At 68.7% G+C, this 56,009-nt stretch carries 52 protein-coding genes, 1 tRNA gene, 3 rRNA genes and 1 pseudogene (1 of these 57 running past the window's edge); 37 read left to right on the forward strand and 20 right to left on the reverse strand.

All coding sequences use genetic code 11. The features are described from left to right. Nucleotides 1-202 precede the first annotated feature (202 nt). From ACP15J_RS00005 to ACP15J_RS00115, 23 genes are all read left to right on the forward strand, one after another. Nucleotides 203-1,727 (forward strand): 16S ribosomal RNA (locus ACP15J_RS00005). Between the two features lie 381 nt (nt 1,728-2,108). Beyond that, a 23S ribosomal RNA gene (locus ACP15J_RS00010) occupies nt 2,109-5,211 on the forward strand. 101 nt (nt 5,212-5,312) lie between these two features. Then, nucleotides 5,313-5,429: ribosomal RNA gene (gene rrf, locus ACP15J_RS00015) — 5S ribosomal RNA — on the forward strand. The 16S, 23S and 5S rRNA genes sit together here, the layout of an rRNA operon. A 183-nt stretch (nt 5,430-5,612) precedes the next feature. Further along, nucleotides 5,613-6,308, forward strand: coding sequence for a hypothetical protein (locus tag ACP15J_RS00020; RefSeq protein WP_424936052.1), 696 nt, complete (start codon nt 5,613-5,615; stop codon nt 6,306-6,308). Nucleotides 6,309-6,337: 29 nt separating this feature from the next. Continuing rightward, entirely contained in the window at nt 6,338-6,976 is a 639-nt protein-coding gene (locus ACP15J_RS00025; protein WP_424936051.1) for a hypothetical protein, read from the forward strand. Further along, nucleotides 6,973-8,031 carry an HAD-IIA family hydrolase gene (locus tag ACP15J_RS00030; protein ID WP_424936050.1) on the forward strand — a complete coding sequence of 353 codons (1,059 nt, stop codon included), beginning with the start codon at nt 6,973-6,975 and terminating at the stop codon, nt 8,029-8,031. The genes ACP15J_RS00025 and ACP15J_RS00030 overlap by 4 nt, the downstream gene beginning before the upstream one ends. A 58-nt stretch (nt 8,032-8,089) precedes the next feature. After that, nucleotides 8,090-8,257, forward strand: coding sequence for a hypothetical protein (locus tag ACP15J_RS00035; RefSeq protein ID WP_424936049.1), 168 nt, complete (start codon nt 8,090-8,092; stop codon nt 8,255-8,257). After that, nucleotides 8,254-9,054, forward strand: a complete 801-nt coding sequence (locus ACP15J_RS00040; protein ID WP_424936048.1) for a TlyA family RNA methyltransferase — start codon at nt 8,254-8,256, stop codon at nt 9,052-9,054. Before ACP15J_RS00035 ends, ACP15J_RS00040 begins: the two co-directional genes overlap by 4 nt. Next, complete coding sequence (locus ACP15J_RS00045) at nt 9,051-9,956, forward strand: NAD kinase (protein WP_424936047.1); 906 nt, start codon at nt 9,051-9,053, stop codon at nt 9,954-9,956. The genes ACP15J_RS00040 and ACP15J_RS00045 overlap by 4 nt, the downstream gene beginning before the upstream one ends. Beyond that, on the forward strand, nt 9,953-11,635 hold the full coding sequence (gene recN, locus ACP15J_RS00050; RefSeq protein ID WP_424936046.1) for a DNA repair protein RecN: 1,683 nt from the start codon (nt 9,953-9,955) through the stop codon (nt 11,633-11,635). The genes ACP15J_RS00045 and recN overlap by 4 nt, the downstream gene beginning before the upstream one ends. A 63-nt stretch (nt 11,636-11,698) precedes the next feature. Next, nucleotides 11,699-12,646, forward strand: coding sequence for a PfkB family carbohydrate kinase (locus ACP15J_RS00055; protein WP_424936045.1), 948 nt, complete (start codon nt 11,699-11,701; stop codon nt 12,644-12,646). 26 nt (nt 12,647-12,672) lie between these two features. Then, nucleotides 12,673-14,358, forward strand: coding sequence for a CTP synthase (locus ACP15J_RS00060; protein ID WP_424936068.1), 1,686 nt, complete (start codon nt 12,673-12,675; stop codon nt 14,356-14,358). Then, a complete protein-coding gene (locus ACP15J_RS00065; RefSeq protein WP_424936044.1) occupies nt 14,355-14,957 on the forward strand; it encodes an NUDIX domain-containing protein in 603 nt (200 codons plus the stop codon). Before ACP15J_RS00060 ends, ACP15J_RS00065 begins: the two co-directional genes overlap by 4 nt. A 1-nt stretch (nt 14,958) precedes the next feature. Further along, a complete protein-coding gene (gene xerD / locus ACP15J_RS00070; protein ID WP_424936043.1) occupies nt 14,959-15,861 on the forward strand; it encodes a site-specific tyrosine recombinase XerD in 903 nt (300 codons plus the stop codon). 109 nt (nt 15,862-15,970) lie between these two features. Further along, nucleotides 15,971-16,834 (forward strand): ParA family protein, encoded by an 864-nt coding sequence (locus ACP15J_RS00075; protein ID WP_424936042.1) that lies wholly within the window; start codon nt 15,971-15,973, stop codon nt 16,832-16,834. Nucleotides 16,835-16,904: 70 nt separating this feature from the next. Continuing rightward, nucleotides 16,905-17,768, forward strand: coding sequence for a segregation and condensation protein A (locus ACP15J_RS00080; protein WP_424980854.1), 864 nt, complete (start codon nt 16,905-16,907; stop codon nt 17,766-17,768). Continuing rightward, complete coding sequence (gene scpB, locus ACP15J_RS00085; RefSeq protein ID WP_424936040.1) at nt 17,758-18,390, forward strand: SMC-Scp complex subunit ScpB; 633 nt, start codon at nt 17,758-17,760, stop codon at nt 18,388-18,390. The genes ACP15J_RS00080 and scpB overlap by 11 nt, the downstream gene beginning before the upstream one ends. Continuing rightward, a complete protein-coding gene (locus tag ACP15J_RS00090; protein WP_424936039.1) occupies nt 18,387-19,202 on the forward strand; it encodes a pseudouridine synthase in 816 nt (271 codons plus the stop codon). Before scpB ends, ACP15J_RS00090 begins: the two co-directional genes overlap by 4 nt. Nucleotides 19,203-19,240: 38 nt before the next feature. Beyond that, the gene (locus ACP15J_RS00095) at nt 19,241-20,356 is read left to right on the forward strand and encodes a prephenate dehydrogenase (protein WP_424980855.1); all 1,116 of its coding nucleotides are present in this window, start codon (nt 19,241-19,243) and stop codon (nt 20,354-20,356) included. After that, nucleotides 20,349-21,056, forward strand: coding sequence for a (d)CMP kinase (gene cmk / locus ACP15J_RS00100; protein ID WP_424936037.1), 708 nt, complete (start codon nt 20,349-20,351; stop codon nt 21,054-21,056). Before ACP15J_RS00095 ends, cmk begins: the two co-directional genes overlap by 8 nt. Beyond that, complete coding sequence (gene der / locus ACP15J_RS00105) at nt 21,046-22,566, forward strand: ribosome biogenesis GTPase Der (protein WP_424936036.1); 1,521 nt, start codon at nt 21,046-21,048, stop codon at nt 22,564-22,566. Before cmk ends, der begins: the two co-directional genes overlap by 11 nt. A gap of 243 nt (nt 22,567-22,809) precedes the next feature. Beyond that, a complete protein-coding gene (locus ACP15J_RS00110; RefSeq protein ID WP_424936035.1) occupies nt 22,810-23,886 on the forward strand; it encodes a Glu/Leu/Phe/Val dehydrogenase dimerization domain-containing protein in 1,077 nt (358 codons plus the stop codon). Between the two features lie 105 nt (nt 23,887-23,991). Next, nucleotides 23,992-24,969, forward strand: coding sequence for an NUDIX domain-containing protein (locus ACP15J_RS00115; RefSeq protein ID WP_424936034.1), 978 nt, complete (start codon nt 23,992-23,994; stop codon nt 24,967-24,969). Between the two features lie 123 nt (nt 24,970-25,092). On the opposite strand, the gene ACP15J_RS00120 is transcribed toward ACP15J_RS00115, so the two are convergent. Genes ACP15J_RS00120 through ACP15J_RS00130 form a run of 3 tightly spaced genes read right to left on the reverse strand, consistent with a single transcriptional unit; the run spans nt 25,093 to nt 26,777 of the window. Then, nucleotides 25,093-25,464, reverse strand: coding sequence for an RNA-binding S4 domain-containing protein (locus ACP15J_RS00120; protein WP_424936033.1), 372 nt, complete (start codon nt 25,462-25,464; stop codon nt 25,093-25,095). Next, nucleotides 25,461-26,165, reverse strand: a complete 705-nt coding sequence (locus ACP15J_RS00125) for a lysoplasmalogenase family protein (protein ID WP_424936032.1) — start codon at nt 26,163-26,165, stop codon at nt 25,461-25,463. Before ACP15J_RS00125 ends, ACP15J_RS00120 begins: the two co-directional genes overlap by 4 nt. A gap of 30 nt (nt 26,166-26,195) precedes the next feature. Further along, complete coding sequence (locus tag ACP15J_RS00130; RefSeq protein ID WP_424936031.1) at nt 26,196-26,777, reverse strand: N-acetyltransferase family protein; 582 nt, start codon at nt 26,775-26,777, stop codon at nt 26,196-26,198. Between the two features lie 207 nt (nt 26,778-26,984). Here ACP15J_RS00130 and ACP15J_RS00135 point away from each other — a divergent pair. Continuing rightward, a tRNA-Pro gene (locus ACP15J_RS00135) sits at nt 26,985-27,058 on the forward strand. Between the two features lie 107 nt (nt 27,059-27,165). Here the strand turns inward: ACP15J_RS00135 and ACP15J_RS00140 are convergent. The 3 genes from ACP15J_RS00140 to ACP15J_RS00150 all read right to left on the reverse strand — a co-directional run bounded on the left by ACP15J_RS00140 (nt 27,166) and on the right by ACP15J_RS00150 (nt 31,228). Continuing rightward, complete coding sequence (locus ACP15J_RS00140; protein ID WP_197220457.1) at nt 27,166-27,375, reverse strand: tyrosine-type recombinase/integrase; 210 nt, start codon at nt 27,373-27,375, stop codon at nt 27,166-27,168. A gap of 1,507 nt (nt 27,376-28,882) precedes the next feature. After that, nucleotides 28,883-29,851, reverse strand: a complete 969-nt coding sequence (locus ACP15J_RS00145) for a hypothetical protein (protein WP_424936030.1) — start codon at nt 29,849-29,851, stop codon at nt 28,883-28,885. Nucleotides 29,852-30,007: 156 nt separating this feature from the next. Beyond that, the gene (locus ACP15J_RS00150) at nt 30,008-31,228 is read right to left on the reverse strand and encodes an FAD-dependent oxidoreductase (RefSeq protein ID WP_424936029.1); all 1,221 of its coding nucleotides are present in this window, start codon (nt 31,226-31,228) and stop codon (nt 30,008-30,010) included. A 108-nt stretch (nt 31,229-31,336) separates the two neighbouring features. Between ACP15J_RS00150 and ACP15J_RS00155 the strand changes: the two genes are divergently transcribed. Then, on the forward strand, nt 31,337-31,828 hold the full coding sequence (locus tag ACP15J_RS00155; protein WP_424936028.1) for a MarR family winged helix-turn-helix transcriptional regulator: 492 nt from the start codon (nt 31,337-31,339) through the stop codon (nt 31,826-31,828). A 185-nt stretch (nt 31,829-32,013) separates the two neighbouring features. Here ACP15J_RS00155 and ACP15J_RS00160 read toward each other — a convergent pair whose 3' ends face one another. Next, nucleotides 32,014-32,307 (reverse strand): hypothetical protein, encoded by a 294-nt coding sequence (locus ACP15J_RS00160; RefSeq protein WP_424936027.1) that lies wholly within the window; start codon nt 32,305-32,307, stop codon nt 32,014-32,016. A 210-nt stretch (nt 32,308-32,517) separates the two neighbouring features. Between ACP15J_RS00160 and ACP15J_RS00165 the strand changes: the two genes are divergently transcribed. Further along, the gene (locus ACP15J_RS00165) at nt 32,518-33,444 is read left to right on the forward strand and encodes a DUF6098 family protein (protein WP_424936026.1); all 927 of its coding nucleotides are present in this window, start codon (nt 32,518-32,520) and stop codon (nt 33,442-33,444) included. A gap of 15 nt (nt 33,445-33,459) precedes the next feature. Here the strand turns inward: ACP15J_RS00165 and ACP15J_RS00170 are convergent. Continuing rightward, a pseudogene (locus tag ACP15J_RS00170) lies at nt 33,460-34,328 on the reverse strand (AraC family transcriptional regulator). 150 nt (nt 34,329-34,478) lie between these two features. Here ACP15J_RS00170 and ACP15J_RS00175 point away from each other — a divergent pair. Continuing rightward, on the forward strand, nt 34,479-34,679 hold the full coding sequence (locus ACP15J_RS00175; protein ID WP_197220206.1) for a hypothetical protein: 201 nt from the start codon (nt 34,479-34,481) through the stop codon (nt 34,677-34,679). A gap of 3 nt (nt 34,680-34,682) precedes the next feature. Here the strand turns inward: ACP15J_RS00175 and ACP15J_RS00180 are convergent, their stop codons facing one another. Further along, nucleotides 34,683-36,080, reverse strand: coding sequence for a serine hydrolase domain-containing protein (locus ACP15J_RS00180; protein WP_424936023.1), 1,398 nt, complete (start codon nt 36,078-36,080; stop codon nt 34,683-34,685). 153 nt (nt 36,081-36,233) lie between these two features. On the opposite strand from ACP15J_RS00180, the gene ACP15J_RS00185 reads away from it, so the two are divergent. Both ACP15J_RS00185 and ACP15J_RS00190 read left to right on the forward strand, forming a co-directional pair. After that, nucleotides 36,234-36,854: a TetR-like C-terminal domain-containing protein gene (locus ACP15J_RS00185; RefSeq protein WP_424936022.1), complete on the forward strand. Its 621-nt coding sequence runs from the start codon at nt 36,234-36,236 to the stop codon at nt 36,852-36,854. Beyond that, entirely contained in the window at nt 36,851-37,855 is a 1,005-nt protein-coding gene (locus ACP15J_RS00190) for a hypothetical protein (protein WP_424936021.1), read from the forward strand. Before ACP15J_RS00185 ends, ACP15J_RS00190 begins: the two co-directional genes overlap by 4 nt. A gap of 37 nt (nt 37,856-37,892) precedes the next feature. Here the strand turns inward: ACP15J_RS00190 and ACP15J_RS00195 are convergent, their stop codons facing one another. From ACP15J_RS00195 to ACP15J_RS00205, 3 genes are read right to left on the reverse strand one after another with little or no spacing between them, the layout of a single operon-like run. Then, nucleotides 37,893-39,236, reverse strand: coding sequence for a flavin monoamine oxidase family protein (locus tag ACP15J_RS00195; protein WP_424936020.1), 1,344 nt, complete (start codon nt 39,234-39,236; stop codon nt 37,893-37,895). A gap of 27 nt (nt 39,237-39,263) precedes the next feature. Next, a complete protein-coding gene (locus ACP15J_RS00200; RefSeq protein WP_424936019.1) occupies nt 39,264-40,271 on the reverse strand; it encodes a MerR family transcriptional regulator in 1,008 nt (335 codons plus the stop codon). A 4-nt stretch (nt 40,272-40,275) separates the two neighbouring features. Then, nucleotides 40,276-40,944: a HEAT repeat domain-containing protein gene (locus ACP15J_RS00205; RefSeq protein ID WP_424936018.1), complete on the reverse strand. Its 669-nt coding sequence runs from the start codon at nt 40,942-40,944 to the stop codon at nt 40,276-40,278. A gap of 200 nt (nt 40,945-41,144) precedes the next feature. Between ACP15J_RS00205 and ACP15J_RS00210 the strand changes: the two genes are divergently transcribed. Beyond that, nucleotides 41,145-42,521, forward strand: a complete 1,377-nt coding sequence (locus ACP15J_RS00210; RefSeq protein ID WP_424936017.1) for an Nramp family divalent metal transporter — start codon at nt 41,145-41,147, stop codon at nt 42,519-42,521. A gap of 122 nt (nt 42,522-42,643) precedes the next feature. Further along, nucleotides 42,644-42,949, forward strand: coding sequence for a hypothetical protein (locus ACP15J_RS00215; RefSeq protein WP_424936016.1), 306 nt, complete (start codon nt 42,644-42,646; stop codon nt 42,947-42,949). 31 nt (nt 42,950-42,980) lie between these two features. Here the strand turns inward: ACP15J_RS00215 and ACP15J_RS00220 are convergent, their stop codons facing one another. Further along, nucleotides 42,981-43,319, reverse strand: a complete 339-nt coding sequence (locus ACP15J_RS00220) for a hypothetical protein (RefSeq protein ID WP_424936015.1) — start codon at nt 43,317-43,319, stop codon at nt 42,981-42,983. Nucleotides 43,320-43,463: 144 nt separating this feature from the next. Between ACP15J_RS00220 and ACP15J_RS00225 the strand changes: the two genes are divergently transcribed. Continuing rightward, nucleotides 43,464-43,835 carry a hypothetical protein gene (locus ACP15J_RS00225; RefSeq protein ID WP_424936014.1) on the forward strand — a complete coding sequence of 124 codons (372 nt, stop codon included), beginning with the start codon at nt 43,464-43,466 and terminating at the stop codon, nt 43,833-43,835. A gap of 6 nt (nt 43,836-43,841) precedes the next feature. Here the strand turns inward: ACP15J_RS00225 and ACP15J_RS00230 are convergent, their stop codons facing one another. Further along, nucleotides 43,842-44,060: a hypothetical protein gene (locus ACP15J_RS00230; protein WP_424936013.1), complete on the reverse strand. Its 219-nt coding sequence runs from the start codon at nt 44,058-44,060 to the stop codon at nt 43,842-43,844. 44 nt (nt 44,061-44,104) lie between these two features. Next, complete coding sequence (locus ACP15J_RS00235; RefSeq protein WP_424936012.1) at nt 44,105-44,986, reverse strand: SDR family oxidoreductase; 882 nt, start codon at nt 44,984-44,986, stop codon at nt 44,105-44,107. Nucleotides 44,987-45,208: 222 nt separating this feature from the next. Between ACP15J_RS00235 and ACP15J_RS00240 the strand changes: the two genes are divergently transcribed. Together ACP15J_RS00240 and ACP15J_RS00245 are read left to right on the forward strand one after the other, a co-directional pair. Beyond that, nucleotides 45,209-45,418 (forward strand): hypothetical protein, encoded by a 210-nt coding sequence (locus ACP15J_RS00240; protein WP_424936011.1) that lies wholly within the window; start codon nt 45,209-45,211, stop codon nt 45,416-45,418. 456 nt (nt 45,419-45,874) lie between these two features. Beyond that, a complete protein-coding gene (locus ACP15J_RS00245; RefSeq protein ID WP_424936010.1) occupies nt 45,875-46,930 on the forward strand; it encodes a GNAT family N-acetyltransferase in 1,056 nt (351 codons plus the stop codon). A 33-nt stretch (nt 46,931-46,963) separates the two neighbouring features. On the opposite strand, the gene ACP15J_RS00250 is transcribed toward ACP15J_RS00245, so the two are convergent. Beyond that, nucleotides 46,964-47,785 (reverse strand): hypothetical protein, encoded by an 822-nt coding sequence (locus ACP15J_RS00250; protein ID WP_424936009.1) that lies wholly within the window; start codon nt 47,783-47,785, stop codon nt 46,964-46,966. After that, nucleotides 47,782-48,309, reverse strand: coding sequence for a YqeB family protein (locus tag ACP15J_RS00255; RefSeq protein ID WP_424936008.1), 528 nt, complete (start codon nt 48,307-48,309; stop codon nt 47,782-47,784). Before ACP15J_RS00255 ends, ACP15J_RS00250 begins: the two co-directional genes overlap by 4 nt. Nucleotides 48,310-48,441: 132 nt before the next feature. Here ACP15J_RS00255 and ACP15J_RS00260 point away from each other — a divergent pair, with 132 nt between their 5' ends. Continuing rightward, nucleotides 48,442-48,915, forward strand: coding sequence for a MarR family winged helix-turn-helix transcriptional regulator (locus ACP15J_RS00260; protein WP_424936007.1), 474 nt, complete (start codon nt 48,442-48,444; stop codon nt 48,913-48,915). A 14-nt stretch (nt 48,916-48,929) separates the two neighbouring features. Here the strand turns inward: ACP15J_RS00260 and ACP15J_RS00265 are convergent, their stop codons facing one another. Both ACP15J_RS00265 and ACP15J_RS00270 read right to left on the reverse strand, forming a co-directional pair. Then, nucleotides 48,930-49,412: a pyrimidine dimer DNA glycosylase/endonuclease V gene (locus ACP15J_RS00265; RefSeq protein ID WP_424936006.1), complete on the reverse strand. Its 483-nt coding sequence runs from the start codon at nt 49,410-49,412 to the stop codon at nt 48,930-48,932. Further along, entirely contained in the window at nt 49,409-51,637 is a 2,229-nt protein-coding gene (locus ACP15J_RS00270) for an MMPL family transporter (protein ID WP_424936005.1), read from the reverse strand. The genes ACP15J_RS00265 and ACP15J_RS00270 overlap by 4 nt, the downstream gene beginning before the upstream one ends. A gap of 157 nt (nt 51,638-51,794) precedes the next feature. Here ACP15J_RS00270 and ACP15J_RS00275 point away from each other — a divergent pair, with 157 nt between their 5' ends. Further along, the gene (locus ACP15J_RS00275) at nt 51,795-52,292 is read left to right on the forward strand and encodes a flavin reductase family protein (protein WP_424936004.1); all 498 of its coding nucleotides are present in this window, start codon (nt 51,795-51,797) and stop codon (nt 52,290-52,292) included. 112 nt (nt 52,293-52,404) lie between these two features. After that, nucleotides 52,405-52,782 carry a hypothetical protein gene (locus tag ACP15J_RS00280; RefSeq protein ID WP_424936003.1) on the forward strand — a complete coding sequence of 126 codons (378 nt, stop codon included), beginning with the start codon at nt 52,405-52,407 and terminating at the stop codon, nt 52,780-52,782. Between the two features lie 110 nt (nt 52,783-52,892). Here ACP15J_RS00280 and ACP15J_RS00285 read toward each other — a convergent pair whose 3' ends face one another. Further along, nucleotides 52,893-56,009 carry the 3' portion of an error-prone DNA polymerase gene (locus tag ACP15J_RS00285; RefSeq protein ID WP_424936002.1) on the reverse strand. It continues 306 nt past the right edge of the window, so the window shows 3,117 of its 3,423 coding nt (coding positions 307-3,423); its start codon lies beyond the right edge, outside the window; the stop codon is at nt 52,893-52,895.

Below are 56,009 nucleotides of genomic sequence, written 5' to 3' on the forward strand. Positions count from 1 at the left end.
GGAGCATCCGTTCCTTGAGAACTCAACAGCGTGCACTTGTCAAATGCCAAGTAACCTCGCCTCGGCTTCGGCTGGGGGAGATTCCTTTGGATCGAAGACCACTCTTTTTGGGTGGCATTGGATGAAGTCAGTTGATTTTGTCTCTTTGGTCAGTTTCGAACTCGCTGCGGCCTCGTTTTCCCGGGGTTGTATGCATTTTTTCTTTACGGAGAGTTTGATCCTGGCTCAGGATGAACGCTGGCGGCGTGCTTAACACATGCAAGTCGAACGATGAACCCTTAGCTTGCTTTGGGGGATTAGTGGCGAACGGGTGAGTAACACGTGAGCAACCTGCCCTTCACTCTGGGATAAGCGCTGGAAACGGCGTCTAATACTGGATATGAGACGCAACCGCATGGTTAGTGTTTGGAAAGATTTTTTGGTGGAGGATGGGCTCGCGGCCTATCAGCTTGTTGGTGAGGTAATGGCTCACCAAGGCGTCGACGGGTAGCCGGCCTGAGAGGGTGACCGGCCACACTGGGACTGAGACACGGCCCAGACTCCTACGGGAGGCAGCAGTGGGGAATATTGCACAATGGGCGGAAGCCTGATGCAGCAACGCCGCGTGAGGGATGACGGCCTTCGGGTTGTAAACCTCTTTTAGCAGGGAAGAAGCGTGAGTGACGGTACCTGCAGAAAAAGCGCCGGCTAACTACGTGCCAGCAGCCGCGGTAATACGTAGGGCGCAAGCGTTATCCGGAATTATTGGGCGTAAAGAGCTCGTAGGCGGTCTGTCGCGTCTGCTGTGAAATCCCGAGGCTCAACCTCGGGCCTGCAGTGGGTACGGGCAGACTAGAGTGCGGTAGGGGAGATTGGAATTCCTGGTGTAGCGGTGGAATGCGCAGATATCAGGAGGAACACCGATGGCGAAGGCAGATCTCTGGGCCGTAACTGACGCTGAGGAGCGAAAGGGTGGGGAGCAAACAGGCTTAGATACCCTGGTAGTCCACCCCGTAAACGTTGGGAACTAGTTGTGGGGTCCTTTCCACGGATTCCGTGACGCAGCTAACGCATTAAGTTCCCCGCCTGGGGAGTACGGCCGCAAGGCTAAAACTCAAAGGAATTGACGGGGACCCGCACAAGCGGCGGAGCATGCGGATTAATTCGATGCAACGCGAAGAACCTTACCAAGGCTTGACATACACGAGAACGGGCCAGAAATGGTCAACTCTTTGGACACTCGTGAACAGGTGGTGCATGGTTGTCGTCAGCTCGTGTCGTGAGATGTTGGGTTAAGTCCCGCAACGAGCGCAACCCTCGTTCTATGTTGCCAGCACGTTATGGTGGGAACTCATGGGATACTGCCGGGGTCAACTCGGAGGAAGGTGGGGATGACGTCAAATCATCATGCCCCTTATGTCTTGGGCTTCACGCATGCTACAATGGCCGGTACAAAGGGCTGCAATACCGTGAGGTGGAGCGAATCCCAAAAAGCCGGTCCCAGTTCGGATTGAGGTCTGCAACTCGACCTCATGAAGTCGGAGTCGCTAGTAATCGCAGATCAGCAACGCTGCGGTGAATACGTTCCCGGGTCTTGTACACACCGCCCGTCAAGTCATGAAAGTCGGTAACACCTGAAGCCGGTGGCCTAACCCTTGTGGAGGGAGCCGTCGAAGGTGGGATCGGTAATTAGGACTAAGTCGTAACAAGGTAGCCGTACCGGAAGGTGCGGCTGGATCACCTCCTTTCTAAGGAGCATCTGACACTTTCGGGTGTCCAGAACCCAGGTCGAATCCGAATGTGGTTCGCTGGGGCTCATGGGTGGAACGTTTGACATGGCATCAGCGCAGTTTGTTTCTCTGAGTACGCCGTTCGCGGTGGGAAAGGGGGGATGGGTGAGCGGGGTGTCTGCACGCTGTTGGGTCCTGAGGGACCGGATGTGAGTCCGTTCCTCTGGGCCTCTTGCTGTCTTCCTTTGTGGGAGGTGGGGAGGGGTGCCGCCCGTACTTTGAGAACTACACAGTGGACGCGAGCATCTTCGACATGGCCCTTTGGGGTTGTGTCGTTTTGATGATCTTAAAGATCATTAGTCAATTTCGAATTTTTCGATTCTTGATGAACTCATGTGATTTCAAGTCTTTAAGAGCAAACGGTGGATGCCTTGGCATCTGGAGCCGAAGAAGGACGTAGCAATCTGCGATAAGCCTCGGGGAACTGATAAGCGAGTTTTGATCCGAGGATGTCCGAATGGGGAAACCCCGCTGGGCGGCGTGCCGACCTAGTGACTCCCGCCTGAATATATAGGGCGGGTAGAGGGAACGTGGGGAAGTGAAACATCTCAGTACCCACAGGAAGAGAAAGCAACCGCGATTCCGTTAGTAGTGGCGAGCGAAACCGGATCAGGCTAAACCGGGTGTGTGTGATAGCCGGCAGGCGTTGCATGCTCGGGGTTGTGGGACATACCTGATTTTTCTGCCGAAGGATCGACGTGACAGAAGCGTATAGACGAACGGTCTTGAAAGGCCGGTCATAGAGGGTGCCAACCCCGTAGTCGAAATGCGTGTTCTGGCGTGGTGTGTATCCCAAGTAGCACGGGGCCCGAGAAATCCCGTGTGAATCTGTCAGGACCACCTGATAAGCCTAAATACTCCCAGATGACCGATAGCGGACAAGTACCGTGAGGGAAAGGTGAAAAGTACCCCGGGAGGGGAGTGAAATAGTACCTGAAACCGTTTGCTTACAAACCGTTGGAGCACCCCTGGTAGGTGTGACAGCGTGCCTTTTGAAGAATGAGCCTGCGAGTTAGTGATATGTGGCGAGGTTAACCCGTGTGGGGTAGCCGTAGCGAAAGCGAGTCTGAATAGGGCGTTTTAGTCGCATGTCCTAGACCCGAAGCGAAGTGATCTATCCATGGCCAGGCTGAAGCGACGGTAAGACGTCGTGGAGGGCCGAACCCACTTAGGTTGAAAACTGAGGGGATGAGCTGTGGATAGGGGTGAAAGGCCAATCAAACTTCGTGATAGCTGGTTCTCTCCGAAATGCATTTAGGTGCAGCGTTGCGTGTTTCTTGCCGGAGGTAGAGCTACTGGATGGCCGATGGGCCCTACAAGGTTACTGACGTCAGCCAAACTCCGAATGCCGGTAAGTGAGAGCGCAGCAGTGAGACTGTGGGGGATAAGCTTCATAGTCGAGAGGGAAACAACCCAGACCACCAACTAAGGTCCCTAAGCGCGTGCTAAGTGGGAAAGGATGTGGAGTTGCTCAGACAACCAGGAGGTTGGCTTAGAAGCAGCCACCCTTGAAAGAGTGCGTAATAGCTCACTGGTCAAGTGATTCCGCGCCGACAATGTAACGGGGCTCAAGCACGCCACCGAAGTTGTGGCATTGACATTATTGGTAGGCCTTCGTGGTCCAGCCGTGTTGATGGGTAGGAGAGCGTCGTGTGGCGAGTGAAGCGGCGGTGTGAACCAGCCGTGGACGCTACACGAGTGAGAATGCAGGCATGAGTAGCGAAAGACGTGTGAGAAACACGTCCTCCGGAAGACCAAGGGTTCCAGGGTCAAGCTAATCTTCCCTGGGTAAGTCGGGACCTAAGGCGAGGCCGACAGGCGTAGTCGATGGACAACGGGTTGATATTCCCGTACCGGCGAAGAACCGCCCAAGCTAATCCAGTGGTGCTAAGCGCCCAAACCAGTGCATCGTCACCTTCGGGTGGCACCGTGCTGGGGAGCGCGCGACCCCATGCTGGTGCGGCTAGCGTATTAACAGGTGTGACGCAGGAAGGTAGCCCAAGCCAGGCGATGGTTGTCCTGGTGCAAGTGCGTAGGCCGAACGGTAGGCAAATCCGCCGTTCATGCAGGCTGAGACACGATGCGGATGAAAAGTGGGTGATCCTATGCTGCCGAGAAAAGCATCGACGCGAGGTTCTAGCTGCCCGTACCCCAAACCGACTCAGGTGGTCAGGTAGAGAATACCAAGGAGATCGAGAGAATCGTGGTTAAGGAACTCGGCAAAATGCCCCCGTAACTTCGGGAGAAGGGGGGCCATCCACTTATTAGGATTTACTCCGAAAGGGTGTGGTGGCCGCAGAGACTAGTGGGTAGCGACTGTTTACTAAAAACACAGGTCCGTGCCAAGTCGCAAGACGATGTATACGGACTGACGCCTGCCCGGTGCTGGAAGGTTAAGAGGACGGGTTAGCTTCGGCGAAGCTCAGAATTTAAGCCCCAGTAAACGGCGGTGGTAACTATAACCATCCTAAGGTAGCGAAATTCCTTGTCGGGTAAGTTCCGACCTGCACGAATGGCGTAACGACTTCCCAACTGTCTCAACCGCGAACTCGGCGAAATTGCATTACGAGTAAAGATGCTCGTTACGCGCAGCAGGACGGAAAGACCCCGTGACCTTTACTACAGCTTGGTATTGGTGTTCGGTGTGGCTTGTGTAGGATAGGTGGGAGACTTTGAAGCGTGGACGCCAGTTCATGTGGAGTCATTGTTGAAATACCACTCTGGTCACTCTGGATATCTAACTTCGAACCGTGATCCGGTTCAGGGACAGTGCCTGGTGGGTAGTTTAACTGGGGCGGTTGCCTCCCAAAGAGTAACGGAGGCGCCCAAAGGTTCCCTCAACCTGGTTGGCAATCAGGTGTCGAGTGTAAGTGCACAAGGGAGCTTGACTGTGAGACTGACAGGTCGAGCAGGGACGAAAGTCGGGACTAGTGATCCGGCAGTGGCTTGTGGAAGCGCTGTCGCTCAACGGATAAAAGGTACCTCGGGGATAACAGGCTGATCTTGCCCAAGAGTCCATATCGACGGCATGGTTTGGCACCTCGATGTCGGCTCGTCGCATCCTGGGGCTGGAGTAGGTCCCAAGGGTTGGGCTGTTCGCCCATTAAAGCGGTACGCGAGCTGGGTTTAGAACGTCGTGAGACAGTTCGGTCCCTATCCGCTGCGCGCGTAGGAAGTTTGAGAGGATCTGACCCTAGTACGAGAGGACCGGGTTGGACGAACCTCTGGTGTGCCAGTTGTTCCGCCAGGAGCACCGCTGGTTAGCTACGTTCGGGATGGATAACCGCTGAAAGCATCTAAGCGGGAAGCCGGCCTCAAGATGAGACTTCCATCACCTTCGGGTGGAGAGGCTCCCAGCCAGACTACTGGGTTGATAGGCCAGATGTGGAAGCACGGTAACGTGTGCAGCTGACTGGTACTAATAAGCCGATGACTTGATAACACACCGTTCTTGGTGCTTGCGTCCACTTTGTGGTTCTCGACGTATGGTCGGGAACCACACAACATCTTGTGTTGTGTGTATGACTGAAACGTCAATAGTGTTTCGGCGGCCATAGCGTGAGGGAAACGCCCGGTCACATTCCGAACCCGGAAGCTAAGCCTCACAGCGCCGATGGTACTGCAGGGGGGACCCTGTGGGAGAGTAGGACACCGCCGGACTCCCTTTACGGAATGGCCACCCAGAGATGGGTGGCCATTCTGCGTTAACGAGAGTCGCCTGAGAGGAACAAGCCATGTCGGAAGAGGACCAGCGTCGCGGCGGCTCGGAACGGCCGAGGAAGCGGTTCGTCGACGGCGATCGTGGAACGAAGAGTGGTCGCCCTGGACGTCCGATGCCGCAGAATGGGACATCGGCGGGCGGACGGCGCTTTCCTGCCCGTGACGACGGAAGGCGCGACGACGACCGCGCTGGCGGCGGAGCCTCCCCGCAGGACGCGAACCCTGCACGAGGCGAAGGCGCAGCCCACCGCGATCGGCCGCGTCGTGGTGCCGCCCCGCGCGGCGACGACCGGCGGGGCGGACAGACGGGCGGGCGCGCACGGCGAGACGGATTCGCTCCTCGCGATGCGGATGAGCGCCGTGAACGGGGCGATGAGCGTGGCCGTTCGACGAGAGGCGTGCAGCGCCGTGACGGTGACGACCCGCGCTATCGAGCGGGCGGCGTCACCGGCCGGCCGCAGCGCGGCCGCGCGGATGGTCGCGCTGACGGCGAGCACCGACTCGGCGACTCCGGCGCCGGCCACGGAGAGGTCCGCTCACGACGTCGTGATGAGGGTGCGCAGCACCGCGGTGGCGGTGCGCGTCCGTCGCGCGGGCACGATCAGGGCCGCGATCGGCGGCAGGGCATGTCGCGCCGGAACGTCGAGGATCGCGGCCGGACGTCGAGCACGCGGCGCGAGAGCGGAGCGGATCGGGGCGTTGCCGACCAGGGTCGGCGACCGCGTCGTGACGCGTTCGCGGGGGACCGACCTCGGGACCCGTTCCTCCCTGAGGAGATCACGCCGCGTGACCTTCACCCGGCAGCGCGCAACGAGCTGAAGACCCTGAGCAAGGAGAACGCCGAGACCGTGGCCAGGCACCTGGCGATGGCGTCGCGCCTGATCGAGGAGGACCCGGCGTTGGCGCACGAGCATGCCGTCGCGGCGTCGCGTCGTGCCGGCCGGGTCGCGGTGGTCCGCGAGTCCGTGGGCATCACGGCCTACGCTCTCGGCGACTTCGCCTTGGCTCTGCGCGAGCTTCGGACCTATCGACGTATCTCCGGTCGTGACGACCAGATCGCCCTGATCGTGGACAGCGAGCGGGGGATGGGGCGACCGGACCGTGCGCTCGAGGAGGCGCGGGCGGTGGACCGTGCGACGCTTCCCGCGGAGACGCGGGTCGCGCTGGCGATCGCCATGTCGGGAGCCCGTCTCGATCGCGGGGAGGCGGAGCTCGCCCTGGGCGAGCTGGAGATCCCGGAGCTCGACCCGGACCGGGCGTTCGAGTGGAGCCCGGCCCTTTTCGCCGCCCGAGCTGCCGTCCTCGAGGATCTGGGACGGACCGAGGAGGCAGCCTTCTGGGAGGCACGTGCTGAGGTCGCAGCCGCGGCGCTAGGCCACGGTGAGGGCGATGAGATCCTGATCCAGGACGTACAGGCCGAAGACGAGGAGAGGCCGGGGACCGGCGCGGAGAGGCCGTCGGACGCGGTGTCGGAGGCGACCGAATGAGCCTCTTCTCACGTCGTGCCGACCGTCGGCAGGAGGTCGCGGACGAGCGGACCCCGTTGACCGATGTCGACGTGGTGCTTGCCGACCTCGACGGCGTGGTCTACGCGGGACCCGGACCGATCCCGTATGCGATCGAGAGCCTGCAGGGGGTCGAGCGTACCCGGCGCCTCGGCTACATCACCAACAACGCGGCGCGGACCGATTCCGCGGTCGCCGCCCATCTGACCGAGCTCGGGCTGAAGACGGCGGCGGACGAGGTGGTGACCAGCCCGCAAGCGGCGATGCGCCTTCTCGACGGGCTCATCCCCGCAGGATCGGCCGTCCTCGTCGTCGGCGGCGAAGGCCTCGTGGTCGAAGCGGAGAAGGCCGGTTACCGGGTCACTCGGAGTGCGGACGACGAGCCGCGGGCCGTCGTCCAGGGATTCGCGCCGGAGGTCGGCTGGCGGGACCTCGCCGAGGCGGCGTTCGCGTTGCGCACGCCCGAGGACGACGGCGGCATCCCGTGGATCGCCACGAACACCGACTGGACGATCCCACAGGCGCGCGGGCTCGCGCCGGGGAACGGCACGCTCGTGTCCGCCGTGCACACCGCCGTCGGGCGCCTGGCGACCGTCGCGGGCAAGCCGGAGACGCCGATCTTCGAGGAGGCGATCGCTCGGTTCGGAGCGAAGCGAGCCCTGTTCATCGGCGATCGGCTGGACACCGACATCCTCGGCGCGAACCGCGCGGGGATCGGCTCTGCGCTCGTGCTCACGGGAGTGGATCGCCCCAAGCACGTCCTGGCGGCGCCAGAGGACTCGCGTCCGACGTTCATCGTCGGTGACCTGCGCGAGCTGCATGAGCCCTACCCCACGGCCACCGTCGACGGCGACCGGGTGACTGTGCGGGGAGCCTCCGTACGGATCGACGGACCCGACGTCGTCATCGTGTCCGAAGGCGAGCGCCCGATCGACCTGTTGCGTGCCGGCGCGGCGGCCATCTGGCGTACCGGCCGCCAGATCTACGGATTCCGGGTGCCCGAACGCCTTTACGCGGACCCGTTCCACCGGCCGTAGCCGGCCGCCCGCGCGCGGCGCCGTCGGCGTCGCACGTGCGGGACGTAGAGTGGATGCCGTGAGCGAGGACAAGCCCGAGGAGCCGGCCGACGGTCTCTGGAGCCGCCTGCGTCTGATCGAGGGACAGCCGCTGGACGCTCGTGCAGAAGCGTACTCCGCGCTTCACGACGACCTCGCTCGGCGGCTCGAGAGCGCGCCGCGAGAATCCCGCGCCGAGCACGGATGACCGCCCGCCTCGACGCGACCCTCGCGGCGCGGGGACTCGCGAGGTCTCGCACTCATGCGGCGAGCCTGATCGCGGACGGCCTCGTCACGGTCAACGGTGCGCCGATTGTCAAGCCTTCCCACCGGGTGGGCGAGGAGGACGTCGTCACGGTCGCTGTGGCCGACCACTATGTCAGCCGCGGCGCCCACAAGCTGGTCCGTGCGCTCGACGGCTTCGAGGTGCCCGTCGCCGGACGCCTGGCGTTGGATATGGGCGCCTCGACGGGCGGATTCACCCAGGTGCTCCGTGAGCGGGGTGCACGGCGGGTGCTCGCGGTCGACGTCGGCCACGACCAGCTCGCGCCACCGCTACGGGAGGACCCGGCGGTGACGATGGTGGAGGGCTTCAACGTCCGCCATATGACGCCGGTCTCGCTCGCCGCGGCGACGGGAGAGCAGGAAGCGCCGGAGATCGTCGTCGGCGACCTCTCCTTCATCTCGCTCGCGCTCGTGCTGCCGGCGATCGCTGCGGTGGCCTCGCCGACCGCCGACGTGCTCCTTCTCGTGAAACCGCAGTTCGAGGTCGGGCGGACCGCTGTCCGCGGAGGGCTCGTGACGGACCCGGTGGCCCGTACCGATGCACTGGAGCGCACGCTGTGGAGTGCGTGGGACTCGGGGCTGGGGACATCAGGGATCCTCTCCTCCCCGATCCTCGGCACGCACGGGAACGCGGAATACCTCGTCCACCTCGTGCCCGGCGGAGGGACGGATCCGTCAGAATGGAGAGGAACGATCGAACGGATCGCAGGAGGACGATGAACGACCGGACCATCCTCGTCGTCGCGCACGCCCGCCGCGACGACACCGTCCACGCCGCACGTCGCGTGATCGCCGCCCTGACCGAGGCTGGCGTTCATCCCGTGCTCGCGTCCGAGGACAGGGAGGAGCTCGTGAGGGTCGATCCGGCCTTCGCCGCCGTGGACTCCCTCGGCGCGGATTCTCCTGTCGAGGACGTGGAGCTGGCGATCGTCCTGGGCGGTGACGGCACGATCCTCCGCGCGGCGGAGCTGGTCCGCGCAGGGGCGGCGCCGGTGCTGGGCATCAACATGGGTCACGTCGGCTTCCTCGCCGAGATCGAACGCGACGACATGGACGAGGCCGTCGCCCGCATCGTCGCCCGGGACTACGAGGTGGAGGAGCGGCTTGCGCTCTCCGTGCGCGTGAAGGACGCGACGGGCGAGGTCGTCTACGAGACCTGGGCCCTCAACGAGGCGACGGTCGAGAAGGCGAGCCGGGAGCGCATGATCGAGGTGGTGGTCGAGGTCGACGGGCGGCCGCTGTCCGCTTTCGGGTGCGACGGGATGGTCGTCTCGACACCGACAGGCTCCACGGCCTACAACTTCTCGGCCGGAGGCCCGGTCATCTGGCCCGGCGTCGAGGCGATCGCCGTCGTCCCGCTGTCGGCGCACGCCCTCTTCGCCCGGCCGCTCGTGGTGGCTCCCGAGGCCCCGGTCGCGATCGAGCTGCTGGAGCGCACCGACGGCACCGGCATCCTCTGGTGCGACGGTCGCCGCTCGCATGAGCTCCCCCCGGGGGCACGCGTGATCGTGCGCCGGTCCTCGCGTCCGGTCCGGCTGGCCCGGCTGCACCCGAGCCCTTTCACCGACCGGCTCGTGCGCAAGTTCCAGTTGCCCGTCGAGGGGTGGAGGGGAGCGCCGTGATCGAGGAGATCCGGCTCAAGGACCTCGGTGTGATCGCCGAGGCGATCCTCCCGATCGGGCCCGGGTTCACCGCCATCACCGGCGAGACCGGGGCGGGTAAGACGATGGTCGTGACGGGCCTCGGCCTGCTCCTCGGCGCACGGGCGGACTCCAGCGCCGTGCGTGCGGGAGCCGCCCAGGCCTCCGTGGCCGGTGTCTGGGTCGTCCCGAGAGCCGGGACCGTCGCCGACACCGTCGCTGACACCGGCGGCGAGCTGGAGCCCCTCGACGACGACCGCGGCGAGCTCTACATCTCGCGGACGCTCAGCGCCGAGGGGCGCAGCAGGGCGAGCGTCGGAGGACGCGCGGCGCCGGCCGGCGTGCTCGCGGATCTCGCCGGGGACCTCGTGGTCGTGCACGGCCAGTCCGAGCAGCTGCGCCTGAGGTCCACGACGGCGCAGCGCGAGGCGCTGGACCGCTTCGGCGGGGCGCCGCTCGCTGTCGCGGCCGAGGCATACACGGCGGCCTGGGAGCGATGGCGCATGCTCGCCGCCGAGCTCGAAGACCTCACCGCGCACCGAGACAACCGCCGTGCCGAGGCGGACGACCTCCGTGCGGCCCTCGCCCTCATCGAGGCGACCGACCCGCAGCCAGGGGAGGACGAGGCGCTCGCCGAGCGAGCGGAGCGACTGGCCAACGCGGAGGAGCTGAGGCTGGCGGCCTCTGTCGCCCGCTCGGCGCTCTCGGACGAGGAAGGGGGGAACGATGTCTCCTCCCTCGTGGCCGAGGCGCGCAGGGTGTTGGAGCGGGCGGGGGATCCGGAGCTCGCACCGATCGCCGAGAGCATCGCCGATCTCGGTTACCGTGCCGCCGACATCGCCGGCCAGCTCTCGGCCTTCCTCGCCGATCTCGACGAATCCGGTCCGCACGAGCTCGCGGCGGTCGAGGAGCGCCGCGCCGCCCTGGCGGTGCTCACGCGCGCACACGGCAGCCTCGACGCGGCCCGCCAGCTGTGGGAGACCGGTTCGGCGCGGCTGGCGGAGCTCGACGACGACGGCGATCGTCTGGAGCGTCTCACAGCCGAGCGTGACGCTGCCCGCCAGCGTCTCGATGACGCAGCGACGGCCCTCACCGCGCTCCGGGTCGATGCGGCGGGGCGCCTCGGCGCGGCCGTGACCGAGGAGCTGCACGCGCTCGCGATGCCCGACGCCCGTCTGGAGGTCGCGGTGTCCGAGGGGGCCGAGAGCGCGCATGGCCGCGACGACATCGCGATCCTCCTCGCTCCGCATCCGGGAGCGGATCCGCGCCCGGTGTCGCGGGGGGCTTCCGGGGGCGAGCTCTCGCGAGTCATGCTCGCGATCGAGGTCGTGATCGCCGGCGCCGATCCTGTGCCCACCTTCGTGTTCGACGAGGTCGACGCAGGGATCGGCGGCGCGGCCGCGATCGAGGTCGGCCGGCGTCTGGCTCGGCTCGCGCGCACCTCGCAGGTGATCGCGGTGACACATCTCGCGCAGGTCGCCGCTTTCGCCGGCAACCATCTCTCGGTCGTGAAGGCGAATGACGGGCAGGTCACGGCCTCCAGCGTCCGCCGGCTCGAGGGCGCAGCGCGAGAGGCCGAGATGGCTCGGCTGCTCTCCGGCCTCGCGGACTCCGAGGCGGCCCTGGAGCACGCGCGTGAGCTGCTCGCCCTGACGGTCTGAGCCGGGAACGGGGTTCGGCTGGGGAAGGCCGGAAGCAGGACCGAGAGACAAGGGAGCAAGAGGATGCCGCAGACGGTCGGAGTGGTCGGAGAGGCTCTCGTCGACATCGTGGTCGGCGGAGAGACCCATCCGGGAGGCTCGCCGATGAACGTGGCCGTCGGGCTCGCCCGCCTCGGCCTCTCGACGGTCCTGCACTCCCGGATCGGCTCTGACGCGCACGGCGCGGCGATCCGTGCCCATCTGATGAGGTCCGGGGCACGGATCGGGCCCCAGACGGACGTGTCGGGGCCCTCGTGGACGGCGACAGCGACGGTGGATGGCGAGGGCAAGGCGCGGTACTCGTTCGACCTTCCTGGCGACATCGAGGTGCCGGAGCTCGCAGATCTCGCCCTCGTGCACACCGGCTCCTTCGCCGCGGTACGTGAGCCGGGGTCGTCGGCTCTCCTCGCCGCGCTTCGAGCGGCCCCCGCGTCGACGCTGCGCAGCTTTGACCCGAACGTCCGTCCCGACGTGATGGGGGCGGCGGAGACGGCGCGGGAGCGTGTCCGCGAGATCGCGGGGGAGTGCCATGTCGTCAAGCTCAGCGACGAGGACGCAGAATGGCTCGTTCCGGGAGCGTCGCCGGAGGATGTCCTGCGGATGTTCGCCGATCTCGGCGCGCGGTTCGTCGTCATGACCCGTGGCGAGCGGGGATGCCTCGCTCTCGCCGATGGGACGGTCGTGTCCCGCCCGGCTCTCGCCATCCCGCTCGTGGACACGATCGGAGCCGGAGACGCGTTCATGTCCGGCCTTCTCGCCGGCCTCTTGCGAGAGGGGGCGGATCGGGTTCTGGTCGAGGGGGGTCAGCTCGGCCCGGAGCGGATCCGCGCCGCGCTGAGCTCGGCGCTCGCGAGCGCGACGATCGCTGTCTCCCGTGCCGGCGCGAACCCGCCAACGTCCGCCGAGCTCGACGCGGCGCTTGACGTCGTCCACCTCGCGGAGGCCGGCTACGGAAGCGGTGACGCCGGATGAACGGCCTGATAGGATAAAAGCCCGTGATGCAGACTCCAGACGCGCGGGCAACGAACGGCACGACCAAGCACATCTTCGTGACAGGTGGTGTCGTTTCTTCGTTGGGCAAGGGGCTCACTGCGGCGAGCCTGGGCAACCTCCTCACCGCCCGGGGCCTGCGCGTCGTGATGCAGAAGCTCGACCCCTATCTGAACGTCGACCCGGGCACGATGAACCCGTTCCAGCACGGCGAGGTGTTCGTCACAGACGACGGCGCCGAGACAGACCTCGACATCGGTCACTACGAGCGCTTCCTCGACATCGAGCTCAGCCAGGCCGCCAACGTCACGACCGGCCAGATCTACTCGCAGGTGATCGCCAAGGAGCGCCGTGGCGAGTATCTCGGCGACACGGTCCAGGTCATCCCGCACATCACGGACGAGATCAAGCGTCGGATGCGGCTGCAGGCCGACGAGACCCCGCAGCCGGACGTCATCATCACAGAGATCGGCGGCACGGTCGGCGACATCGAGTCCCAGCCGTTCATCGAGTCCGCCCGTCAGATCCGTCATGAGCTGGGCCGGAAGAACGTCTTCTTCGTCCACGTCTCCCTCGTGCCGTTCATGGGTGCGTCGGGAGAGCAGAAGACCAAGCCCACCCAGCACTCGGTCGCCACGCTTCGCTCGATCGGCATCCAGCCCGACGCGCTCGTGCTGCGCAGCGACCGTCCGGTGACCGACGCCAACAAGCGCAAGATCGCGCTCATGTGCGATGTCGACGAGGACGCCGTCGTCAACGCGATCGACGTCCCGAGCATCTATGACATCCCCACGATGCTGCATGACCAGGGCCTCGACGACTACATCGTCGATGCCCTGGGGATGTCCGAGGCGGGGGATGTCGACTGGTCACGCTGGCAGCGGGTGCTGCAGGCGGTCCACAACCCGAGGCACGAGGTCACGATCGGCCTCGTCGGCAAGTACATCGACCTGCCGGACGCCTATCTGTCGGTCACCGAGGCGCTCAAGGCCGGAGGCTTCGCACATGAGGTCGCGGTGAAGATCCGTTGGATCCCCTCGGACTCCTGCGAGACGCCGGAGGGCGCCGCGAAGGCACTGGCGGACGTCGACGGCATCTGCGTCCCCGGGGGCTTCGGCATCCGCGGCATCGAGGGCAAGCTCGGCGCGCTCCGCTTCGCCCGCGAACAGGGGATCCCCGCCCTCGGCCTGTGCCTGGGCCTGCAGTGCATGGTCATCGAGTACGCACGGAACGTCGCCGGGATCGAGGGGGCATCCTCGAGCGAGTTCGACCCCGAGACCGGTGAGCCGGTCATCGCCACCATGGCCGAGCAGGTGGAGATCCTCGACGGCGGCGACCTCGGCGGCACCATGCGGCTGGGTCTGTACAAGGCCGCGCTGGCCGAGGGCTCCCTCGCCGCCGAGCTGTACGACGCGGCCGAGGCCTCGGAGCGTCACCGTCACCGCTATGAGGTCAACAACGCCTACCGCGGACGTCTCGCCGAGGCAGGCCTCGTCTTCTCCGGCCTCAACCCCGAGCTCGACCTCGTCGAGTACGTGGAGCTGCCGCGCGACGTCCACCCGTTCTACATCGCCACCCAGGCTCATCCCGAGCTGCGCTCGCGACCGACTGCTCCGCATCCGCTGTTCCGGGGACTCGTGGGAGCGGCGATCGAGCGGCATCGGGCGAGCGAGCTGTTCGACGACGAGGCATGAGCGAGACGGCGACAGACGCAGCGGCTCCGGAGACGGAGGCGCTGCGCGACGAGCCGTTCTCGCCGGAGGTCCTCTCGAGCGAGGTCGTCTATCGCGGCGCCGTGTGGGACATCAGGGAAGACCGGGTGCGGTACGGCGACGGCGAGATCGTGCGTCAGTACACCGATCACACCGGGGCTGTCGCCGTGGTCGCTCTCGACGCCGATGGCCGGGTGCTCCTGATCCAGCAGTACCGCCACCCGATCCGTCACCGGGACTGGGAGCTGCCGGCGGGCCTGCTCGACATCGAGGGTGAGGAGCCGGTGGTCGCCGCGCAGCGTGAGCTCGCGGAGGAGGCTGATCTCGTGGCTGCTGAGTGGTCGCCGCTCGTGTCGACCTTCGCGACTCCCGGCGGGAGCGACGAGATCATCCGCATCTTCCTCGCGACCGGGGTGTCCGCGGCGCCGTCGGCGCATGCCAGGGAGGACGAGGAGGCCGACATCCGCCTCGCCTGGGTGCCACTCGCCGAGGCCGCCGACGCGGTGCTCGACGGCCGCCTGCGCAACGCCATCCTCGCCGTGGGGGTGCTCGCGGCCGAGCGGCGGCTCGTCGGAGGCTGACGTGGAGCTCGACCGCGCTCTCGACGCCTATCTCCGCCACATCACGATCGAGCGCGGGCTCGCGGAGCACACCCTCGCGGCCTACCGGCGGGACCTGAGCGGCTACGTCGGATGGCTCGTCGAGGACGGCATCGACGACACCGAGAAGATCGGACAGGATGCCGTCGGTCGGTTCATCGCCGACCGGGCGGGCACGGTGCCGCCTCCCGCGGCGACGAGCCTCGCCCGCTTGCAGTCCTCTGTGCGGGGCTGGCACCGGTTCCTCGCGCGGGAGGGCATCGCCACGGAGGATCCTACGTCCCGTCTGCGCCCGCCCCGGCTCGGCAGGCGGCTGCCGAAGGCCCTGACCATCGAGCAGGTGGAGCGCCTGCTGGCGGCGCCCTCCGCCGAGGAGCCGCTGGGGATCCGTGACCGGGCGCTCCTCGAGCTCCTGTACGCGACGGGTGCGCGCGTGTCCGAGGCGACCGCGCTGGACGTGGATGACCTGGCCCACGGTGACGTGCTCCGGCTTCGCGGCAAGGGATCCAAGGAGCGCATCGTCCCGATAGGCTCCTACGCCCGCGCGGCCGTCGACGCCTACCTCACCCGGGTCCGTCCCGCCCTCGCCGCCAAGGGGAGGGCGTCCGCGCGGCTGTTCCTCGGGGCGCGCGGCGCTCCGCTGTCACGGCAGAGCGCCTGGCTCGTGATCCGCTCGGCTGCCGAGCGCGCCCAGCTGAACGTCGAGATCTCCCCGCACACCCTCCGGCACTCCTTCGCGACTCATCTGCTCCAGGGCGGCGCCGACGTCCGCGTGGTCCAGGAACTCCTCGGGCACGCTTCGGTGGCGACGACGCAGATCTATACCCACGTCTCGGCCGACACGCTGCGCGATGTCTACGCGACCGCCCACCCGCGCGCTCGCTGATCCGCCTGCGGGCGTCGTTCTGCCTCGAGAACCGCGGATCGCCGGGGATTCCGCACAGGGCCGGTGGCGTGGTCGCTATGATCGATCGAGCACGACGAAGCGGAGGACTGTGGCTAAGAAGGCGAAGGACGAAATCCCGATCGGGCCCACAGGGCGTCCGTATCGAGGGTTCCCGACCCCTGCACCTCTCGCGGCACACGGTCCTGCGCGCATCATCGCGTTGTGCAACCAGAAGGGCGGCGTCGGCAAGACCACGACCTCCATCAATCTCGCCGCGGCCCTCGCAGAGTACGGGCGCAAAGTTCTGGCCGTCGACTTCGATCCGCAGGGCGCCCTGTCGGCAGGTCTGGGAGTCCCGACGCACGACATCCCCACCGTCTACGATCTGCTCCTGGACACGAAGCGCGACCCGCGTGAGGCGATCGTCCACACCTCGGTCGAGGGGCTGGACATCATCCCGGCCAACATCGATCTCTCCGCCGCCGAGGTCCACCTCGTCAACGAGGTGGCCCGCGAGACGATCCTCTCCCGCGTCCTCCGCCAGGTGGCGGGGGAGTACGACGTCATCCTCATCGACTGCCAGCCGTCGCTGGGCCTGCTCACGGTGAATGCCCTCACCGCTGCGCACGGCGTGCTGATCCCGCTGGAGTGCGAGTTCTTCGCCCTCCGTGGTGTCGCTCTGCTCATCGAGACCATCGACAAGGTACGGGACCGGCTGAACCCCTCGATCACCCTCGACGGCCTCCTGGCCACGATGTATGACGCCCGCACCCTGCACTCCCGCGAGGTGCTGGAGCGTGTCGTGGAGGCGTTCGGGGACGACGTGCTGGAGACCGTGATCGGACGCACCGTGAAGTTCCCTGACGCGTCGGTGTCGGGGGTTCCGATCACCGAGTTCGCGCCGGAGCACCCCGCCGCACAGGCGTATCTGCGACTGGCCCGAGAGCTGGTCGCCCGTGGCGCCGTCGCGTAGCGACGGCGCCACTCCGCCGGAGGCGGCAGAAGGCACCGCATCCGAGGGCGGCGGCATCGCCGCTGCCCGATTGTCGCGTAGCGACGGCGCCACTCCGCCGGAGGCGGCAGAAGGCACCGCCTCCGAGGCAGCGGGGCCGGATGAGGCGACGGAGGCCGGCTTCCGTGTCTCGCTGTCGAACTTCGACGGCCCCTTCGATCTTCTCCTCTCTCTCATCTCGAAGCATGAGATGGACATCACCGAGATCTCGCTCAGTCGGGTGACCGACGAGTTCATCGCGTATCTCCGAGAGCTAGGGCCGGACGAGGAGCTCGACGAGGCGTCGGAGTTCCTCGTGGTGGCGGCCACCCTTCTGGACATGAAGGTCGCGGGGCTGCTGCCGCAGGGAGAGCTCGTCGACGCCGAGTCCGTCGCCCTTCTCGAGGCACGGGATCTGCTGTTCGCCCGTCTCCTGCAGTACCGCGCCTTCAAGGAGGTCTCGGCGTGGTTCGCTCGATGCCTGCAGTATGAGGACCGCCGCCATGCCAGAGCGGTCCGTCTGGACGAGAAGCACCGCAGCCGCACGCCGGAACTGGTGTGGACGCTCACACCCGAGGACTTCGCCGCGCTCGCGCTCCTCGCCTTCGCCCCGAAGGAGGTTCCGAGCGTCGGACTCGATCATCTGCATGCGCCGCTGGTGAGCATCCGAGAGCAGGCGGCCGTGGTGGTCTCGCTGCTGCGCAGCAGCGACTCGTTGAGCTTCCGCGAGCTCGTGGCAGGGGTGGCCGAGCCGGGGATCGTCGTGGCGCGGTTCCTGTCGGTGCTCGAGCTCTATCGGCACGCCGCCCTGTCCTTCGAACAGCTGGAGCCGCTCGGGGAGCTGACCTTGCGCTGGTCGGCCGAGAGCTGGTCCGATGAGATGCTCGCGACCCTGGGAGCCGACTATGACCGATGACACGACGATCGACGAGACGTCACCCGTGGCCGACGCGGCGGCGACGGAGACGATGAGCACGCTCGAGGCGCCGTTGACCGAGCGACTCGAGGCGATCCTGCTCATCGTGGAGGAGCCGCACAGCCTCGTCTCCCTCGCCGCGGCGGTGGGGGCGCCGGTGCCCGCGGTGCGGCAGGCGATCCAGACGCTCGTCGACGACTACGACGGCCGTGGCCGCGGTCCGCGGCGGGGCTTCGAGCTCCGCGAGGTCGGCGGCGGCTGGCGCCTCTTCGTGCGCGAGGACTACGACGATCTGGTCGCCGACTTCGTGGGCGGCCAGGCCCCTGCCCGCCTGTCGCAGGCTGCGCTGGAGACGCTCGCGGTGATCGCCTACAAGCAGCCGGTGACGCGGAGCCAGGTCGCCTCGATCCGCGCGGTCAACGTCGACTCAGTCGTGCGGACGCTCCTCGCGCGGGGGCTGATCACCGAACTGTTCCAGGACGCCGAGACCGGCGCCATCAACTACGGCACGACCGACGCGCTGCTGCAGAACCTGGGGATTAACTCCCTGGACGAGCTTCCGCCGATCTCGCCCCTGCTCGATGACGGGGCGGACGGCTTCGACGAGAGGACGACCCGATGACCTCCGAGACGACCGAGGGCGTCCGTCTGCAGAAGGCGCTTGCGAACGCCGGCGTCGCGTCGCGGCGTGTGGTCGAGCAGTACATCGTCGAGGGGCGCATTCGCGTGAACGGCACGGTCGTCACCGAGCTCGGCTCGCGGATCGACCCGGAGCACGATCTCGTGGACGTCGACGGCACCGCGGTACAGCTCGACACCAGCCGCCGGTATGTGATGCTCAACAAGCCCACCGGCATCGTGAGCTCGATGAAGGACGAGAAAGGGCGACCGGACCTGCGCCGCTTCACGAAGGACTATCCGGAGCGGCTCTACAACGTCGGACGGCTGGACGCCGAGACGAGCGGGCTGCTGATCCTCACGAACGACGGCGATCTCGCCCATGTGTTGGCGCACCCTTCGTTCGGGGTCACGAAGGTGTACATCGCGAAGGTCGAGGGCAAGGTCGCGCCGCAGACGATCGCCCGCCTCACGAAGGGCGTCGAACTGGAGGACGGGCCGATCGCCGCCGATCGCGCGCGGCTGCTGGACGTCTCGGCGGGTCCGGGGCGCGGCGGGGCCTCCAGCCTCGTCGAGCTCACGCTCCACTCCGGGCGGAACCGGATCGTCCGGCGGATGATGGCCGCGGTCGGCCATCCCGTCGCCGAGCTCGTCCGCCGTCAGTTCGGCCCGCTGCACCTGGGACCCCTGCCGGCGGGTAAGACGCGGGAGCTGACTAAAATCGAACTCGGCGCGCTCCTCACCCTCGCGCGCCGGGATTCCCCTGCGGACGCTTCGCCGGGCGAGGCGCAGCACGATCGGCGGGAGAACGAGTGAGCGAGACGGGCACGGGTCAGAGCCCGACACAGGGCACGGTGCAGGCCGTAGGCCAGGGCACGAGGGCGTCCCGGGTCTCCGGGACGATCCGGATCGTCGGCGCCGGCCTCCTCGGCGCGAGCATCGGTCACGCACTGTCGGCGAAGGGGATCGACGTCGCGCTCGACGACACCTCGCCGGCGCAGCTCCGGCTCGCGGCGGACTACGGGGCGGGACGCCTGGCGAGGCGCGACGACGCGCCGTCGCTCGTGGTCGTCGCCGTGCCGCCCGATGTGACTGCCGAGGTCGTCGAGGCGGAGCTCTCTCGATTCCCCGACTCCGTGATCACCGACGTCGCCAGCGTGAAGCTGGAGCCCTACCTCGCCCTGCGTGCCCGGGGCGTCGACCTCACCCGCTACATCGGCTCCCACCCGTTGGCCGGACGTGAGCGCGGGGGAGCGATCTCGGCCCGCGCTGACATCTTCGTCGGACGCCCCTGGGTCGTCTGCCGCGATGAGGAGACCCGCTCCGCCGACCTCGCGCTGGTCGAGGGACTCGCGCTGGAACTCGGTGCCATGCCGATCGAGATGACGCCGGAGGAGCACGACCGCTCGGTCGCGCTCACCTCTCACGTGCCGCAGGTCGTGGCGAGCCTCCTCGCCGCCCGTCTCGCCGACGCCGACGACGACGCACTCCGGCTGACCGGGCAGGGACTGCGCGACACGACGCGCATCGCCGCCTCCGCGCCGGAGCTGTGGGTGCAGATCCTGGGTGCGAACGCCGCACCGGTGGTCGAGATCCTCGATGCGCTCGCCGCCGACCTTTCCCGGGTATCCGACGCGCTGCGCGATCCTGCGCGCAGTGGGGCCCGACGCGCGGTCGCGGAGGCGATCCGTCTGGGCAACGAGGGCGTCGAGCGGCTGCCGGGAAAGCACGGGCAGAACCGTCGTTTCGAGCAGCTCGTGGTGATGGTGGACGACACACCGGGGCAGCTGGCGCGCCTGTTCGGCGAGCTGGGCGAGCTGAACGTGAACGTGGAGGATCTGCGGCTCGAGCACTCCCCGGGTGCGCAGTTCGGACTCGCTGAGATCAGCGTGGCGCCCTCGGTGCTCCGCGGGGCGATCGAGGGACTGGAGTCGCGGGGATGGCGGATTGCGGGCACGACCAATGACTGAGCCGTTCATCGTCGCCGTGGACGGCCCCGCGGGATCCGGGAAGTCCAGCGTCTCCAAGGCCGTCGCCCGCCGACTCGGCTACGGTTATCTCGACACCGGCGCGGCCTACCGGGCGCTCGCCTGGCATGTGCTCGACCGCCGGGCCGACACCGAGTCTCCCGACGCCGTGCGCGCCGCGGCGGCCGACTTCCCCCTGCGCCAGAGCCTCGACCCGGACGAGCGCCGGGTGTTCGTCGGGGATGCGGACGTGACAGAGGCGATCCGCGAGCCCCGGGTCTCGGCTGCCGTCAGCGGTGTCGCCCGGGTGCCGGAGATCCGCGTGCAGGTGAACGACATGTTCCGAAAGACGGTCGCGGAGGCGTCCGTTCCCGCGGTCGTCGTCGAGGGACGAGACATCACGACCGTCGTCGCCCCTGACGCGCCGGTGCGCATCCTCCTCACTGCCTCGCCCGAGGTGCGCGCCGCGCGCCGTGCGGGCGAACTCGCCGGCGTCGATCCGGCGAGCGTGGCTGCCGCGCTGCACAAGCGCGACGCCTCCGACAGCGCGGTCGTGGACTTCCTCACCGCCGCCCCTGGAGTGGAGGTCGTGGACTCCAGCGACCTCGACTTCGCCCAGACCATCGACGCCGTGCTCGCGGTGATCGAACGACGCACGAGCCCGCAGCGACGGGCGGACCGAGGAGCCGACCATGGCCGATGAGGAATACGAAGGCGGCGACGACCGCCTCGCCGAGAAGCTGGAGGCGCTGGACGAGGAGCTCGTCGAGTCGCGCGCCGCGACGCTCCGCGCAGGGCTCCAGGACTACGAGCTGGACGAGGAGGACGCTGTCCTTCTGGAAGGGCTCTCCGAAGGCCTCGACGGGATCGAGTTCTTGCCCGCCCTGCCTGTGGTCGCGATCGTCGGCCGCCCGAACGTCGGCAAATCCGCGCTGGTCAACCGGATCCTCGGACGCAGGGAGGCCGTGGTAGAGGACACCCCCGGCGTGACCCGCGACCGCGTGACATACAAGGCGGAGTGGATGGATCGCCGCTTCTCTCTCGTCGACACCGGTGGCTGGGAGCCGGACGCGAAGGGCATCGACCGGTCCGTGGCCGCGCAGGCCGAGATCGCGATCGACCTCTCCGATGTCGTCCTCTTCGTCGTCGACGCGATGGTCGGTGCGACCTCCACGGACGAGCACGTCGTCCGGCTGCTCCGCAAGAGCGGCAAGCCTGTGTTCCTCGTCGCGAACAAGATCGATGACGCGCGGCAGGAGCCTGAGGCCGCTGCGCTGTGGAACCTGGGGCTCGGCGAGCCCCATGCGGTCTCGGCCATCCACGGCCGGGGAGTCGCCGACCTGCTGGACGCGGTGCTGGAGAAGCTTCCCGAGGTCTCTGCCGTCGCCAAGCAGGAGATCGGCGGGCCGCGGCGCGTCGCGATCCTGGGGCGCCCCAACGTCGGCAAGTCGTCCCTGCTCAACAAGGCGGCGGGTGAGGAGCGCGTGGTCGTCAACGATCTCGCCGGCACGACGCGGGACCCGGTGGACGAGATCGTCGAGCTCGGCGGCAGGCTCTGGCGTTTCGTCGACACCGCCGGCATCCGTCGCAGAGTGCACCTGCAGCAGGGGGCGGACTTCTACGCGTCTCTGCGTACATCCGCTGCGCTGGAGAAGTCCGAGGTCGCCGTGGTGGTGCTCGACGTGAGCCAGCCGATCAGCGTGCAGGACCTGAACATCATCGACCTCGTCCTGGAGTCGGGCCGGGCGCTCGTGCTCGCCTTCAACAAGTGGGACGTGCTGAACACCCCCGAGTACGAGAACATCGACCGGCGCCGCTACCTGGAGCGCGAGATCGAGCAGGACCTCGCACACGTGGCCTGGGCGCCGAGGGTGAACATCTCGGCACGGACCGGCCGTCACCTCGACAAGCTCGTCCCGGCGTTGGAGACCGCGCTGGAGAACTGGGACCGCCGCATCCCGACCGGGAAGTTCAACGCCTTCCTCACCGAGCTGGTCGCCGCCCATCCGCATCCCGTGCGTGGCGGGAAGCAGCCGCGGATCCTGTTCGGCACGCAGGCGTCGACGCGTCCGCCGACCTTCGTCCTCTTCACGACCGGCTTCCTCGACCCGGGGTACCGGCGGTTCATCCAGCGGCGGCTCCGCGAGCTGTACGCGTTCGAGGGCACCCCGATCGTGATCAACATGCGCGTGCGCGAGCGCAGGCAGCGCTGAGGCGGCACGAGGCATCCCGCTGTCGAAGGAACGGCATCGGCGGCGGGACTTCGGAGCAGGGCGGCGGACAGAGCACGAAAGAGCGGCGCTGTTCGGCGGGCGGGAATCTCCCCGAACTCTGACGGGGAATCTGTGCCACCGCACCATGGCCTGGCCGCAACCGCTGGGGCATGATGGAGGCGGACGTCGCACAGCCGTGGCGTCCGTTGAGCACGCCCACGAGGCACGCCGAAAGAGGACGCGATGACGCACACCCTGCCCCTGCCCGAGTTCGCCCACGAACGTGTGGAGGTGATCACCGGCCGGCGCAGTGGACTGTTCATCGCCGTGGCACTCCACTCCTCGGTGCTCGGATCCGCCCTCGGCGGCGCGCGGCTGTGGACGTACCCGCACTGGAGCGACGCGCTCGGCGACGCGCTGCGGCTCTCCGCCGCGATGACCCTCAAGAACGCGGCAGCCGGACTCGACGCCGGCGGCGGGAAGTCCGTGATCGGGCTCTCCGAGGGGCAGACGCTCGACGCCGACCGGCGTCGAGCCGCGTTCCTGGATCTCGGCGACGCCGTCGAGTCGTTCGGAGGCCTCTACCGGACGGCGGAGGACGTGGGGAGCACGACCGACGACATGCTCGTCGTCAGCGAGCGCACCGCGCACGTGGTGGGACTGCCCGACGCCGTGGGCGGCTCCGGCGAGCCCGCGGGTCCCACGAGCCTGGGCGTCTATGCGTCGCTCCGTGCCGTGCTGGAGCGGATCGCCGGGTCGGGCGATGTCGCCGGTCGACGGATCACGATCTCGGGCCTCGGCCAGGTGGGCGGACGGCTCGCCGCCCGGCTCGCTCAGGAGGGCGCCGTGCTGACCGTCACCGACGTCTTCGCGGGTAAGCGGGAGCTCGCCGAGAGCCTCGGAGCGACCTGGGTCGAACCGGGCGAGGAGCACCGTGTGTCGGCCGACGTGTTCGTGCCCGCAGGGATCGGAGGCCTCCTCACCGACGAGGTGATCGACGCGCTCGATGCGCGTGCGGTCTGCGGCCCCGCCAACAACCCCCTCGCCGACCGTTCCGGCGCCGAGCGGCTCGCGGCGCGGGGCGTGCTGTACGCTCCCGACTTCGTCGTGAACGCCGGCGGTGTGATCTATCTCGACCTGGAGGCGAAGAAGCTGGGCACGCGGGAGCAGATCATGGACCGGGTCGCAGGCATCGGCGACACCGTCCGCCTGATCCTGGAACAGGCGGAGGAACGGGGGGTCACCCCGCTCGCTGCCGCCGAGGAGCGCGCCGCCGCGCGTCTGCGTGCCGGAGCGCTCGCCGGATCCGCCCGCTCCTGATCCGGAGAGCCGGTCCATCCGGAGCGCATCCGGGCTCTCGTCACGGGCATGACCTCGTGCGTCGGGAACCGTGCCGGTCGGGGCGGGCTGTGGGAGGCTGGAGGGGTGACGATCGTTCCCCCCAGCCCCGGCGAGCCGCGACGCCCCGAAGGCCCACGCGACCCGGGCGATGCGTGGGTGGTCTCCGCGACCGGGGAACGGTACTGGGGGCGGTTCGGCGCGGCGGGCCTTCTCGCCGTCGACGCCGACCGCGGCGTGCTCTTGCAGCATCGTGTCGCGTGGAGTCATTTCGGCGGCACGTGGGGGCTCCCCGGCGGTGCGCTGCATCAGGACGAGAGCGCGCTCGACGGCGCTCTGCGGGAGTCGACCGAGGAGGCGGGGATCCCCGCGGGCGCCGTTCGGCCGCGGTTCGCCAGCGTGCTCGATCTCGGCATCTGGTCGTACACGACGGTCGTCGCCGAGGTCGTGCGTCCCTTCGAGCCCGTGATCAGCGATCCGGAGAGCGTCGCGCTCGAGTGGGTCCCTGTCGCGGAGGTGTCTGGGTTACCGTTGCATCCCGGATTCGCCGATGCCTGGCCTCGGCTGCGGGCGCTGCTCGGCGCCCGCCCGGCCGTGGTCGTGGACGCGGCGAACGTCGTGGGATCCGTGCCGGACGGATGGTGGAAGGACAGAGCCGGCGCCGCGGCGCGACTGCGCGACCGTCTGCTTCGCTGGGCGCGAGAGGGCGTCGAGGCTGACGCACTGGGGCTGGGGGCGTCGCGGTGGTACCCCGACGTCGTCCTCGTCGTCGAGGGGAAGGCTCGGGCACTGCCCGACGAGGGGACGGCGTCCGCCGGCACGGCCTCGTCGGCTGGTGCGTCCTCGGCTGATGCCTTCCGTGCTGGCGGAGGGCGGACGCCAGTCGTGCTGCGGCGAGCCTCGGGCTCCGGTGACGACGAGATCGTTGCAGGGGCCGCGGAGCTGCGGGCAGGCGGCCGCGACGTGACCGTGGTGACCAGCGATCGTGAACTGCGCGTCAGGGCCGAGGCAGAGGGCGCGCGCGTGGTCTCGACCCGCTGGCTGCGGGATCGTCTCCCGACCTGAGGCCGCTTCTCCTTCCCGAGACCGCTTCTCCGTCACGAGACCGCGGATTTGCTGGGAGGTTTCGTGACGGAGATGCGGTCTCGTCCACCTGTGGCGGGGATCACGCCGCCGGCGCCGCAGCGGTCAGCGGCCGCGGAGGCGGTCGATCTCGCGACGCTCGCGCTTGGTCGGGCGGCCGGCGCCCCGGTCACGGAGGCCTGCCGCGGCGACGGGCTCGCGCGGCGGTGTGCGGTCCTCAGCCGCGAGAGCGGCGAGCGGGGCTCCGACGCGCCTGGCGATCGTCTGGCGGACGATGAGGATCCGGTCGAACCCTGCGATCCGCACCCGCAGCTCGTCTCCGACCCTCACCGTCTGCGCGGCCTTGACTCGGTCGCCGTTCACGCGGACATGCCCCGCGCGGCACGCGGTCGTCGCCGCCGATCGGGTCTTGTAGACCCGGACAGCCCAGAGCCAGCTGTCTACTCGTACCGGCGCGGTCGCTGCGCCTTCGCTCATCCGGCGACCTCCGCGCGTACCTCTGCGGAGGCGCCCGCCTTCGCGTGTACGGCTCGGAGCGCGCCGGCCACGATGAGCCCCTGTCCGAGGGTGTAGGTGAGCATGACCGCCGGGCTGGTCCAGGCGGGCATGGCGTCGGAGAGGAACAGGCGGAACGCGAGGATCGAGTCGCTGGCGAGGAAGAACGCCCCGCCCCACGCCACCAGCGGATGGCAGCGCGCGGCTGTCGCTGCGGTGCCGGCGAGGACGACGCCGTAGAGGGCGACCCCGATCAGGAGGGGACCGGTGTGTGGGCCCAGGGCGATGAGCATGAGGATCCACCACAGCACATAGACGACGGTCCACAGGGGCAGCCGTCGGATCCGGAGCGTTCGCAGGAAGAGGGCGATGTAGGCGAGGTGCGCGACGCCGAAGAAGCCGAGCATGAGCGGCAGCTCGGGGGCGAACGGGAAGAAGGCTCCGGCCTCGTCGCCGAGCCAGGAGAAGAAGAGGGCGATCAGCAGCAGAGCGGCTGCCGAGCGAGGGCCGATCCGCCGCCAGGTCACGACGACCGGTACGGCGAGCAGCGGCATGAGCAGCATCTTCGTCGGCGGCGCGAGTGGGCTCTGCAGCGCGAGCGCGACCACGTGCACGATCGAAACGAGGACGTACGGGAGGAACGGCCAGATCGTGCCAAGCAAGAACGGGGTGCGGCGCTGCATCCCTCCATCGTAGGCGCGACGAGAGTCAGCTCAGCCGAGCGTCAAGGTCACGAGCGGGCGGCCGGGCCGCAGCTCTCCCGTCGGCGTGAAGCCCGCCGCCACGAAGGTGCTGAGAGCCCCGTGGAACAGCTCGTTCGAGGACGTCTTGCCCGTGCTCGTGTCGATCGGATACCCCTCGATGAGCCGGGCGCCGGATTCCCGGGCGTAGTCGACCGCGGCCGCGAGGAGCGCCTTGTTGAGCCCCTTCCCGCGGTGCTCACGCCGCACGCTGAAACAGGTCACGGCCCAGACGGTCTCGTCGTCGAACGGCTCCGACGTCGTTGCGACGATCGTGCGGGTGTAGGCCAGACGGGCCTGCTTCGTGCGCGGGCCGATCCGGACCCATCCGGCCGCCTCGCCGTCGACATAGGCGACGATGCCAGGCGGGGGACCGGTGGCGATCTCGGCGTTGAGGATGCCTTCGCGCTCATCGAGCGTCGTCGCCTGCCAGTCCTTGTTGCGAAGGACCGGCCAGACGCACTGACAGCTGCGGCCGTCGCCCCCGCCCGAGAGCGCCGCCTGCACATCGTCCCATTGCGCCGGGGTGGCCGGTGTGGTGGTGAGGGAGGTCATGCCCGAACGCTACGCCGGCCCTCTGACATCGGCAACGGTGGTACGCGCTCGTTCGTGCGGTGCCTTGCCGCGCCGGTCGTGCCGGGCGTGCCGGGCGGGTCGGACCGCGGCTGGACTGGAGCGCCGCGCCCGGAGGCCCGGGTTCGCGAGCACCCTGCGGGGTCGGCTAAGATGGGGGAGTTGCCCGCGCTCCGGCGCGGTCGTCCACGGGCTGTGGCGCAGCTTGGTAGCGCACTTGACTGGGGGTCAAGGGGTCGCAGGTTCAAATCCTGTCAGCCCGACAGCAAGCCTCGGAGAACCGCAGAAACACGCGGAACTCCGGGGCTTTTTTCATGCCCGGGAACCGATGCGATCGGCGCCAGTCCACCTGACCGCGGACCATGCGCCGCTACGCGGCCTTCCCCAGCTGCGCGCGCAGCGCCTTCTTCCGACGCTTCTCAACTTTCGCGATGACCTCGGCGACGCGGCTCGGCCAGAGATGCGAGTACGTGTTTAGCGTCTCCGTGGCGTCCTTGTGGCCCAGTATCTGTAGCACGAGCATGACGTCCGTGCCGGAGGTGATCGCGTTCGTCGCAGCGACGTGACGTAGGTCGTGCACCGAGTAGCTTGCTGCAGACGGGACGCCCCGCCTCGCCTTGAGCCATACGCGAGACGGTGGGAATGACCCGCCGGCAGCGGTGCGCATACATCGACGGCGCTGACCCTGGCGCCCCTCGCGCGCCGTCGCTGCCGTGATCGCGACCAATCAGAGCGTCATCGACGCCGCGACCCGTGCCGCCAGGGACTAGCCCCACCAGAAGGCCCCGCATCCTCCTTCACGGACGGGCGCGGGGTCTTTCGTCGCTACGAGGTGCGCTTCTGCTGCCTCCTTGCCTTGGTGTAGCAACGCATCATTGTCCAGTACCACGTCATGATGACGACAGCGGCCAGGGCGAAGAACCATATGCGGTATTCGGTGAAGGTATTTCCGGCCCAGATACTGCCTATGAACGCGACGAATGCTGTGACCGTCGTGAGGAGGTGACTGCGCGGACGAGTGATTATCGCGAACCATCCGACTCGGTACCGTTCAGTGGATCCTGTCATGACTGGTCTCTTTCTGACCATCGGCAGCCGCGAAGGTGACAGAACCAGCAGCATCCTTTGGTAGGGAAACCGTGCCCCCTTCTGAGAAGGACGCCCGTAGTCCTTCTCTGGCCGGGGCCACGGCTGTCGCGACGAGAGCGACGGGTGCGGCCTCATCCACCGCATTGGCTGCCGCATCCGCTTGGTCAGAAGCGCTGGCATACGCCGGTGTAAGGCTTGACGTGATCAAAGCAAGCGACGCCACAAGAGTGCTGATCGCAATTTGTCGTCTCTTGACCATTTTGGTCTCCTCGGTATGTCGAGCCTGAATGCGATCCTTTGCGACTCGCCTGGGATGAGCCTATGTTGAGTCGGTCCAGGATGTCTGTCCCCCGTTCGGCGGACATTCCTACCTGAACGCGAGCGGTGCCGCTGAACCAAGGAGGCTTGCGCTGATCACGCCGCTCGTACGGAGCAGTTGATATCCCTCGGGACCTTCGCGAGGATCCCGTCCATGTCCTCGCCCCGATCTCCACCATCCTGTCCCGGCGGCGATCGTCCCATCCGCAGTGAGCGTCGTGTCTCGCTTCGACATGGACGCCGGGCGGAGATCATCTCCCACCCGAGTGGGGTGACCTCGGGGGCCAGTGCTTTTGCTTTCCGAAGTCCCAGGCTTGAAGCGACGAACGCCGCGACGACACGCTCCCGTTCCGCGATGAGCTCAGCGACTCTGGTGCGATCGCGTATCCGACGCGCAGACCGGCCAGGCCGTGTGCTTCGAGAAGGTGTGCGCGACGGCGACGTTCGGGGAACACCGGCAGCACTCGATGCCGACGGGGGAGTTCGTTGAACTGCACATACGCTTCATCGATCACCACGACGGTGTCCGAGGGACGCGGTCTGGGACGGCGTCGCCGACCGTGCCGGTGGGGCTGCTCGGGTGCATACGAGAATCGGGCGGGTGCGGTCGGCGTCCGTGGTACCGCTCCTCGGCGAGGTCACCCCACGGCCGCCGCCGCGCGGGGCCTGGGGCTACGTGCTCAGCACGTCCAGGAGATCGAGACCGTTCCCGGGTAGTCCCAGTCGCTGGGCGACAGGTCTGCGAGCGTCTCGATCAGGGAGCTGGTGATCCGGGCGTCCGGGGCGACAAAGCTGGAGCCGGCTCCACCGCCACCGCCGTAGTGCTGCTCGGCGGGTGGGGTCCAGATCGTGTAGGCGCCGCCTCCACCGCCGGCATAGCCGCCGCCCCCACCGCCCCCGCCGTCTCCGCCGTTGCCTCCCACGTTGCCAGCGCTCGCGGTTCCGTCAAGGCCGCGCACCGTTCCTGGCTGAAACGAGGACCCCACCGGAGGCGTCCCGTATCGTCCCCCTGCTCCCGGGGTCAGACCGTTGGCGCCGCGCCCGCCGTGGATGCCGGCTCCGAGGCCGTCCCCGGCCACTTGCCCGGCATTTCCGCCGTCCGTGCGTATCGTCGGGACGGTCTGGCCTGACCTCACTCCGCCCCCGCCGCCGCCTCCTGCGACGATCAAGGGGTTTCCGGCGAGGAGGATGGCAGATCCTGCGCCACCCCCGCTCCCGCCGGCCACGCCGCCGATGTTCAGTCTGGTCACGCTGGTCCCGCCCATGCCGTAGCCGTCCGCGACGCGAGGCCTGCCGTAGGGATGTCCGGCCTGGCCGGCGACGAGGTCGACGAGCATAGGGGAGCCGGCTGTCGCGATGGTTCCGGTGACGACCGCCGGCATGCCGCCGTACTGGGACATGCCTCCCGAGCCTCCTCGGACGACGAATCGGATGTTCGTCGCGTCCGCGGGGATGAGGACGGTCCGTCGCGCAGCGCTCGTCTCTGTCGCCTCGATGGTGACCGACATCGGCTGGCAGGCGGTGGATGCGGACGCCGCAGGAACGGCGACGGCGGAGGCGATCACAGGGATCGACCAGGCGGCACCCTTCACGATCGTCCGGCGTCCGATCATCTGCTCGTTCGAGGGTGAGGAAGCGCGGTTCACCATGGTGAGATGACCCTCCGGGGGATAGGCGGTGCGGACACGCTCGGGGTCGTATCCGTCACCGCCCTTCCTACCTGAGCGTCACACCGGTCATACAACGTCTACGCCCTCGAAGAGAGAATCTCGCCCTGATCTCGGGACAATCGCTGCGGGATCGCGTTATCGGGCGAGGGCAGGACTTCGAAGCACGTTCGCGTCGAAGTCGATGTGGTGTCCCTGCAGCCACATCATGGACGCACCCCCGTCGCGAGCCGCGCGGCCGAACACGAACGGCAGCATCGCGTCGCGAACGATCCGACCGATAGGCCCGGCGGCCTTCCTGGTCGAGCTTCGACGGCCGTGTTCGACGATCTTCTCGACGCGCTCACGGCGCAGTGCGACATAGGTCTGGAAAGCGCGAGCGGTGTCGGGACAGTCCCGAAGGCACTGCGCGAGAATGACGGCGTCCTCGAGCGACATCGCCGCGCCCTGGCCTGCTGCGGGGGAGGTCGCGTGCGCGGCGTCTCCGATCAGCACCATGCGTCCGCGGTCGTCGTGCCAGTGCTTCACGACCGGCATGTCATAGGTGGCCCACCCGGTGAGCGGTGCGGGAGCCGCGTCCAGGATCCTCAACGCGGGGCCGGCATCGCCGCGCATGAGGGTGCGCAACCAGTCGCGCCATTCGGCATCGGTCATGCCGGAGAGCTTTCCGCGTGCGGGCTCCTCCTTCATCGGCGGGTTCGCGAACCAGACCGTGCCTCCGTCCGGCGTCCTCATCCAGGCGAAGAAGCATCGTGTGCCGAACTGCATCACGAACTCCCGGTCCGGTGCGTCGACGGAGAGGTCTGGGACATAGCCGCCCGTGTTGAGGACGGGGACGTAGCGGGGCGGTGCCGCGGCCGGGTCGATCGCCTGGCGGACCCGCGAGTGGATCCCGTCCGCCCCCACCAGGAAGTCGCCCTCCGCAGAGGTGCCGTCGGCGAAGCGGGCGAGCACGCCGTGGGCGGTGTGCTCCGCGCCAACGAACTCCTTGCCATACTCGACCTGGACGCCGTGCCGGGACGCCTGGTCGGCGAGAGCGCGGTAGAGATCGGCGCGAGGCATCAGCATCGACGTCTGCCCGTCCGGCCGGCGCGCCGCCATCGGCATCCTCCCCAGCGGCCGGCCCTTGCCGTTCACGAAGCTGATGTCGTCCATCGGATAGCCCAGCTCCTCGACCGGACCTGCGAGATCGATCGCGCGCAGGGCGTCCATCCCGTTGGCCTGGAACGAGATCCAGGCTCCGCGGCGGTCGTCGTCGCGGTGTCCTCGCTCGAAGACGGTCGAGTCGATCCCGACGCGGCGCAGGGCCACGGCGAGAACAGGCCCCGCGATTCCGCTGCCGATGATGAGTGCACGCACGATGAGTCCTCCAGAAAGGGCGGGCCCCGCGAGGTGACGGGGGGCCGATGATGAGATAGCTTGAACCTCAAGCAATCATGAAGGGAGGTAGCTTGATTGTCAAGCGAAATGAAGGATGTGATCGACTCTCTCGGCCCGGTGGTCCAGCGCTATCAGGCGGCGGTCGACGACTTCGACCGCGAGACGGCGCGCATCCTCGGGGTGAACCGGACAGATCAGCGTTGCATCGAGGCGCTGGTCGACGCGGGCGACGAAGGCCTGACCCCTCGTGAGATCGCGGATCGGCTGGCGCTCACGACCGGGAGCGTGACGACCATGCTCGACCGTTTGGAGCGGGCGGGGTATCTCACCCGCTCGCGGCATCCGAGCGACGGCCGCCGTCTCCTCGTCGCTCTCACTGCGGTGGCGCGCACGCGAGTGTGGGAGCTCATCGGTCCACACCTCGCGGAGTCGACGGCCGCGGTCTCGGCGCGGTTCACGGCTGCTGAGCTCGACACCGTTCGTCGCTTCCTCGAGATCCTCACGGAGGTGCAGTGCGCTCACGTCTCCGGGCTGCGCGGCCGGGAGTCCTTCACGGCGCCCTCGCGGTCGCCGGGGTGAACGCGGCGATCGTTCGCGGGGAAGGTCCTGTGTGATGTCGCCGGGTAGGCAGACGGGGAAGGCCCCGCACTCTCCGGAGGAGATGCGGGGCCTCGTCGTACGTGCGGCGGCGTCGGCGGTCGGAGCGCCTCAGGGGCGCTCGACGGGCAAGGGGAGTCCAGGTGCCGTTTCCCGCCGCGGTGGGATTACCAGTCGAAGCCTTCGAGGCCGTTCCACGGGACGTTGCCGTCCCAGGGCGAGTTGCTGCCCCAGGCGGAGCTGTTCGCGCTGTTGGGGCCCGAGTTGCTGAGCCAGGGGCCGCCGCCCCCGCGTCCTCCCGACATGTTCCCGATGGCGGCGCGCCCGTTCGAGTTGATGTGACCGTGGTGTGAGTCGCTTCGAGGCGGCCCCGCGTTGGCCGCAGGGGCGAGGGCCAGCCCGGCGATGAGCGCGAGCGCTGCACCGCCACCGCTGACGGCAATACGCATCCGGATCTTCATGATGGAGTCCTTTCTCGAGTGAACTGCGGTGATTCTAGAATAATTAGATGCCGTCTAATATGTCTGTAGACCTTTTGGGGGACAGGCTCGTGGGCGCCTCGCGGTGCACCATCGCGGCGGATCTTAGGGCCTGGGACGCCTCGCGTCGAGGGCCTGGGCAGGCGCCTGACGACGGGGGAGCATCAGGAAACGACGACCTCGGAGGCGCCCATGGACCTCACCGGCGACGCGCTCCCGCGGGTGGGGACGCTGGCGGAGCTGACCGACCTCGTGCGGACGGAGCCCGATCTCTGCGTGCGGTATTCGGCGGGACCGGGCCATGACGCCAGGCAACGCAGCATGGACACGGAGAGCGGCCTGGAGCTGCCGGGGCTCTCCGTCAACCCGCTCGCGGCTGAAGGATGGTGGACGCGTCCGCTCGAGGACTGGCTGGCGCGTCAGCTCTGTCAGTACAAGCACCTCGCAGAACGCGACCCCGAGCGTCGAGCGTGGATCCTCCGCGGGGTGATCGTGGGGCGCGGACCGGATTGCGAGCCGCTGCTCGGAGACGTCGCGCCGGTCGCCGTGCTCGACCCCGCTCTCCTGGCCGAGGCCGAGGTGCGTTACCAGGCGCGCTTCGACGCTGGTGTCGGCCCCGAAGACCGTGAACAGGACAGCGGGGTCGGCGCGGCGGTCGTCCTCTCCCGGCTGTCGTCCGCCGACGCCGCCGAGGTCCTGACTCTCCAACGGGCGGCGTTCGTCTCGGAGGCGTTGATCTATGGCACAGCGGACATGCCGCCCCTCACCCAGACGCTGGGCGAGCTCCGGGCCGAGCTCATGGACACCACGGGATGGGCGGCCCGGGAAGGGGCACGCCTGGTCGGGGCGTTGCGGGCGAGGAGAGCCGACGACCTGTTGCTCATCGGGCGGATCTCGATCGCACCGGACAAGCAAGGAGAGGGGATCGGGCGACTCCTGCTGGAGACGGCCGAGCGGGCCTCGGGGGCACGCGTGGCAGAGCTCTTCACCGGCAGCCTCAGCGAGGCGAACATCCGCCTGTACGAGCGGTGCGGCTATCGGGTCACCGAACGGGTCGACCAGGGGGACGGTACGGCGCAGGTCTTCCTGCGCAAGCTTCTCGACCCCGTGGCCACCTGACCGGCGACCGGGCGCTCAGGACCGTTCGACGGGCAGCCACAGCTCGCACGTCGCCGTCCGGAAGTCCGCCGCGCGGTCGAGCACGGAGACGATCGACGGTCCCGGACGAAGGCGCCACGGGTTGGAAGGGAACCAGTCCGTCGCCGTCGCGGCCCAGATCGTCTGCAACGTCTCGGGATAGGCGCCCGCGCTGCGGAAGACGGCCCAGTCGCCGGCGGGGATCTCGATCCGGTCCAGGTCGTCCGGCACGGGCGTCTCCTCCGTGACGGCGACACCGTGGAGATAGGTGAGCTCGCTGCCCTCCGCGTCGTCCGGATCGATGTCGGCGCTGACCTGGAGGAGCCCCGTCGGCTCGGTGGCGCTCAGCGCCTTGAGGCGGTCGTGCGCGGTCATGGGGAGTGCTGCGATATGGGCGGTGATGTGCGGGTTGACGCCTCGGTGGATTAGCGGCACGCGGGCGGCGTGGCCGATCAGCGCGAAAGCGGGGCGGGTGACGATGCGGGTGTCCATGGGGGTGTTCCCTTCGACGGTCAGGCGGAACCTGAGTTGCGGTTGTGTGCGAAGGGGGGCCGTCGGCCCCGGCGGACGTCGCCGGGGCCGACGCCGTGAACGCTGCGGAACGCTCGGCCGAAGGCCTCGGTCGAGCCGTAGCCATAGCGCACTGCGATCGCGAGCAGATCCTCATCGCCGAGCAGGTCGGCAGCGGCAACCGACATCCGTCGCCGTCGGATGTACTCGGACAGCGGCATGCCCGCGAGCGACGAGAACATCCGTCGCACGTGGTACTCCGTCGTGCCCAGAGCCCGCGCGAGGCTGGCGACGTCGATGTCGTCGGCCAGACGCGCTTCGACGAACTCGACGAGACGATTGAGAATCGAGATCACGGTTCCTCCTTCTGACTTCAGACTCGTCGCAGATCGGGCTCGCTGCCCGACAATCGCCGTCCGCTTCTATCGTCTCCGCTCGCGTCTGCTCTCGCGAGCAGAGACCGACCCTCGGGTGCGGGTTTCGGCTACGGTCCCTCGGAGGGACGCATGAGCGAAGAGGATGGCTCCCGCGACGGCGTGACCGATGCTCTGGCGAACGTCGTCCTGTTCGTCGTCGCCGCCCTGGTGTCCCACATCGGCTACTTCGCGCTGACTCTGCTGGCTCTCGCCAGGGTCCACCATCGCGCGCTCACGCCGCTCTTGCGTCGCTGGCGTCCGTCCGACGGCATCGCTGTCGGCGTCCGGTAACGCTCAGGCCACCTTCGGAGTGGCACGCACGCCGAAGTGCATGTATTGTTCTCCGGTCTCGAGACGGTAGAAGACCACGGCCTCCCAGTTCTCCGAGTCCTTGAGCCGGAGCGCGAACTCGTTCTCGCGCACCGGGACGAGCACGTACTCCTCGACGGGGTGCGGGTCCAGTTCGGCGAGAGGGCCGGTCTGGGTCATCCGCATCCGCAGCGAGCTCTCGTGCTCGAACACCTCGGTGCGGACTCCCGCGCGGTCGTAGATGCCGACGAACGGAGAGAGGTCCGGGGCATAGGGGACGGCGGGCGGAGTGAAGCTCTCGGGCATCGCCACGCCGGCGAGGTCCTGGAAGATCTCGCCGTAGAGGCGGTGATAGAGGTCGCGCGCGTTGCCGCCGTTGGTGAGGAGGGTCACCGCGAGGCCGGCCTCCGGCAGGATGCGCAGGAACGCCGACTGGCCGATCGTGTTGCCGTCGTGGCCATAGAGGCGATGCCCGTTCCAGTCGAAGAGGATCCACCCCACGCCCCAGGCGTCGCCCAGCGTGTAGGGGTTGGGCATGTCGACCTGGCGTTCCTGCATCTGCGCGACGGACCGCTCGGACAGGACGCTGGTGCCGTCGGCGGCGAGGCCGCCCTCGAGGTGCATGCGCGCGAAGGCGAGGACGTCCGCGGCGCGGGAGCTGATCAGCCCGGCGGGCCCCATGGAGCGGGGGAGGATCCACGCCGGCGCCAGATGCGTGCCGTCGTCGTCGACCGTATGACCGCTCGCGGCGGCGTACATGATCGTCTCCTCCGGGAGCGTCGTGGTGTAGCTCAGGCCGAGCGGGGTGTAGACGAGGTCGCGCATCGCCTGATCCCAGGTCGTGCCGGTGACCTTCTCGATCACGCGCCCGGCCAGCACGAAGCCGGAGTTGCCGTAGGACATGGTCGCGCCGAGAGGGTGGTTCTGCGCGACGCCGTCGAGATGCGCCACATACTTCTCCAGGCAGTCGTCGCCGCGTCCGGTGTCGGTGAACACGTCGCCGTCGATCCCGCTCGTGTGGCTGAGGAGATGTCGCATCGTCACAGAGGCGGTGACGTCCTGGTCCGAGGCGCGGAACTCGGGGACATAGTCCGTGACCGGTGCGTCGAGGTCGAGGAGTCCGCGGTCGACGAGCGCCATCACCGCCGTCGTCGTCCACACCTTGCTGATCGAGCCGATCTGGAAGACGGCGTCGTCGGTGGTCTCGATGCCGGTGCGCACGTTGAGGATGCCGTGATGGGCATAGACCGGGTCCTCGCCCAGACGGAGGATGCCGAGGGTCGCTCCGGGGACCTTGTACTCCGTCGCCAGTGCGTTGAGCCGCTGCTGCCAGTGCGTGGCGTCGATCCGGGTCCGAGCGCCGTTGTCGGTGGTGGAGGACATGGGTTCACTCTGCGCCGCGGCCTCGCGGTGCGGACTGTGCAGAACTCCGAACATGGCGGGGATCTCTGTCCTCGACGCCAACAAGCGCCGATGGGTTCCTCGGCGGGAGCGGAGGTCGCCGTTGCACGCACATTCCCATACACTGGTCTGGAAATGACGAAGAAGTCCTCGGGTGCCGGCCGCCCCCGCACGCCCGCGATCGACGAGGCGCTCGTCGCCGCGTTCCAGGAGCTCATCACCGAGAACCCGCTGCTCCAGCTCAGCGTCCGGGCGCTCGCTGAACGCGCGGGCACCACGCGAGACGCCTTCTATCGCCGCTACGTGTCCCTGGGGCACTTCCTCATCGAGGTCATGCTCGGGCGCTACGCCGTCGACCCCTCGGAGGACACGGGCTCCCTGGCCGGCGACCTCCGGGTGACTCAACGGGCGCAGCGGGAGATGTACACGGATCCGATCGCCGTCGGGCTCATCCCGCTCGTCCTCGACGCCTGCTTCCGTGACCCGATCGCCGCCGAGGCCTTGTCGACGCGGTTCATCCGTCCCCAGCGCGAAGCGGTCAAGAGGATCCTCGACCGGGCGGTCGCCCGGGGCGAGATCGCGCCGGTGGCCGATCCGGACTTCGTCGTGGACCAGCTCTACTCGCCGATGCTGTTCCGGGCGACGCTGCCGGGGATGGCACCGATCGACGAGGCATATGAGCAGACGATCGTCTCCTCGGTCCTGCGCGGACTCGGGGCCGAGGAAGACGCACACACCGAAGGGAACCGTCCATGACCGCCGCCCCGCCTGACGCCCTCGACGGATATCTCGCCGCCCTCGACTCGGAACGACGGGCGGTGCACACGGCGCTCGTCGGCGCTGTCGCCCTGCGCGCCTCCGAGAGTCCTCGCGTACACGACTTCCTGTTCATCCCCGGCCAACGGCATCCGCGGTTCGAAGACAGCGAAGAGGTGTTCTGGCGAGCGGTACGGCAGCTGATGCTCGTCGAGCCCGCGGGCCGAGACGAGGTCCCCGTCGCCTGGATCGGCTATGACGTGGCCAACCGGTTCACCGGACGCCGAGAGGCGCAGGGTTTCCTGCTGACCGACCGTCGCGTGGTCGTCAAAGACCAGGTCGACGGGGTCTTTGGCACGGCGACTCCTCGTCAGTTCCCGCTCTTCGTGGGGCAGGACGGCATCGCAGGATCAGCGGTCGAGATCGCAGGGAGCGTCGTCGCCTCCTACGACTGGGACGCGGCACGTTCCCTCGTCGACGGCAGCACGGAGCGTGGGCTCGGCCTCCTCCTGGCCGAGCTCCTGGTCGCGATCCTCGAGGCGCTCACACGGCTCCGGATCGCGCTTGCGCCCGCACCCGTGGCCGCCGCCGACCTGCGCGGGCGGGTGCGTGAGCTCGGCCTCTCGGACGCGGCGAAGCTCCCGGACGACCCGAGGCACGTCAAGCACTTCGCGAAACTCCAGAAGAAGCTCCCGCTCGAGTCCGGCGAGCGCGTTCTTCTCGCCTTCACGGGCAGCACCCTCGCCGGCGTCTACGGGCTGGTGCTCACTGATCTCGGCGTGCGCTCGAAGGACCTGGGGGAGTACCCGGTCTTCACCCCCGCCGGCGAGATCGTCGCCGACGCCGTGCGGATCGACGACCGCAGCGAGCACCGGCTTCTCCTGGCCCCCGGCGCAGCCCACGAACTGCCCGCCACCCTGTCGGAGCGGCAGGCGGCGGCCCTCGCCACGCTCGTCCGCGAGTGGAGCGAGGGGAAGATCGTCGACGGGGAGCGAGGGTGAACGCCGGGACCGCCACCGTCCGGGTGAGGGGCAGCGCCTAGGCCTTCGCCCAGGCCTCCTCGACCGGGATCGGGAGTCCGAGGACGTTCTCCGCCGCACGATGGCCGGAGAGGAGAGCCGCGGGAACCGTCGCGGGATCGTCGGTCCAGGTCGCCTCGCCCGCGAGGTGGAGGACGCCGCCGATCGGGCGGGCGAGGTCGTCGTGGTCTGAGGTGACCGATCCCCGCGTCATGTAGGCGTAGCTGCCGCGAGCGAAGGGATCGTCCTGCCACGCGGTCACCTGAACCGCCGTGGGACGCGCGACGCGATCGCCGAAGAGTCGACGGAGCTGCTCCAGGACCGATTCCGCCACCCGGTCGGGACTCCATCCGCGGATCGCCTTCGCCGCAGGCCCTGCGGCGAAGGTGAGCAGCGTCGGTGTTCCGTGCAGACGGCTGAGGTCGTACCAGGAGTGCCACCAGCGTCCCTGGGGTCCCTGTTGGCGGATGGCGTACACGTCCTCGTCCCAGAAGCGGGCGGGGAAACGGAGGAAGACCTTCTCGAAGGCGTTCATGCGGAGGCGTCCGAGGGTTTCGGCGATCGGCTCCGGAAGCGGAGGGTCGAACGCGAGGGCTGCGGACTGGAGCACCCCGACGGGCACGGTCACCACGGCTCCGTCCGCGGTGAACTCCCCGCGATCGGTGACGATCTCAACCCCTCTCGCCGACCAGCGGACGGTCGACACCACGTGGCCGAGCCGGATGTCGAGCCCTGTGGCGAGGGCGAGGGGCAGCCGGTCGTAGCCGTCGGGGAAAACGACCTCGTCGCCCTCGATCGCGTCATCGTCGAGACCGTGCGCGGCCAGATCCTCGATCCACGCGCCGTACTGCTCCTCTGAACGGTGCTCCAGATACTCGCGGACGCGCTGCGTTCGATCAGCGTCCCAGCCTTGGAGGGCGAGCGCGGCCTCGGTCGCGTCGCGATAGGAGGCGTCCGGCGCCGAGCTCGCGACGGTGCCGAGCAGGGCGGCGTCGACGGTACGGATGTCGTCGGCGAAGGCCGTCGCGGCGGTGTCCGCAAGCTTGGTCCCGTCCGGCCCGTAGTAGGCGATCGGTCGGCTGTCGGGCTGATATCCGCCGACCGTGAACTCCGTCGTCCGCATCCCGAACGCTGCGGCCGCCGCGGCGACCGGGCTTCCGTCGATCCCGTGGATCCACGAGGCGCCGAGATCGGTGGCCTCGCCGTTCGCGCGGTCCGTCCAGACGCGTCCGCCGACGCGTTCTCGCGCTTCGAGCACGACGACCCGACGGCCGGCCCGCGTCAGCAACCGTGCCGCGGTGAGCCCGGAGACTCCCGCTCCCACCACGATCGTGTCGTATCGCTCCACCTCGGACCTCCTCATCGAGGCGCCTCGCGGCGCGTTCCGATGCTAGTCGGTGAGCGGAGAGCGGCGGCGCAGGATGCTCGTGGCGGTGAGGGCGAGCGCGTGATCCGGATGCGCGGTCAGCGCGTCGAGCAGGCTGCGCGCGGTCGGTCCCGGGACCTCCGCCAGGGCAGCGGCGAGCCGGAGCCGGGCGTCCGGTTCACCGGCGTCCAGCGCTGCGGACAGCGCCCGCACGGCGGCGGCCTCGATCTCCGGATGTGTCGCCACGAGGAGGCCGAGGACCTCGGCGGCCTCGATGTCGTCGTCGCCGCTGGCGATGAGCGAGACCAGAGCGGGGATCGTCTCGGCATCGCCGTGCGCTCCTCGCTCCAGCGTCGCGCGGTTCGCGATCGTCGGGTCGGGGTGCCCCGTCGCCGCGGCGATCGCTGCGCTCGCGGCGGGATTCCCCAGCTTCACGAGGGCGGTGAGCGCGCGGCGGCGGCGACCCGGGTCAGCGGCGTCCAATGCGGCGGCGAGGGAGGGGACTGCGGCATCGCCTGCGCGGGCGATCGCCCAGTGCAGAGCGCCGGCGACGTTCGGATCGGTCTCTTCGAGTGCGGCCTCGACGAGCACGCCGACATCGACGGCTCCGTCCTCGGAGAGCGTGAGGGCGGTCCGCTGTCTCTCGGAGGGGCTGCCGGTGTCGAGGCCTCGGAGGAGGCCGATCGTCCGGAGCACGTCGGACCACGCGGTGGGCGCGCTCTGCCGGACACGGGTGAGCCGGCGGAGAAGCTCCTCGTCGCGGGCGATCCGCTCCGCGGTCTGTGCGAGGAGACGGTCGACGACGCGTGCGGGGGCCAGGGAGGGGTCGTCGAACGCGTCTGCGATCTCCTTCAGGCCGAGTCCGAGCGTGCGGAGCCCCTCCACGTGAAAGAGGCGCCGCACGTCGTCCTCGGAGTACCGGCGGTACCCGCCGGCCGTCCGCGCGGTGGGGCAGACGAGGCCGATCCGGTCGTAGTGCCGGAGCATCCGCGTGCTGACCCCCGACCGTGCGGAGACCTCGCCGATCAGCATGCGCTCATTCGCCGACCGTCGGCGCCGCGCGCAGCGCGCTCAGGCGTCGTGCTTCGTGGAGCGCGGTGTCGAACCCTTCCTCGGGGTCGCGCACGATCCGCTCGGTCGCGATCGCATGGAGCCGGACGGCGGAGTCCGGCGACTCCGCTGCGCGCCGGAGCACGGGACCGGCCGTGTCGCCCAGCTCCGCGAGGGCGCGGCTGAGACTGCGCTGCAGCTCGCGATCGCCACGGCCGAGCTGCGTCGCCAGCGTCTCGGCGAGCTCCGGACGCGCCTCGTCCGGCGCGAGGCCGACGGCGGTGCGCCAGGCGGCGCGAGCCACCTCGTCGTCAGGATCGTGCAGGAGGGCGTGCGTGAGGGCGGGCCAGGCACGTCGATCGCCGATCTTCGAGAGCGTGTGCAGCGCCTGGCTGCGCGCCTGCGGAGTCACGGAGCGGAGCTCGGCGAGCAGGCGCGGGACCGTGAGATCCGGGTTCTGACGGGTGAGAGCCCAGGTGAGCATGTCGCGGACGAAGAAGTCCGGCTCCTCGGCGTTTCGTGCGATGAGCACCGGCACGAATCCCGGTTCCGGATGTGTTCCTGCGCTCAGCGCGGCCTGCAGCCGCATCGAGGCGTCGGGCGCGGCGAGGGCGTCGGTCAGCCGCGTCGTCATGTCCTGGTCGTTCCTGGTCATCGTGACCACCTCCTGGGTCCATCTCAGACCTTGTCACAGTGACAAGGTCAAGTCGACGTGGAAGCAGGGACGGACGACACGCGGACGAGGGTCGAGCATAGGGTCGTCGCGCCGCAGGGGCAGCCCGGAATGGCATTGCATGCCACGAAGGCCGCGTCAAGGTGCTGGCGGACCCGTGGCGGCAGGGCTGGAGTGGGCTCATGACACCTCGGGAACAGGAACGACCGGATGTCGCCGACGCCTCGGACGAGACCTCGACGGGTGCGGAGGGCGGATCGGAGAAGAAGAGCGGCGGCCTCCGCGCTGCGCTCCGCACCATCGGACCAGGGGTCGTCACGGGAGCGGCCGACGACGACCCCTCGGGAGTCGCCACCTATGCGCAGGCAGGAGCCACCTATGGCATGGGACTGCTCTGGACCGTGCCGGTGTCGCTTCCGCTGATGATCGTCGTGCAGGAGGCGTGCGAGCGGATGACCTACGCGAGCGGCGATTCCTTCGGCGCCCTCATCCGCCGGCGTTTCGCCCGTGGCGCGCGGGTCTGGATCGCGATCCTCCTCGCCGCGCTGCTCGTGGCCAACGGCGTCAACGCGGCGGCCGACCTCATGGCGATCGGACAGGGCATGGAGCTCGTCCACGCCGGTCCTGCGCCGCTGTGGTCGCTGCTGGCTGGCATCGTCATCACCGTGGTCGTGGTGCGCGGCTCTTTCGCCTGGATCTCGAGGATCTTCAAGTGGCTATGCCTGGCGCTCTTCTCCTACGTGGCCGTCCTCGCGGTCGCGCAGGTCGACTGGGGCGAGGTGCTGGCAGGACTCGTCGGGGCCCGGCTCGTCATGGAGCCAGGCTACCTCGGCCTCGTCGTCGCCGTGCTCGGCACCACCATCAGCCCGTACATGTTCTTCTGGCAGAGCGGGCAGGAGGAGGAGATGATGCGCTCGCGCAGCGAGGACGGAGACGCGCGGACGCAGCGTCTGTCCGCTCGGCCGGCCAAGGACGCGCGGCGAATGCTCCTGCTCGGACGGATCGACGTGATCACGGGGATGCTCTTCTCCGTGGCGATCATGTTCGCGATCATCGTCGGGACGGCAGCCACCCTCGGCGAGGAAGGGAGCCCGGTCGGGACCGCGGCCGAGGCCGCGGCCGCGCTCAAGCCGATCGCCGGAGACTATGCAGGGATCCTCTTCGCGCTGGGGTTCATCGGCGCAGGCATGCTCGCGGTCCCTGTGCTCGCCGCGTCCGGCGCCGCGGGGTTCGCCGCGCTCCTCGGCAAGCCGTGGAGCCTGGACCGCAAGCCTCACCGGGCGAAGACGTTCTACGCGCTCCTGCTGTGCGGGCTCGTCCTGGCGATCGTCCTCGCGCTGCTGGATGTGAACGCGATGGACCTCCTGGTGATCTCCGCGGTCGTCAACGGCATCGCCGCGGGGCCGTTCCTCATCGTCCTCATGCTCGTCACGGACGACCGGCGGATCATGGGCAGGTACCGCAACGGTCGCGTCGCTCGTGTTCTCGGCTGGCTGACGGCGGCGATCATGTGCGTCGCGGGCGGGTATGGCTGCTATTACGTCCTCTTCGGGTCCTAGGCGCCCTCCCTCGACGTCATCGGATCATCGAACGCGCCGTGCGGAAAAGCGTCCTGTCAACCCCCTCGCGTCGCTCCTCGCGCCAGGGGACCCTGGGACAGGAGACGACGAAAGGAGTGAGCATGAGCGAGATCTATGACGAGGGTCTTCTCCCGCCTCATGTGCACCGTCAGCGTGCCGGCCGGGAGGGCGCTCCCGCCGAGGAGGAGGGCCGGGAGACGGCCGATCCGCCAGAGGAAGCGGGCGGATCGGCCTCCACGGGTCCTGCGAACGAGGACGACACCGAAGGCGGGGCGCGCCCTACCGAGAGCGAACCTGCCGAAGGTCACGGCGGCTCCGCCGGGAGCGAGGCGGACGATGACTCCGGTGCCGCGGGGGTGCACAGTCGTGCACACGGTGACGGGGGCCTCCTTGAACCCCCGGACTGAGGTCGTGGCGGCGTCAGGGGCCGTGTCGGCGTCAGGGAATCATCCCGTTGTCGTCCACCTGCATCTCCACGACCTTGGCCGGTTCGGGGATCAGGCGCAGGCCTGCGGGCGTGTTCGCGAGATGGCTGAGCGCATCGACCCAGAGCCGGTTCAGGGGCGGGCGTCGACTCCCATGGAACTTGAAGACCAGGGTGCTCGACGGGTGTAGCCACACCGAGGTCCGACCGTATCCGATGCTCGGGTCGTCGGTCCAGGTGAAGTAGAACGGCTCCCCACGCCGGAGCTTGTTCGCGATGACCATCTGCAGATGCGCGAGCTCTCGGTCGTCGAACTCGGCTCGAATCTCACCCTCGTAGAAAAACCGGCCCATGCAGCGCCCTCCTTGCGTGCCGAAGTGCTTGTCCGTGTCCGTCCCCGGTTCCCATCTTCCTCCGAGTGCGATCAAATAGCAGGGCATTGACATCCCCCATCGCCTCCGGTAGCGCTCAGGCGCACGGAGCAGGAAGGAAGGCCCATGGGCACCATCTACTACGGCGGTGGAGAGACGCCGATCCACATCGAGGACCACGTCCTGGCTCACCTGAAGGTCGTCATCGCGACCAAGCTCCGGCGGAACGAGAGCTTCACCCTCTCCTTTCAGCACAACGAGGACGAGGCGCCTGGCCGGACGACGATCTGGCTGCACCCCTCGATCCCGCTGCGCTTCGAGTTCGGTGAGTCGGAGGGTCCGGCTCTCGACGGGCATCTCATCCGCGATCTCGCACAGTCTGCGAACACCTCCGGGGGGATCGCGCTCAAGCAGGAGCACATCCTCCGGGCGACGGGGCGGGCGGGTGAGGAGGCCTCGGACGCCGAGACCGCGGACGACGAGGAGAAGAGCGAGTAGCGGCGATCACTCCCGGCCCGGCACAGCCGAGCCGGGAGTGTCCTCGGCCAGCGGCGGGACGTCTTCGCCCGCGGTCTCCTCGGGGTACCCGTCCCGCCGCTCTCCGTCCACATAGGGCGCGCTCGGCGGAGCCTCCTGTGCTTCCTCGAGGTCCGGATCGGCGGGGCGGTCCTCGTCGGCGGGTTCCCCGCGCTCGATCGCCGGCTCTCGGTGCTCGACACTCATCGGCTTCGCTCTGTTCGGATGGATGGCGTTCAGAGGGATGGTGTTCAGAGGTGGCGGCCGCCGGTGACGGGGAGGATCCCGCCGGAGACGTAGGACGCGTCCTCCGAGGCGAGGAAGACATAGGCGCCGGCGAGCTCCGCCGGCTGTCCTGGCCGCCCGAGCGGGGTGTTCTGGCCGAAGCCGGGGAGCTTCGTGGGCCATCCGGTCGCGGGGATCAGCGGAGTCCAGATCGGTCCCGGCGCCACGCCGTTGACGCGGATGCCGTTCTTCCCCTCCTGCTCCGCGAGCATCTGCACGAAGGCGACGAGAGCCGATTTCGTGAGCGCGTAGTCGAACAGACCCGGCGACGGGTCGAAGCCCTGGATCGAGGTCGTCACGATCACGGAGGACCCGGGGGAGAGGCGAGGCAGAGCGGCGCGGACGAGCCAGAACGGCGCGTAGAGATTCGTCTTCATCACGCGGTCGAACTCTGCCGTCGGGATATCGGCGATGTCCTCTCGGTTGCGCTGGTACGCGGCGTTCAGCACGAGGATGTCGAGGCCGCCCAGGCTGTCCGCCGCGTCGGCGACGAGATCGGCGCAATGCTGCTCGTTGGTGACGTCTCCCGGGAGCAGGATGCCCTGCTTTCCCTCCGCGCGGACCCATTGCACGGTCTCCTCCGCGTCCGCCTGTTCCTCGGGGAGGTAGCTGAGGGCGACGTCGGCGCCCTCGCGGGCGAAGGCGATCGCGACGGCGCGGCCGATGCCCGAGTCGCCCCCGGTGATAAGGGCGCGACGGCCGGGGAGCCGCCCCGATCCGCGGTAGGTCTTCTCGCCGTGGTCAGGGCGGGGCACGGTCTCGCGGAGGAGCCCCGGCTGACCCGTGTCGACCTCCGGGGGAGGATCGAATCGGTGTTTCGATCGCGGATCTGTCATCTCGTAGCTCATGCCCGGGAGGATAGTTCGGGCGGCGGATCGCACGGAGGGGGTTGACGGCGATGGCTGCTCGTTGCATGGTTCGTTCCCTTGCCTGTGTGCGTCACTGCTGCCGGCAGCGTCCCGTCAGTCCTCTGCGCCCCTGTCAACCTCCTCGTGCCGTCACGGCATCACGGGCACCGTGGAGAACCGGCGCCGATCACGCCGGGCACAGGACACGGAAAGGAGCTGGCCATGGGGCTCGCAGACAAGGCCACGCACACGGCGGAGGAGCTCGCAGGAAGAGCGAAACGGGGACTCGGCACGGCCATGGACGACGAGGAGCTCGAGGCGCGCGGTGAGGCCGAGGAGGCGGAAGCGGACCGCGAGCGGGCCATCGACAAGGCCATCGACGCCGCGGAGCGCGAGCAGCGCGAAGAGGACGAGTTCGGAGACCGGGACTGAAGCGGCAGGCGACGTCCGTCTCGTTCCGGACGGACGTCGCCCTTCCTCACGCATCCGGCGCTCTGCGCCATGCCGAGGGTCCGGCCCTAGATGGGCCGCACGCGCATCCCTCGAGGGGAGATGGCTGCCGCCGGGCGCCTCGATGTCGGGCGGGCCGCCGATCGCCGGGAACTGCACGACCGATCCGGTGAGATGCGCCTCGGCCTGGCCGGGGAACCCGGAGTAGAGCTCCCTGGTCGCGGGGATGTTCCACAGAGCAGAGTCTGCGCCGGGCCGTCCGGGAGCCGGGACGTTGTGCATGGTCGGGCCCAGGATATTCCGCCGCAGCGTCTCGTCCCACGGGACGGGTCTGGCGGCCTGGATGCGCTCCGGGGACCATGTCGGTGCCAAACGGGCCATGGGGAGCAGGGGGAGCTTCCCAGGGCGCACAAATAACGACTTCGATACGGTCGTTGCATGAATGAACGATTAGATGCCCGTGCCCTTCTGCCTCTCCGTGACCGGGTGAGCGCGCCGATCGAAGCTCGCCTGCCCGCAGATGCCGAGGGGCTGCGCTGGCGACGGATCGCTCGTGAGGACGCGGCTCTCCTTCTCACCCTCCAGCGCTCGTGCGATGCGGTGGACGCTCCGAAAAGCGTCACCACAGCGGAGGAGATCGAGGAGATCTACGACACGCCCGGACTCGATCTCGCGACCGACACCGCGATCGCGATCGATGAGGGCGGGGCCGCGGTCGCGTACGGCATGGCGACGTTGGGTGATGAGCATGCCACCGTGGTCTGGCTGTCCCTCGACGGCGGGGTCCACCCGGACCGGCGGGGAGAGGGGATCGGGGCGGCGTTGCTTGCCTGGCTGGAAGCCCGCGGCCGACAGATCCTCGCAACGCGCGATGAAAGGCTCCCCGGCTGGCTCTCGACCGGAGCGGAAGAGCACTCGACTGGGGCCATCGCGCTCATGCACCGTCATGGCTATGAGACCAAGCGCTGGTGGCTGGAGTTGGAGCGTCCGCTCCATGAGCCGCTTCCGGACGTCGCCCTCGATCCTTCTGTCCGTCTCGAACCGTACGGTGAGTGGAGGGAGGCGACGCGGCGTGCATACAACGAGGCGTTCCGCGATCACTGGGGCTCCCAGCCTGCGAGCGAGCGCGAATGGGTGAAAGAGGAGAAGAAAGCCGGTGCCCGCCCTGACCTCTCCTTCGTCGCGATCGCGCCCGGGGCGGACGGGGCGGAGGAGGTCGTGGCCTTTGTGATCTCCGAGGTGACACCGGAGGACTGGGAGGCGCGTGGGAGCTCTTTCGGATACATCGAGCTGCTCGGTGTTCGCAAGGCCTGGCGCGGACGCGGTCTCGCCCCTGCGCTGCTCGTTCGGGCCATGGCGGGGTTCCGTGCCGAGGGACTCGCCGCCGCCGTCCTCGACGTCGACGCAGAGAGCCTGACAGGAGCGGTCGTTCTATACGAACGTCTGGGCTTCCGCACCGTGAGCCGCTCAGTGAGCCTTGTCAAGGAGGTCTGACCCGCGGTGATCCTCGACGGGCAGCGGAGTGGTTCAGCCTGGAGACCAGGTGCGCAGGACGGGGAGATCCGGTGCCCGGTGCTCCAGGCGCTCCCACGCGTCGAGGAACCGCGCGCGCACCTTGGCGGGCGGCCACGGCTCCGTCCGGAGCTCCGGCGGCAGCAACGGATCCACGGTCAGCCCCTGCCCCAGGCCCTCTGCGAGACGAAGCGCGTATGCCATCTGCTGGGCGCGGCCGGCGTCGAGGGCGGGGGCCCGCGCCTCGTCGAGGAACTGGGAGAGGGCGTGGTACGCGGCGATCGTCTCGGCGGCGGGCCAGAGCCTCTCTGCGACGGCGAGCGGGGTCTCGCATCCCGGCCCCACGATCTCGGTCGCCGTCGCGGTGTAAAGCTGCCGAAGGGTCTCTGCAGGGAGTTCTCGCGAGAGGTCGGACCAGAGGTCGTGGGGGGTGACATAGACGCCGGGGGTCAGGGGGGCGGTGCCGAGGTCGACCAGCGTCCGTCGGAGCGCATCTCGGGTCGCGCGCTCCTGCTCCGGGATCGAGAAGGTGTGCAGGCGCCAGATCCCATCCCAGGCGAGCGACCCCGCGTCCTGAGCGTACGCGAAGGCCACGGCACGCGTGTCTGCGGCCAGGCGCTCGACTCCTGCGGGCAGCAGTCGGATCAGACCCCGTCGCCCCCGTCCCTCCTGGATGAGGACGCCGGCATCCGCGAGGCGGCGGATCGCGAGCCGGACGGCCTGCTCGGCGACGCCGACAGCGAGGCCGACGTCGTAGACGAACGAGAGCGCCGCTGTGCCCGAGGCGTCGAAACAGCACTCGACGACGGTGCGGGGGGCGACATCGAGGGCGCTCATCGGGCCGCCTCGCCCTCGGGCGTCCCCTCCCAGGGATAGCCGTGATCCCGGAAGGCTGCGGCGATGGTGGCCCGTCCTCCCTCGACGTCGTCCTCGAAGAGCACGCGTCCCTCGGCGGCCTCGATCTTCACCTTCCCGGCGCGCTGATGCACGCCGGCCACCTGGCTGCGGGCGATGATCCGTTGGTCGTCGCCCTGGATGACGACGATCTGTCGGTCCGAGATCCGCAGGATCGCGCTCTCGTGGGTGAGGAAGAAAGCGATGACCAGGCCGATCAGAGCCAAGACCGCAGGGCGTCCGACGACCATGATCGGCGCCTCGATCGAGCCGAGGAAGGTGAGGACGTCGAGGAACGGGATCGGCAGCTTCGTCGCCCACGACAGCAGCCAGGGCAGGATGAGCCCGAGCCCGACGCCGGCGAGCCCGAGGGTCACCCAGAGGAATACCTTGGTCTCGGTGGTCATCCGCAGCACCGTCTCGCGATCGTCGTCCGCGGGGGAGGGTGGGGCAATCTTTTCGTTCATAATATAAACGATCGTAACAGTAGCGATAGTAATTGACCTCCGAGGGTTGCCCGCCGGAACGGCCGTGTCGTCTCCCGCGGCCGCGTTCCGGCGCGATGATGGAGATGCAGGCGGAGCGGAGAGGAGCCCAGCGTGCATGCATCGCCCCCGGACCGGGAGGCCGTCGAGCGGGCGGTCCTTCGCGCGGTCCGCGACTTCGGAGACGCGCACGACCGGATGAGCAGCGGCATGAAGCTCGGGATGGACATGAACATCACCGATATCGCGGCACTGCGCCTGCTCATCATCCGTGAGGAGCAGAGGCGTACGGTCACTCCTGCCGACATCGCGCGGCATCTGCGTATCTCGACCGCGTCGACCGCGAAGCTCCTCGACCGGCTCACCCTCTCGGGACATGTGCGTCGCGAGCCCCATCCCACCGATCGTCGGGCGCGGTCCGTCCTGCTCACTCCTGCCGCGAAAGCCGAGTTCTTTCGACTCTTCGGGGAGCGACTGGCCGTGATGCGCGCCGAGCTCGCCGCGTTCGACGACGACGAGCTCGTCGCCGCCGCCCGCGTGCTCGACGCCCTGGGCCGTGCACTGGACCCGGGCAGCGCTGGGGCCTGACGAGCGCTCGGTCCTCAGCGTGGCGGGTCGTCAGGCCGGTCGCCGAGCGCCCGCTCCCAGGAGGCCGCCGGGCCGGGCATGACATGGAACAGCGGGTGCGGGGTCGGTGACGTCGAGGCCCAGCTCTCCGCGTCCTGTGCGCTGCGGAGGCGGAGCTTGTGTCCGAGATGCTGCCATTCGAACATCAGCTGTCCCTCGGTGACCTCGAGCGCGGGCGCGGAGGGCTCGACGACCTCGTCCGGAGAGGGGCGCGGGCGATCGATCCTCGCGCGATCGAAGCGGTATCCGCGATGGTCCGCCTCGTCGGCGAGGGTGGCGAGATAACGGCCGATCGTCTGCAGCGGATCGTCGGCCGCCCGGAATCGCTCCAGCTGCGGGTGATGGCGATACCCCCGGGTCCGCTCGGCGAGCACCGCCTGGGCGAGGAGGGTCTCTCGCCAACAGGCCACCAGGCCTGCGCGATCGAGGTGCCGCGGGTGGAGCGACCAGATCCTCATGCCTGGGGCCCCTGTCCTTCACCCGATCCGCTCTCGCCCTGATCCCGAGCGAGGCGGGAGGGCCACCAGATCACGCGTCCGAGATCGTAGGCGAGCGCGGGCACCAGGAGCGACCGGACGACGAAGGTGTCCAGCAGTACGCCGAAGGCGACGATGAACGCGATCTGCACGAGGAAGAGGATAGGGATCACCGAGAGCGCGGCGAAGGTGGCGGCGAGGACGAGGCCGGCGGACGTGATCACCCCGCCGGTGATCGACAGGCCGCGGACGATCCCCTCCCTGGTGCCGTGCCGCTTCGTCTCCTCGCGCACCCGGGTCATGAGGAAGATGTTGTAGTCGATGCCCAGGGCGACGAGGAAGACGAAGCCGAACAACGGCACCGCAGGGTCCGCGCCGGGGAAGCGGAAGACGCCGTTGAACATGAGCGCGGCGACCCCGAGCGCGCTTCCGAACGAGAGCACGGTGGTGAGCATGAGCAGGATCGGGGCGAGGATCGAACGGAGCAGGAGCATGAGGATGATCAGGATCACCCCGAGCACGATGGGGATGATCAGGGTCCGGTCGTGGATCGATGCCCGGTCGGTGTCGACGGAGGTGGCGGTGGCGCCGCCGACGATCGCTCCGGTCGGGGCGAGTGCGTCGCGGAGGAGGAGCACCGTGTCGGCGGCTTCATCGGAGTCCGGTGCATCCCGGAGGGTCGCCTGGAGGAGGATCCTTCCATCGCGCACCGTCGGCTCGGGCGGGGCGGCCCCAGGCGGCCCCACGGTCGCGATGCCATCGGAGGTGATCGGCGCCGAGCCGCTCGGCGAGTCGGTGCTCGTGACAGCGACCTCCTCGATGCCGTCTGTGCTGGCGACGATGTCCGCGGTCTCTTGCAGCCTGACCTCGTCGACGAGGACGTAGACGGGGCTGCCGGAGCCGCCGGGAAAGTGCTCGCCGAGGACCTGCTGGCCTTCGCGGGCATCGGAGCGGCCGAGTACCAGCTCGGACTGCGGCACGCCCTGGGCGTCGAGCTGTGAGACGCCGGCCGCGGCCAGGGCGAGGACGGCGGCGGTGACCACCCAGACGGTCCGGGGGCGGCGTCGGACGAGCGTGGCCACCCGGCTCCAGAGACCGGTCCCCGGCGCATCCGTGCCCCGCGCGTCGGGTTCGAACCGTGGCCGGCGCGGCCAGAACGCTGCTCGACCGAACGCGAAGAGCAGGGTCGGAAGGAGCGTGAGCGCAGAGAGCATCGCGAAGACGATCCCGATCGCGGCGACCGGGCCGAGCGTGCTGTTGGACTTCAGATCGCTCAGCAGCAGGCAGAGGAGCCCGGCGATCACGGTCCCGCCGGATGCGAGGATCGGCTCGATCGATCCTCGGACCGCTCGTCCGACCGCGAGGCCACGGTCCTGTGTCCGTCGCAGCTCCTCACGGAACCGTGCGACGAGCAGCAGCGCATAGTCGGTGGCGGCGCCGATCACGAGGATGAACAGGATGCCCTGGGTCTGGCCGCTCAGCAGCAGCACTTCAGCCTTCGCGAGCCACCAGACGACGAGGAGCGCGGTGCACAGGGCGAAGAGGCTGGTGCTGAGCACCACGATCGGCAGGAGTGCCGAACGGTAGACGAGGATGAGGATCACGAGGACGGCGAGCAGGGCGACGCCGAGGAGAAGCCCGTCGATTCCGGCGAAACCGGCGGCGAGGTCGGCGGTGAAGCCCGCGGGGCCGGTCACGAACGCGCGGATGCCGTCGGGAGCCTCGGCGTCGAGCGCCGCGCTCAGGGTGCGCACCTCGTCGGCCACCTCGCTCTCGGCATCGAGCGGGACGAACGCCTGCGCCGCACGGGCGTCATCGGAGAGGATCACCGGCGAGGTGTCCGTGGCGATCCCGGCCTGTGTGAGGGCGACAGCGAGTCCGTCCTGCAGGGCGGCGCGGTCGGCCTCCTCGAGAGGGCGGTCCGCGCGAAAGACCACGACGGCGGGGATGATGTCCTCGCCGAGGAAGTCGGGGAGGACCGCGTTCACCTCGGTGGCCTCGGCGGAGGAGGGCAGATAGGCGGTGCGGTCGTTGGAGGAGACCTCGGAGACCTTCCCGAAGAGCGGGCCTCCCATGCCCGCCGCGGCGAGCCAGGCGAGCACGATCAGGGCGGAGAGGAGAGGGCGCCACCATCGTCGCGGCGATCGCCGCGCGCGTGTCGTTTCCACCCGGTGACCGACCTGGGACTCGGGAAGGGGCTCATTCATCGCATCCGCCTATCTTTTGCTAGAAAAGCTAGTGAAAAGGGTAGCAGGCGCCGGCCGTGGCCCGTTGCGGCGAGGGAAGGATTTGTCCTCAACCATGGTTGAGCTTCTAACGTGAGGGAAGGGCGTCGCACCCCTGGCGCCCGGATGAGAGGACACGATGACCGTCACGAGCGCGGAGATCTCCGACCAGTTCAAGGGCGCTTTCCGCCATCATCCGGCAGGGGTGTCGCTGGTCTCCGCCGCAGCGCCGGACGGCCTCGTCGGCCTGACGCTCTCCAGCGTCGCCTCGGTCAGCGCGGATCCCGCCGTGCTCGTCTTCTCCGTCACTAAGGCCACCGGCAGCGCAGGCGGCATCCTCGCCGCCCCCAGCATGGTCGTGCACTTCCTCGCCGTCGGCCAGGAAGGCATCGCCGATGCCTTCGCACGTTCCGGGCAGCCGCGGTTCACCCCCGATCAGGGGTGGCGGACTCTTCCCACCGGCGAGCCCTATCTGCCGGCCGCTCGTGCGGCACTGCGCTGCACTGTCCGCGAGACGCTGTCGGTCGGTGGATCAGCCCTCGTCCTCGCGGACGTCCTCGAGGTGCTGCCCGGAAGCGAGGGCGACCCGCTGCTCTACCACGACCGTCGCTACGACCGACTGGCTCTCCCGTCCTGAGCTTCGTCGTTCTGAGCCCGTCCCCTGAGACCTCCGTGCGGGACGGCTCCGATGAAGGCGGGCTCGACGAGAGGGGCTTGCCCTCCGCCCGAGGGTGGGCGAGGGTGGAGACATGACCGTCGCCTTGCTCCTCCCCCTGCCGGTGCCCTTGGCTGTCGGCGAGGTCGTCGAGCTCGACGGCGCGGCCGTCGGTGAGGCCTGGACGCTGCGCACATCGCCGGGTGTGCGCTACGTGTTCCCTGTCGCCTCCGTGGTCGTCCCGTCGGGTCGGGCACGGGTGACCTCCTGCACGATCCGGGTCGACGAGGCAGGCGAGGCGCTCACCGAGCTGGCGCTCGTGTCGCTCGGCGCCTTCCCCGACCTCCCGGCCGCGGGGGCGGGCATCGCCCTCTCCGGTGCCGAGCAGGCGGCGGCCACGGCGGGAGCCCAGGCCGCGCAGTGGGGCGGGATCGATCGTCCCCCGAGGGAGACCGCCGAGCGGTTCTGGTGAAGCCGTCGGCGTCGGCGTCGGGGAGTCGTGGTCTCGGAGCTCGAGACGAGGCGGCACGGTCGCCGTGGGAAGCCCTGGCCCGGGGAGTCGTGGGTCGTTGGAAGCCGTGGTCATTGGAAGTCCCGGGAACGGTGGGGCACGCCGACGTGCAACACGTCGAGCGCGTCGGCGAGCACGTTGACCACCCCTTCGGGAGAGCGCTCAAGGATGCCGCGGACGATCAGCGCGGGTGACTCCCTGGCGATCCGCCGGTAGCGGGTCCACACCCCCTGCGAGCACACCACGTTGACGAGGCCGTGCTCGTCCTCGAGGTTGAGGAAGGTCACCCCGCTGGCAGTGGTGGGCCGCTGCCGGTGGGTCACCAGGCCCGCCACCTCCACACGCCGGCCGACGTGTTCGCTTGCGCGCAGGAGGGAGGAGGGCAGGACGCCCCGGGCATTGAGCTCCTCGCGGAAATGAGCCAGGGGATGGTCGTCGGTGGAGACTCCCGTCGCCCACAGGTCTGCGACGAGGATCTCTCGGCTGCTCTGGTCGGGAAACAGGGGCGGCTGCACCGCGATCGTCGTGTCGGGCAGGTAGCGGACACGGTCCTCGGCGGCGGAGCCTGCGAGCCAGATCGCCTCGCGGCGGGTGAGACCCAAGCCGTCGAAGGCGCCGGCCGTGGCCAGGGCCTCCAGCTGGGCCGCGGTGAGGTCGGCACGCCGGACGAGGTCGTGGAGGTCACGGTAACGTCCGCTCCGGTCGCGCTCGGCCACGACCCTTCTCGCGGTCTCCTCGCCGATGCCGGTGATTCCGGAAAGGCCGAGGCGTACGGCGAAGCGCCCATCACGGCGGTGCGAGGCGCTCTCGTCCGGACGGTCGGGATCGAAGTCCCCCGGGGGAGGGTGGTCCCCTTCGACGCACGAGGCGCGGCCCGTGGGCGCGACGCGGGTCTCCGCCGTGCTCTGCCCTCTGTTCTTCCCGCTGGGGGTCAGTGGCTCCAGGGTCTCGGTCGCGGCCGAGAGGTGCAGATCGGGACGACGCACTTCGACGCCATGGCGCCGGGCGTCGCCGGTGAGGGTCGCCGCGGAGTAGAAGCCCATCGGCTGTGAACGGAGGAGACCGGCCAGGAAAGCGGCGGGGTAATGCAGCTTGAGCCAGGAGCTCGCATACACGAGCAGGGCGAAGGACAGCGAGTGCGACTCGGCGAACCCGAAGTCGGAGAACGCCTGGATCTGCGCGTAGATGCGATCCGAGGCCTCCCGGTCGAGGCCGTGGCTCGCCATCCCTGCATAAAGGCTCTCGCGGATGCTGTCGATCCGTTCCAGCCCTCGTTTGGAGCCCATCGCCCGGCGAAGGGTGTCGGCCTCGTCGGCGGTGCAGTTCCCGAGCGTCGTGGCCATCTGGATGAGCTGTTCCTGGAACACGGGGATGCCGAGGGTTCGCTCCAGGACCGGCTCCAGGAGAGGATGCGCGTAGGTCACGTCCTCCTGCCCGAGCTTGCGGCGGACGAACGGATGGACGGCGCCACCCTGGATGGGCCCCGGACGGATGAGCGCGATCTGGACGGCGAGCTCATAGAACTTCCGAGGACGTAGTCGGGGGAGCAGGCCCATCTGAGCGCGCGACTCCACCTGGAACACCCCGATCGTGTCGGCCCGGCACAGCATGTCGTAGACGGCCTCTTCATGCTTGGGGATGGTGTCGAGCGTCCAGCGCTCCCCGGTGGCGTCGACGATCAGGTCGAAGCAGTGTCTCAAAGCCGCCAGCATGCCCAGCCCCAGCAGGTCGAACTTCACCAGTCCCATCCAGGCCGCGTCGTCCTTGTCCCATTGGATGACGGTCCGCTTCTCCTTCCTGGCGTGCTCCACCGGGACGACCTCGCCCACGGGGCGCTGGGTGAGCACCATCCCGCCTGAGTGGATGCCCAGATGCCGGGGCGCCTTCAGCAGCTCGGCGGCACGGTGCACCACTTCGTCCGGGATGTCGTTGTCGGGCGAAGGCGACAGGTCGAGCCCCCATCGCTCCACCTGTCGCGACCAGGCGTCCTGCTGGCCGGGGGAGTAGCCCAGGGCTCTGGCCATGTCGCGGACCGCGTTCTTCGGGCGGTACTGGATGACGTTCGCCACCTGCGCCGCGCAGTCCCGCCCGTACTCGTCGTACACCCATTGGATGATCTCCTCGCGCCGGCTGGCGTCGAAGTCCACGTCGATGTCGGGCTCCTCGGTGCGCGTGGTCGCGAGGAACCGCTCGAAGGGGAGGTCGTACCCGATCGGATCGATCGCGGTGATGCCCAGGAGATGGCAGACCGCGCTCGCCGCGGCCGAGCCCCGGCCCTGGTACAGGATCCCGCGAGTCTTCGCCTCGGTGACGATGCCGTGCACGATGAGGAAGTAGCCGGGGAAGTCCTTCTCCTCGATCACGGCCAGCTCGCGCTCGATCCGCGCCCGTCCCTTCTCCGTCAGGTTCGGATACTTCTCCGGGACCGCGGCCCAGACCAGGGCGCGGAGGTGGCTCATGGGGGTGTGGCCGGAGGGGACCTTCATGGTGGGGAGGGCCGGCTTGGCGCGTCGCAGAGGGAAAGCGCTCTCGGCGGCGATCCGGAGGCCCGCTGAGATCGCCCCCGGGTACCGGGCGAACCGGGCGGTCATCTCGGCTCCCGAGCGCAGATGCGCGGAGCCGTGGGAGGGGAGCCAGCCCTCCAGGTCACGCATGCTCCGGGTGGCGCGCACGGCGGCGACCGCCTCGGCCAGCGAGGCACGGGCCGGGACGGCGTAGTGCACGTTGTTCGTGGCGACGACAGGAAGCCCTTGTTCGGCGGCGAGGGCGGCGAGGGCGTCGTTGCGCCGGGTGTCCTGCGGATCGCCGTGGTCGATGAGCTCGACGGCCACGTGCTCGGCGCCGAACAGGTCGACGAGGAAGCGCAGCGCCTGCCCTGCCGCCCCGGGGCCCCCCGCGTCGAGCGCCCGCCGCACTCCGCCCTTGCGGCAGCCGGTGAGGATGGTCCAATGGCCTCCCGCCCGTCCGGCGAGGTCCTCCCACTCGTACTGCGGGCGTCCTTTCACCCCGCCGCGCAGCTGGGCGTGGGTGATCGCCGCGGACAGGCGGTGATATCCCTCTTCGCCGCGGGCGAGGACGAGAAGATGCTCGCCTGCCGGGTCGGGCTCGCCGTTCTGCGGAGAGGGGAGCCCGATCGAGAGCTCGGCGCCGAAGACGGTCTGCACGCTCGTCTGCTCTGCCGCCTCGGC

The organism is Microbacterium sp. S308A+, assembly GCF_049800815.1.
Taxonomy (GTDB): domain Bacteria; phylum Actinomycetota; class Actinomycetes; order Actinomycetales; family Microbacteriaceae; genus Microbacterium.

Bases quoted from the DNA above. Each gene is read 5' to 3' on its own strand.
- ACP15J_RS00020 (WP_424936052.1), top strand. From the start codon at position 5,613: ATGGGACATCGGCGGGCGGACGGCGCTTTCCTGCCCGTGACGACGGAA.
- ACP15J_RS00030 (WP_424936050.1), top strand. From the start codon at position 6,973: ATGAGCCTCTTCTCACGTCGTGCCGACCGTCGGCAGGAGGTCGCGGAC.
- ACP15J_RS00040 (WP_424936048.1), top strand. From the start codon at position 8,254: ATGACCGCCCGCCTCGACGCGACCCTCGCGGCGCGGGGACTCGCGAGG.
- ACP15J_RS00045 (WP_424936047.1), top strand. From the start codon at position 9,051: ATGAACGACCGGACCATCCTCGTCGTCGCGCACGCCCGCCGCGACGAC.
- ACP15J_RS00055 (WP_424936045.1), top strand. From the start codon at position 11,699: ATGCCGCAGACGGTCGGAGTGGTCGGAGAGGCTCTCGTCGACATCGTG.
- ACP15J_RS00060 (WP_424936068.1), top strand. From the start codon at position 12,673: ATGCAGACTCCAGACGCGCGGGCAACGAACGGCACGACCAAGCACATC.
- ACP15J_RS00065 (WP_424936044.1), top strand. From the start codon at position 14,355: ATGAGCGAGACGGCGACAGACGCAGCGGCTCCGGAGACGGAGGCGCTG.
- scpB (WP_424936040.1), top strand. From the start codon at position 17,758: ATGACCGATGACACGACGATCGACGAGACGTCACCCGTGGCCGACGCG.
- ACP15J_RS00090 (WP_424936039.1), top strand. From the start codon at position 18,387: ATGACCTCCGAGACGACCGAGGGCGTCCGTCTGCAGAAGGCGCTTGCG.
- cmk (WP_424936037.1), top strand. From the start codon at position 20,349: ATGACTGAGCCGTTCATCGTCGCCGTGGACGGCCCCGCGGGATCCGGG.
- der (WP_424936036.1), top strand. From the start codon at position 21,046: ATGGCCGATGAGGAATACGAAGGCGGCGACGACCGCCTCGCCGAGAAG.
- ACP15J_RS00110 (WP_424936035.1), top strand. From the start codon at position 22,810: ATGACGCACACCCTGCCCCTGCCCGAGTTCGCCCACGAACGTGTGGAG.
- ACP15J_RS00120 (WP_424936033.1), bottom strand. From the start codon at position 25,464: ATGAGCGAAGGCGCAGCGACCGCGCCGGTACGAGTAGACAGCTGGCTC.
- ACP15J_RS00125 (WP_424936032.1), bottom strand. From the start codon at position 26,165: ATGCAGCGCCGCACCCCGTTCTTGCTTGGCACGATCTGGCCGTTCCTC.
- ACP15J_RS00130 (WP_424936031.1), bottom strand. From the start codon at position 26,777: ATGACCTCCCTCACCACCACACCGGCCACCCCGGCGCAATGGGACGAT.
- ACP15J_RS00145 (WP_424936030.1), bottom strand. From the start codon at position 29,851: ATGGTGAACCGCGCTTCCTCACCCTCGAACGAGCAGATGATCGGACGC.
- ACP15J_RS00155 (WP_424936028.1), top strand. From the start codon at position 31,337: ATGAAGGATGTGATCGACTCTCTCGGCCCGGTGGTCCAGCGCTATCAG.
- ACP15J_RS00160 (WP_424936027.1), bottom strand. From the start codon at position 32,307: ATGAAGATCCGGATGCGTATTGCCGTCAGCGGTGGCGGTGCAGCGCTC.
- ACP15J_RS00165 (WP_424936026.1), top strand. From the start codon at position 32,518: ATGGACCTCACCGGCGACGCGCTCCCGCGGGTGGGGACGCTGGCGGAG.
- ACP15J_RS00175 (WP_197220206.1), top strand. From the start codon at position 34,479: ATGAGCGAAGAGGATGGCTCCCGCGACGGCGTGACCGATGCTCTGGCG.
- ACP15J_RS00180 (WP_424936023.1), bottom strand. From the start codon at position 36,080: ATGTCCTCCACCACCGACAACGGCGCTCGGACCCGGATCGACGCCACG.
- ACP15J_RS00185 (WP_424936022.1), top strand. From the start codon at position 36,234: ATGACGAAGAAGTCCTCGGGTGCCGGCCGCCCCCGCACGCCCGCGATC.
- ACP15J_RS00190 (WP_424936021.1), top strand. From the start codon at position 36,851: ATGACCGCCGCCCCGCCTGACGCCCTCGACGGATATCTCGCCGCCCTC.
- ACP15J_RS00195 (WP_424936020.1), bottom strand. From the start codon at position 39,236: ATGAGGAGGTCCGAGGTGGAGCGATACGACACGATCGTGGTGGGAGCG.
- ACP15J_RS00200 (WP_424936019.1), bottom strand. From the start codon at position 40,271: ATGCTGATCGGCGAGGTCTCCGCACGGTCGGGGGTCAGCACGCGGATG.
- ACP15J_RS00205 (WP_424936018.1), bottom strand. From the start codon at position 40,944: ATGACCAGGAACGACCAGGACATGACGACGCGGCTGACCGACGCCCTC.
- ACP15J_RS00210 (WP_424936017.1), top strand. From the start codon at position 41,145: ATGACACCTCGGGAACAGGAACGACCGGATGTCGCCGACGCCTCGGAC.
- ACP15J_RS00215 (WP_424936016.1), top strand. From the start codon at position 42,644: ATGAGCGAGATCTATGACGAGGGTCTTCTCCCGCCTCATGTGCACCGT.
- ACP15J_RS00220 (WP_424936015.1), bottom strand. From the start codon at position 43,319: ATGGGCCGGTTTTTCTACGAGGGTGAGATTCGAGCCGAGTTCGACGAC.
- ACP15J_RS00225 (WP_424936014.1), top strand. From the start codon at position 43,464: ATGGGCACCATCTACTACGGCGGTGGAGAGACGCCGATCCACATCGAG.
- ACP15J_RS00230 (WP_424936013.1), bottom strand. From the start codon at position 44,060: ATGAGTGTCGAGCACCGAGAGCCGGCGATCGAGCGCGGGGAACCCGCC.
- ACP15J_RS00235 (WP_424936012.1), bottom strand. From the start codon at position 44,986: ATGAGCTACGAGATGACAGATCCGCGATCGAAACACCGATTCGATCCT.
- ACP15J_RS00240 (WP_424936011.1), top strand. From the start codon at position 45,209: ATGGGGCTCGCAGACAAGGCCACGCACACGGCGGAGGAGCTCGCAGGA.
- ACP15J_RS00245 (WP_424936010.1), top strand. From the start codon at position 45,875: ATGAATGAACGATTAGATGCCCGTGCCCTTCTGCCTCTCCGTGACCGG.
- ACP15J_RS00250 (WP_424936009.1), bottom strand. From the start codon at position 47,785: ATGAGCGCCCTCGATGTCGCCCCCCGCACCGTCGTCGAGTGCTGTTTC.
- ACP15J_RS00255 (WP_424936008.1), bottom strand. From the start codon at position 48,309: ATGAACGAAAAGATTGCCCCACCCTCCCCCGCGGACGACGATCGCGAG.
- ACP15J_RS00265 (WP_424936006.1), bottom strand. From the start codon at position 49,412: ATGAGGATCTGGTCGCTCCACCCGCGGCACCTCGATCGCGCAGGCCTG.
- ACP15J_RS00270 (WP_424936005.1), bottom strand. From the start codon at position 51,637: ATGAATGAGCCCCTTCCCGAGTCCCAGGTCGGTCACCGGGTGGAAACG.
- ACP15J_RS00275 (WP_424936004.1), top strand. From the start codon at position 51,795: ATGACCGTCACGAGCGCGGAGATCTCCGACCAGTTCAAGGGCGCTTTC.
- ACP15J_RS00280 (WP_424936003.1), top strand. From the start codon at position 52,405: ATGACCGTCGCCTTGCTCCTCCCCCTGCCGGTGCCCTTGGCTGTCGGC.